Genomic DNA, 56,861 nt, shown 5'->3' with positions numbered 1-56,861 from the left:
GCTGGCCCGGCAGAGCCTGCTGACCGAGGCGCTGGCCGCCGACGGCCAGGACGACGGCCCCGGTGCCGAAGGGACCGGCTGACATGGCGACCGACCGGACCACGACCGCCACGGCGCTGCTGCGGATCGCCGGAGTGCCGTGCGCGGCCTGGACGTCGGCGGGCGACCCCGGCCTGTTCGAGCGCGTCGCCCACCACGCCCGCGCCGCCGACGAGCGCGCCGCCCGTGCCCGGGACCTCGCCGAGCGGCTCGGCGCGCACGTCGTGCCGCACCCGGGGCTGGCGGACACCGACCGGGGAGCCGTCCTGGCACTGCGCAGGCGCCTCCACGCGGGACACGCCCCCCGCGCGGCCGATCTCGCCCTCCTGGACCGGCTGCCCGGGCACACCGCCACCGCCGGTCTCGCCGCCGACGCCCGCGCGCTGGCCCACGACGCCGAACGGGCGGGTGCCGAACGCACGGCACTGGTACAGCAGGTGACGGACGGTCAGCAGCAGGCCGCCGTACGGGTGTGGGAGCTCGCCCGCACCCACCCCGTGCTGCGGGACCTCCTGGCAAGCGCCGCCCCCGGGCTCCTCGCCGACGTCGAACGGCGCCTGGCGGCAGGCGAGTCCTGGAGCGGCAAGCCGCTGCGGAAACGCGCCGCGTACCTCTGGCGCGTCATCGGCAGGGCGGCGGCCAAGACCACCCCCAGGGGCTGGGCCGGCCAGCTCGCCACCGCACCCGTCCTCACCGAAGCGCCCGGCACCCTCCTGATCGCCCCCGGCACCACGCTCGGTGCCCTCGCCGCCACCGGAACCGAGAACGTGCACCTCGTCCGTTCCCGGCCCCCCGGCCCGCCCGACCTGCGCACCGCCGACCCCGGCACCCTGCTGGCCCCCGCGCCCCTGCACTTCACCCAACCGCCCTCCTCCCTGCGGGCGTACGTCGTCGACCCGCGCGAACCCACCCGGCTGCGCCACGTCGCCCTGCGCCGCACCCGCGCCCTCGACGCCGTCCTCACGGTCCTCGCCGACGGGCCGTGCCCGCTCGGCGAGGTGGAGAAGACGCTCCTCGGCCCGGCGGCGCCCCCCGGCGGCGCCCCCGCACCGGACGCCGCCGTGCTGCGCGGCTTCCTCCAGCACCTCCACACCATGGGCCTCCTCCAGGTGTGCGCGGCCCCCCGGCTCCGCCACACCGCCTGGACACCGCCCACGGAGGTGGCGGCGGCCGGCACCCCGCCCCGGCCGCTCACCCCCGCGGACGGCACCGCCGACGGCTGGTTCCTCGACTCGTACCGTGCCCTGGACGCCCCCGTGCCCGCGCGGGCCGCCGAGCGCGTCCGGCAGGGGCTGCGCGTCGCCGCCCGGATCGCCGCCCTGCGCGACGCCGGCACCCCCGCCGCGCGGGAGGCCCCCGAGCTCGCCGCCATCACCGAACAGCCGCGCCCCGTCAGCGAGATCCTCGCCGCCCTGCTGCCCGCCGGCGGTGACGCCCCCCGCCCCGGGCCCGTGGCACACCGCCCCCACGAGGCGTGGCCGGCACCCGCCGATCCGGACTGCGGGTACGCGCGCCTGCTGGCCCACCTCGCCGCCCACACCGGCCCGGGCCCCGCCGACGTGGACCACGCCCTGCTGGACGCCCTCGGCGCCCCGCCCGCCGACGACGCCCTGCCACCCTGGCCGCTGGACTGCCTGCTGCGCCCCCTGCCGGACGGGGACACCGGTCCCCTCGCCGTGCTGGAGACCGCCTCCGCCGCCGGTGTGCTCGACGCCCGGTTCGCCGACGGCCTGCGCGCCCTGTACGGCGGCCACCCCAACGCCGACGCCCACCGGGCCTTCCTCGCGGCCGTCGAACGGCACAGCGGCGTACGGTTCGTCGAACTGCTCGTCCCGCCGCTCGCCGAACGCGCCGCCAACGCCGTACGCCGCCCGGTCGTCACCAACTGGTGGACCGGCGACCCCGACCCCACGCCCTACCACGGCCCCTCCGGCACCGGCGCGCGCTACCTCCCGCTGGACCGGATCACCCTGCGCCGCAGCGGCGGGCGGATCGTCGCCGAGGCGGACGGCCACCGCGTCGTCCCCGTCCACCACGCCACCCGCAGCCCGCTGCCGCCCTACGACGTGCTGGTCCGGGTGCTCCTGGCGGCCGGTCACCCCGCCGCCGCCACCCTGCTGCGGCTGGACGGCCTCGACGGCGCCCTGCACGGCCACCCGCGGCTGCCCCGCGTGACCGCCGCGGGGGAACTGGTCCTCGCCCCCGCCACCTGGCGGCTGGAGCGCGCACGGCTGTGGCGGCCCGCGGACGACCCGTACGACAAGGTCCGCGCCCTCGCCGCCCTGCGGCGCGACACCGGCCTGCCCCGCCACGTCTTCGTCCGGACGGCGGCGGGGGCCAAGCCCGTGCCCGTGGACCTCGACGCGCTCCCGGCCCTCCCGGTCGTCGACCGGCTCCGCGCCCAGCAGCCCGGCACCGACCTGCTCGTCGAGGAGATGCTCCCCGCCCCCGCCGGCCTGCCGCTGCGCGACCCCCTCCACGGCGGCGCGGCCGTCGCCGCCCAAGTCCTGCTCCGCCTTCCCCACGACACCGGCGAGGCCCTGGACCGCCTCGCCGCCCGCGCCGCCGCCGCCCTGCCAGGCGGCGCCGCCTCCCCAGACGTCCCCGACACTCCGCCCGCAGCGTGCGGGCGGACGGCCGGGGCGGCCATCGCTCACTAGCGCGAGAAGGGAACCCACCATGCCCGGAACCATCGAACTCACCGACCTCGACGCCCTCATCGACGACCTCGACGAGCGCATCACCGACACCGAGCTGCCCGCCGTCCAGACGATGAGCCAGGTCTGCACCATCATCGTCTGCGCGACCGTGGTCATCTGCGCCTGAGCAGGCGCCCGGCCCGCTCAGGAGCCGCCCGGCACGTCCGGGCGGCTCCGCGCGCCGGCGGCCCGCCCCGAGGGGCGGGCGCACACCGCGAGAGGCGGCGCCCCGCCGGTGTCCCACCGGCGGCACCGTCGCCCCCGCCGACCACGAAGGTGCCCGAGGCCGCGACTTCGTGACACACAGGAGCCGCCCGGCAGGCCCGGGCGGCTCCGCCCACGCCCGCGCACGCAACAGGAGCCCGATGGACACCCGCCCCGACGACCGCCGCGCCGGCGTGGACGGCCCGGCCCCGGCACCCGACCGCGCCACCGGCCTCGCCCTCGCACACCTGGAGCGGTGGGCCGGGGCACCCCGCCACGGACCCCACGCCTGCGACCCGGGCGTCCCGGTCCTCGCGTACCTGGCCGCCACGGCCGGGGGACGGGAGGGCGCCGCCACGGCCGCCCGCGCGGTCGCCGTCTGGGCCGGGACGGCGGGACGCGGTCCCGGCCACCCCGGCCTGTACGACGGCGGCCTGGCCGGCACGTTCACCGGACTGCGGCTCGGCGCACGGCTCCACCCGGCACTGGACCGGGCGGCCGGCAGGCTGCGCGACCACCTCGCCGGTGCCGCGTCCGGGCTGCGCCGCACGGACGTCGCCTTCCCCGACTACGACCTGATCACCGGCCCCGCCGGAATCCTGCTGGCCCTGTGTGCCGGCGGCGACGGACCGGACCATGGGCGGTTCCAGGGCCACGCCGAGCACGTCACGGCCCTGTGCGACCACGACGACCTGCCCCGCCTGCGCACCGGCCAGTACGCGGACCACCCGCACCTGTCCTGGACGAACGGCCGCGTCAACACCGGCATGGGCCACGGCGTGGCCGGTGTCGTCGCCGCCCTCACCGCCGCGTTCCGCCGCACCGGCGACCCCGGCACCGCCCGGGCGCTGCGCCGCGCCACCGACTGGCTCGCCGCCCGGTCCCGCACCGACCCCCGCGGCATCCGCACCTGGCCGGCCGCCGCGCCCGACGGGGCGCCGTCCCCGGCCGTCGCCGCCCCCCGCCACGCGTGGTGCTACGGCACCCCGGGCATCGCCTGGGCCCTGTGGGACGCCGCCGACGCGCTCGGCGACCGGCACACGGCCGGCCTGGCGCGGGAGGCGTTCGGCACGCTGGCCGAGCGGTACGACGAGGACGTCCACCTCTTCGGCGACACCCCCGGGGACCTCCTCGGGCTCTGCCACGGCGCCGCCGGGGTGCTCGCCGTGGCCGACGCCTTCGCCCGCCACGCCCGGATGCCCGCCGCTGCCGCCCTGCGCGACCGCCTCGCCGCCCACCTGGAGGGGCGGCTCCCCGACGCGCTGCGCACCGCGTGGCCGTCCGGGCTGCTGACCGGTCCCGAGGGAGCGCTGAGCGCCCTGCTCACCGCCCGGGGCGCGGACCGCGACTGGCTGCCCTGCCTCGGACTCCGCTGAAGCCACTCGTTAGAGTGAACGGCCATGAGTCTCAAGGGTTTTGATGGTTACCTGACCCGCCTCGGCGTCACCGACCCCGGCGCACCCTCCGCCGAGGCGCTGGCCGCACTGCAACGGGCCCACCTGGAACGCGTCCCGTACGAGAACATCGACATCCAGCTCGGCAGACCGCCCGGCATCGAACCCGAGCTGTCCGCACGCCGGTTCGCCGCCGGGCACGGCGGCTACTGCTTCCACCTCAACGGCGGCTTCGCCGCGCTGCTGGAGGCGCTCGGCTACGACGTCACCCGCCACGTCGGCGGCGTCCACCACGAACCCGAGGGACGCGGCGCCAACGGCAACCACCTGGCGCTGACGGTCCGCGTCGGCGGCGAGGCGTGGTTCGTCGACGCCGGCCTCGGCGACGGCCCCCACGAACCGCTGCCGCTGCGCCCCGGCACGTACCGGCAGGGCCCGTTCACCTACCGGATGGAACCCTCGGTCACCGAACCGGGCGGCTGGACCTTCCACAACGACCCGGGCAGCTCCTTCCCCGTCATGGAGTTCGCCGCCCGCCCCGTCACGATGGCCGACTTCGCCGCGGAGCACCTGCGGCTGTCCACCGCGCCGGACTCGCCGTTCCTGAACACGTTCGCGGCCCTGCGCCGCGACGCGAAGGGGCTCGACCTCATGCGGGGCCGCGTCCTCACCCGCATCGACGCCGCCGGGCGCACCGAACGCACGCTGGACACGGCGGAGGAGTGGTACGCCGCACTCGCGGACGTCTTCGGCCGGAACCTGGACGCCCTGGACGCGCGGGACCGCGCCACCCTGTGGGACCGCGTCACCCGCGCCCACGAGGAGTGGCTGGCCACCAGCAGGCCCTAAGGCGGGTCCTTCGAGCCACCCTGAGCACCACCGCGGTGCGCGAGGTCCGCGACCAGGCGGGCGGCGTCGGCCCGGAACACCGCCGAGCCGGCCGCCGTCCGCCGGTCCCTCGCGGGCCCCGGGCGCGCCAGTTCGTCCACCGCCGCCAGCAGGCCGGCGAGGCCGGCGGCGTACGTGGTCAGGCCCTCCGCGGCCATCTCCCGCACCCCCACGGCCCCGTGCCCGGGGATGGGGCGGTGGCCGACCACCGGCAGCCCGGCGGCGAGCGCCTGCACCGCGGTCTGGCCCGCCGCGTTGTCCACGAGGACCCGTGCCGACGCCATCGTCCCCGGCATGTCGTCCGTCCAGCCGAGCGCCCGCACCCCCGGCAGTCGGGCGGCCCGCCGGCGCAGCCGTTCGTCGCGCCCGCACAGCAGCACCGGCGCCACGCCGTGCCGGGCGAGCGCCCCGGCGGTCCGCAGCAGCCCCGGCCCCACGCCCCACGCGCCGGCGGACAGCAGGACCACCGGCCGCCCGTCCGTCTCCGGTGCGAGGCCCTCCGCCTTGTGGAACTCCGGCGGCACGACCGGCCCCGTGGCGACCGCCGGCCGTCCGGTGCCCTCCCGGGCCGCGCGGGCGGCCGTTTCGGTGACGCAGAGGTACAGGTCGTTGCCCGGGTCCAGCCAGGCGCGGTGCACCGCGAAGTCGGTGACGAACACCGCGCACGGCACGTCCAGCGCGCCCCGGCCGCGCATCCGGCCGGTGATCTGGCCCGCCAGGTGGAAGGTGGAGACGATCACGTCGGGCCGCCACCGCGCCACGAGCGCGCCCAGCTTCCGCTCGGCCAGCGCGGCCATCGGCGTCACGTCCAGGCCCCGGCGGGAGGAGCGGGAGGGGCGGGAGGGGCGGGGAGCGGGCCGGGGCGCCAGGAACAGCGCGTAGATCGCCTCGTACACCGGGGGCAGGCGCCGCACCACGAACCGGTAGAAGCCGCGCACCGCCGGCCCCGCGCCCGGCGGGAGCAGCGTCAGCACGTCCCGGACCAGGACGTCGTGGCCGTCCGCGCGCAGCCGGCGGGCCAGTTCGCCGGCCACCGCGTCGTGGCCCGCGCCCATGCTCGCGCTGAGCACCAAGCATCGCCGCCCCATGGGGACCCTCCGTTCCGTGCCGTTCCATCGTGGTCCGCCCCGCCTCCGGGCGCGGCCCGACGGGGGGCCGAATCGGACTGTTCGGGTGGATCGGAGGGCGTCGTGGCGGCTGCCGGGAGGCGAAGCCGCGGGAAACCGGGAGGCTGGAAGGGCACGCTCCACGACAGTCCGGAGGATCGCCATGCCCCCTACGCCCCGCCGCGCGGCCGACCCTCGAAGGGCAGGGCCGGTCGTCCTGGTCACGGGCGCGTCCTCCGGGATCGGCGAGGCGGTCGCCGACCGGTTCGCCGCCGACGGCCGCTGGCGGCTGCTGCTCGGCGGGCGGGACGAGGAGCGGCTGGCGGCGGTGGCGGGCCGGACCGGCGGTGGGGCGCTGCGGGCGGACCTGGCGGAGCGGGCGGGGGTGGAGCGGCTCGCCGCCGAGGCCCTGGCCCGGGAGGGCCGGGTGGACGCGCTGGTGGCCGCCGCGGGCGTCGGCTGGGCGGGGCCGTTCACGACGATGCCCGCCGATCCCGTCGACCGGCTGATCGGTCTCAACCTCACGTCGGTGGTGCACCTGGTGCGGCTGCTGCTGCCGGGGATGGCCGAGCGGGGGGCGGGCCACCTGGTGATGATCGGCTCCATGGCCGGGCGGGTGGGCGTGGCCAACGAGGCGGTGTACGCCGCCACCAAGGGCGGCCTGCTGGCCTTCGCGGACAGCCTGCGCTACGAACTGGCCGGGACCCGTGTCGGGGTGACGGTCGTGCTGCCGGGGGCGGTGGACACGCCGTTCTTCGCCCGGCGGGGCGTCCCGTACCACCGCGACCATCCGCGCCCGGTGCCCCCCGAGCGGGTGGCCGAGGTGGTGTGGAGCGCGGTGGTGCGCGGCCGGGACGACGTGTTCGTGCCCGGCTGGCTGGCCATGCCGGCCCGGGTGCACGGTGCCGTGCCGGGCTTCTTCCGCGCGCTGGCCAAGAAGTTCGGCTGAGCCCGTGCTGGCGCTGTCGATCTGCCTGGCGCTGCTGGCCGCCCTCGGCAACGCCGGGGCGTCGGTCCTCCAGCGGCAGGGCGCGGCCGCCACCGGCACCGAACCGGCCTCGGCGCGGCGGGGGTCGTGGATGGCGGGTCTGGTGCACCGGCGGGTGTGGGTGTGGGGGGCGGCGCTGCTGGCGGTGTCGGGCATCCTCCAGGCGCTCGCGCTGGCCACGGGGCCGCTGTCGGTGGTGCAGCCGGTGATGAGCACCGAGCTGATGTTCACGCTCGTGGTGGGCGGTGTCGTGTTCCGGCAGCGTCCCGACACCCGGACCCGGTGGGCGTTCGCCGCGATGGCGGTGGGGCTGGGCGTGTTCCTGGCGATGGCCGACCCGTCGGGCGGCCGGTCCACGGTGCCCCTCGCGGACTGGGGGTGGACGGCGCTCGGCACGGGGCTGTTCGTGGCCGTGATGGGCGTGGTGTCGCTGCGGCTGTCTCCCGCCCCGCGCGCCGCCGTGCTCGGAACGGCGACGGCGACCGGGTTCGCGGTCACGGCCGCGCTGCTCAAGGACGCGCTGGGCCGCGTCCCGGACGGGATCGGCGCGGTGTTCACGACGTGGCAGCCGTACGCCGCCGTGGGCGTGGGGCTGGCGAGCTTCGTGCTGCTCCAGGTGACGCTGCGGGCGGGCTCCCTGGTGGCGTCGCAGCCCGCGCTGACCCTGGGGGACGCCCTGCTGAGCGTGGTGCTGGGCGTGACGCTGTTCGCCGAACGGGTCCACCTGGGGTGGCGAGTGGTGTTCGAGGTGCTGGCGCTCGCGGTCCTGGTGGCCGGCTGCGTCCAGCTCGCCAGGTCCCCGCTCGTCACGGACGACCCGGAGCGCTCGGGGGACCGGTGGTGAACGCCGCACGGGCGGCGGGCGTGCTGGGCGCCGTGGCGGCCTGGCACATCGGGCCCGCCGCGACCTGGCTGCCCGGGGCGCGGGCGGCGCTGTGGCCGGGCCTCGACGGGCGCGGCGACCCCTCGCACGTGGCGCTCACCTTCGACGACGGCCCCGATCCGGTGAGCACCCCGCACTTCCTGCGCGCCCTGGACGCCCTGTCCGTGCGGGCCACGTTCTTCGTGCTGGGCGCACGGCTGGCCCAGCACCCGGCCCTGGGGCGGCTGATCGCGGCGGAGGGCCATGAGCTGGCCGTCCACGGCTGGCGGCACGACCGGCCCTGGTGCCCGCACCCGCTGCGGGACGTGCGGGACCTGGCGCGTACGGCGGACCTGGTCGCCGAGACGGCCGGGCGGCGGCCGCTGTGGTACCGGCCCGCGTACGGCGTCCTGACCGGGGGCCGGTGGGCCGCCGCCCGCTCCGCCGGGCTGCGCACGGTGCTGTGGTCGGCGTGGGGGCGGGACTGGACGGCCGGGGCGACCGCGCCGGGTGTGCGGGCGGAGGTGACGAGGACGCTGCGCGGCGGCGGGACGGTGCTGCTGCACGACTCCGACGTGGTGAGCGCCCCGGGGGCGTGGCGGGCCGCGCTGGGCGCGCTGCCGGGGCTGGTCGGGGAGTGCCGGCGGCGGGGCCTGCGGGTGGGCACCCTGGAGGGCCACGGACTGATCGAATAGCTCATGCATTCGATTTACTCGTACGCTGGGGTCATGACCGCGCACCTCCAGGGCTCGCTCTTCGACCAGACCGACGACATCCGGCTCGGGCCGTTGTCCGGACTGCGGCGCACCGTGCTCGGCGACGGCGCGTGGATCGACCTGCTGCCCAACTGGCTGAGCGGGGCCTACGCCCTGTTCGACGAGCTCGCCGTGAACGTCCCGTGGCGGGCGGAGCGGCGCACGATGTACGACCACGACGTCGCCGTGCCCCGGCTGCTGGCCTTCTACGGCGACGGCGACCGGCTGCCGCACCCGGTGCTCGAGCAGGCCCGTGCCGCCCTGTCGGCGCACTACGCCACCGAGCTGGGCGAGCCGTTCACCACCGCCGGGCTCTGCTACTACCGGGACGGCCGGGACAGCGTCGCCTGGCACGGCGACCGCATCGGACGCGGATCGCGCCAGGACACGATGGTCGCCATCCTGTCCGTCGGCGAGCCGCGCGACCTGGCCCTGCGCCCGCGCCGGGGCGGACCGGCCCGGCGGGTGCCGCTCGGACACGGCGACCTGATCGTCATGGGCGGCTCGTGCCAGCGCACCTGGGAGCACGCCGTCCCCAAGACGGCCAAGGGGGTCGGCCCGAGGATCAGCGTCCAGTTCCGGCCCCACGGCGTCCGCTGAGCGCGCCTACGCCACCAGGCGCACGAGCTGGCTGCCCAGCTCGTAGCGCGCCCCGGCGATGGCCAGGCGGCCGGTGGCCACCCGGGCGGCGAGATCCGGCTCGGCGGCCAGCAGCCCGCGTACCCGGCGTACGTTCGCCGTGATCGTCGCGTCGATCCGCGCCGGCCCGGTCTGCTCGCGGTCTATGGCGGGGCGTATCCGGTCGGCGATGTAGTCGATGTGGGCGGGCGGCCGCTCGCCGGTCTCGTCCGCGTGCACCGCCGCGGCCACGGCCCCGCACGACTGGTGCCCCAGCACCACGACGAGCGGGATGCCCAGCTCGATCACGCCGTACGCGATGCTGCCGAGCACCGCCTCGTCCAGCACCTCGCCCGCCGAACGGACCGTCATCAGGTCGCCGAGGCCCTGGTCGAAGACCAGCTCGGGCGGGACGCGCGAGTCTATGCAGCCCAGCACCAGGGCGAAGGGGTGCTGCCCCGAGACGGCCGCCGCCCGGGCCGCCCCGTCCTCGTGCGGATGCCTCTGGTGGCGTGCGTGCCAGCGCCGGTTGCCGTGGAGCAGCTCGCGCAGCGCCTCGGCCGGCGTGCGGGGACGCGGTGCCCGGGAACGGGGCGCGGCGGCGGCCGGGGCGACACCGAGGGTGAGCCCGGCACCGAGGGCGGCGGTGGAGCCGAGCGCCGCCCGCAGCAGGGTGCGGCGGTCACGGGGAGCGGGCAGGGACGGGGTCACTCGTCCGTCGTACGGAAGCGTCGTCACGGCGTGAAACGTACGTCCGGCCGGTCGTCGGGTGTTCGGGTTTGATCTCCGTTGGGCCACCCATGGCCGACGTATGGCCGTACGTTGGGCGAACGATGGATTCCCCGGCCGCCCCCTGTACAGAGCCATGCATTCCGTCGCCCGGGCGCCCGCCGGGCCCCGGACGCCGCCCGTGGTCGTCCGGCGACCGGCGGTCACTCATGGTCGCCGTGGCCCATGCGGTGTTAGAAAGGGGAGCGTGGTCCACTTTTTCGGCCGATTCCGTGGTGCCTCGGTTCGGTCACTGGCCAAGAGGCTCCCACGGAGCGTCGCAGGACAGGTCTTCGTCCTGCAGGTGGCGCTCGTCCTGCTGCTGGTGCTCGGAGCGGTCCTGGCACTGCTCCTGCAGTCGCGCAGCGACAGCGACCGCGAGGCCCGCAACCGCTCCATCGCCGTCGCCGAGACCTTCGCGCACTCCCCGGGCCTCGAACAGGTCCTCACCACGCACCCCGACCCGACGAGCGTCCTCCAGCCCCTCACCGAGGAGGCCCGCGAGGCCGCCGGGGTCGACTTCATCGTGGTGATGGACACCAAGGGCATCCGCTACACCCACCCCCAGCCGGAACGGATCGGCGGCCGGTTCGTCGGCACCATCGAACCGTCCCTGGCCGGCGAGGTCCACACCGAGAGCGTCGACGGGCCCCTCGGCGAGGAGGTCCAGGCCGTCGTCCCCGTCAACGGCTCCGACGGGAAGGTCATCGGCCTCGTCTCCGCCGGCCTGGAGGTCCGCAACGTGGCCGGCGTCGTCAACCGGCAGCTCCCCGTCATCCTCGGCCTCGCCGCCGCCGGCCTCGCCGTGACCACCGCCGGAACGGCCCTGGTGGCCCGGCGTCTGCGCCGCCAGACCCACGGGCTCGGCCCCGCCGAGATGACCCGGGTCTACGAGCACCACGACGCCGTCCTCCACGCCGTGCGCGAGGGCGTCGTCATCGTCGGGGGCGACGGCCGGCTCCTGCTCGCCAACGACGAGGCCGAACGGCTGCTGCGGCTCCCGCCCGACGCCGAGGGCCGCGGCATCAAGGACCTGCCGGGCCTCGACCCCGGCATGGCCGAGCTGCTGTGCTCCGGCCGCGTCGCCACCGACGAGGTCGTCCCCGCGGCCGACCGGCTGCTCGCCGTCAACCAGCGCCACACCGACCGCCACGGCGGCCCCGCCGGGACCGTCGCCACCATCCGCGACACCACCGAGCTGCGCGCCCTGACCGGCCGGGTCGAGGGCGCCCGCAGGCGGCTCAACCTGCTGTACGACGCCGGAGTCGGGATAGGCACCACCCTCGACGTCGTCCGCACCGCCGAGGAACTCGCCCAGGTCACCGTCCAGCGCTTCGCCGACTTCGTCACCGTCGACCTGGCCGACCCCGTCCTGCGCGGCGAGGAGCCCAGCGGCACCGCCGCCGACATGCGCCGCACCGCCGTCGCCGGAATCCGCGACGACCACCCCCTCTACCCGCGCGGCAAGATGATCGGCTTCGTCCCCTCCACGCCCCAGGCACGCGGCTTCGGCAGCGGCCGGGCCGAACTGGTGCCCGACCTGTCCCAGGCCCCCGGCTGGCAGGCCCAGGACCCCGAGCGGGCCGCCCGGATCGTCGAGTACGGCATCCACTCGCTCATCGCCGTCCCCCTCAAGGCCCGCGGCGTCGTCCTCGGCGTCGCCAACTTCTGGCGCTCCGAGAAGCCCGAACCCTTCGAGGACGAGGACCTCGCGCTCGCCGAGGAGCTCGTCGCCCGCGCCGCCGTCAGCATCGACAACGCCCGCCGCTACACCCGCGAGCACGCCATGGCCGTCACCCTCCAGCGCAGCCTGCTGCCCCGCGCCCTGCCCGAGCAGAGCGCCCTGGAGGTGGCCCACCGCTACCTGCCCGCCCAGTCGGGCGTCGGCGGCGACTGGTTCGACGTCATCCCCCTGCCCGGCAGCCGCGTCGCCCTCGTCGTCGGCGACGTCGTCGGACACGGCCTGCACGCGGCCGCCACCATGGGCCGGCTGCGCACCGCCGTGCACAACTTCTCCACCCTCGACCTGCCCCCCGACGAGCTCCTCGGCCGCCTCGACGACCTCGTCGGCCGCATCGACCAGGACGAGGACGACTCGGGGGGGGGCGCCGGAATGACCGGCGCGACCTGCCTGTACGCCGTGTACGACCCCGTCTCCCGGCGCTGCTCCATGGCCCGCGCCGGGCACCCGCTGCCCGCGCTGGTCCACCCCGGCGGCGATGTCGAGTTCCCCGACCTCCCGGCCGGACCCCCGCTCGGCCTGGGCGGCATACCCTTCGAGACCGCCGAACTGGACCTCGCCGAGGACAGCCAGATCGTCTTCTACACCGACGGCCTGATCGAGGACCGCACCCGCGACATCGACGTCGGCATCGAACTGCTCCGCGGGGCCCTCGGCCGGCCCGCCGCCACCCCCGAGGAGCGCTGCCGGCTCGTGCTCGAGGAACTGCTGCCGGCCCACCCCAAGGACGACGTGGCCCTGCTCGTCGCCCGTACGCGCGCCCTCGGCGGCGACCGCGTCGCCGACTGGGACGTGCCCTTCCACCCCGGCGCCGTCGGCGGCATCCGCTCCGCCGCCGTCCGCAAGCTCACCGAGTGGGGCCTGGAGGACCTGACCTTCGCCGCCGAGCTGATCCTCAGTGAACTCATCACCAACGCCATCCGCTACGGCGCCGCGCCCGTCCGCGTACGCCTGATCCACGACCGCGGCCTCACCTGCGAGGTCGCCGACCACAACAGCACCTCGCCCCACCTGCGGTACGCCGCCACCACCGACGAGGGCGGCCGCGGCCTGTTCCTCGTCGCCCAGCTCGCCGAACGCTGGGGCACCCGGTACACCGCCCAGGGCAAGGTGATCTGGGCCGAACTCCCCCTCCCCGGCGCCGGCCCGGCATCGGGGGACGGCAGTGGCACCCTGCCGCTCGACGTCTTCAACGCCGGTCTCATCTGAGGAGCGCCCGTGTTCGCCCCCGACGGCCCCACCTTCCGCGAGCTCGCCGCCCAGGTGCTCTCCTCCACCCGGACCGGCTACGACCTGCTCGCGCCCAAGTTCGACCGCACCCCGTACCGCACCTCCGACTCCGTGCTGGAGGCCGTGGCCGGCGCCCTGCGGCCGCTCGGACCGTTCGGCTCGGGCCTAGACGTGTGCTGCGGCACCGGAGCGGGCGTGGGCGTGCTGCGCGAGCTGTGCCGGGAGCGCGTGACGGGCGTCGACTTCAGCGCCGGCATGCTCGCCCGGGCCCGCGCCGCCCACCCGCCGGTGCCCGGCGAGCCCGCCCCCGACTGGGTGCGCGCCGACGCCCGCGCCCTGCCGTTCCGCTCCGCCTTCGACCTGGCCGTCAGCTTCGGCGCGTTCGGGCACTTCCTGCCCGCCGAGCGGCCCCGCCTCTTCGCCGGGGTGCACCGGGCGCTGCGGCCGGGCGGCCGGTTCGTCTTCCCCCTGCCCGCCCCGCCCCCGGTGGGCTCCCTGCCGTACTGGGAGCTGTGGGCGTTCGACGCCGCCATGCGGCTGCGCAACCTGCTGTGGCGGCCGCCGTTCATCATGTACTACCGCACCATGCGGCTCACCGACGTGGTCGCGGAACTCACCCGCACCGGTTTCACCGTGGAACTCACCCCGCTGGAGGAGTTCGGCCGCCGGCCCGGCGGAGCGCCCTGGTGCCGCCTGGTGACCGCGCTGCGGCCGTGAGCCACATGGGCGGTGGCCGGTTGCGGAGGCGCTGAGCAGCCGGTCGAGTGGAAACCGGTCCGCGGCGCGCCGAAATCCACCGCGCCCCGCGGACAACGGCACCGGCGCGTTTCACCTCTTCGGTGTCGTACCAGTGGTTTCCCGAGAGGCAGTGAAGAAGACATGGCCGTCGGCGCATCGAGTGTCACCGTCCCACCCGGCCCGGGGGACAGCCCCGGGCCCGGGCGCGAACGGGGCGGTGGCGAGCCGCACGGGTCACGGACCACCGTCCCGTGGCCCGCGGTCCTGGCGCTGCTGCCGCTCGGCCTGCTCGCCGCCGCCTCCTACCTGGGCCGGTACGTCCGGCCCAGCGCCGACGAGTGGTGCTTCCTGCCCGTCGTGCGCGACGAGGGCATCTCCGGCCTGATCGGCAAGTTCTACTTCACCGACAACGGGCGCGTCGGCAACGGACTGCTCGTCGGGCTGTACGCGAAGTTCCCCGTCGCCGGGCACCAGTGGTACGCCGCCGTCAGCGGCGTCCTCATGCTCGGCCTGCTGTGGGCGCTGACCGCGCACCTGCTGCGCCGGGCCGGGCAGAGCGTGCCGCGCGGGGTGCCGCTGCTCGTCGCCTCCCTGATCACCGCGGTGTTCCTGTTCGCCACCCCGAACACGTACAAGACCTTCTACTGGCCCGCCGCGTCCGTCTCGCACACCCTGGCCCCGGTGCTGGCCTGCGCGGCCGCCCTCCCGCTGCTGCGGGCCCGGGGCCGGCGCGGCCGGATCACCGCGCTCGCGGTGGTCCTGACCGCGGGCGTCTTCATGGGCACCCTGTCCGAAGAGGCGTCCGTGGTGGCCCTGGTGGTGCTGTCGGGCGTCGTCCTCCTCGCCCCCCTGTTCCTCACCGCGCGGGTGAGGACCTTCGCCCGCGTCTGGTCCCTGGCCGGCATGGCCGGCGTCGCCCTCGGCACGCTCCTGCTCGTGACGTCACCCGGATCGCGCAACCGGCGCGAGCGGTACGGCGCCGAGACCGCCTCCATGCTGTCCCCCGACACCCTGCTCGCCTCCCTGCGGAGATACGTCCGCATCCTGGAGACGGTCCTGACGACCTGGCAGTACGCGGGCGCCCTCGCCGCGGGCGTGCTGCTGGGCCTGCTCGCCACGCGGGCCGCCCCTACACCCGGCCGGGGCGTCCTGCTGCCGTGCCGCCCGCTGCTGCTGACCGGGCTCGTCGCGCTGGCGTTCCTCGTCTCCGGCTACCTGTGCACCGTCATCACCTACCCGGTCTTCGGCCCCCGCGTGGTGACGGCCGCCCGCACCTGGAACGACTACCTCCTGCTGTACGTGCTGCTCCTGGTGGCCGCCGGCGCGTTCCTCGGCCGGGCGCTGCGGGTGCGCGGGGTGCGCACCGGCGCCGTCACGGGACTGGCCGCCGCGGTCTGCGCGGTGACGGTCCTGGGGCTCGCCGCCCCGCTGTACGAGCTCGGCCACGACATGCGGGTACGGGCGCAGAAGTGGGACCGCCAGGACCGGTGGCTGCGGGAGCGGGCGGCCGAGGGCGCCAAGGTCCTGCCGTACAAGCCCGTGTCGGTCAGCGGGATGCTGGAGCCCTTCAGCGCGAACGGCACCAGGATCTGGCCCGCCCAGTGCGTCGCCGACTACTACCGCGTCGACAAGGTCACTCGCGGGACGCGCCTTCCCTGACCGGGTCGCGGGACGGCCGCCGCGCCGCGGACCGGCGGGTGGCGGCCGCCCCGGAGGTGATGGCCCAGCGGGCGAGGACGAAGGAGAGCGGGGTGACCAGGAGCCCGGCGGCGACGGCCGCCACGTTCTCGTCCATGCCCAGCCGGCTCACGGCGAGGTGGAGCAGGATGCCGCTGCCCACGGCGTTGGCCGCGCCCGACAGGGGGTAGCGTGCGAAGGCCCGCCAGGTGGGCCTGGTGCGGACGGTGACGTACGCGTTGAGCAGGAACGAGCCGACGACGCTCACCGCGTACCCGATGACGTGCGCGGCGAGGTACGGCAGCCAGATGTTGAGGGAGGCGTACACGCCGAAGTAGACGGCGGTGTTGGCCAGCCCGATCAGGCAGAAGGAGACGAACTGCCGCAGGACGGCGGGCTTCACGGCTTCGGCCGGACCCGTCCCGCCGGCTCCAGGCGCGCCTCGCGTACGTCCCCGGGCACGTCCCGGAGGCCGGGGCGGACCGTGGAGGCGTCCGTCTCGCGCACCACGTAGTGCGGGCGGCGCTTGGCCTCGTGGTAGATCCGGCCCACGTACTCGCCGATCACGCCGAGCGTGGCGAGCTGGATGCCGCTGAGCGCGGTGATGGCGGTGATGAGGGTCGCGTATCCGGGCGTGTCGACGCCGTTCAGGACGGCGTTGGCGACGATCCACAGGGCGTAGACGAACGCGGACAGGAACAGCCACAGGCCGGTGTGGATGGCCAGCCGCAGCGGCCGGCTGTTGAACGACAGCAGCCCGTCGATGCCGTAGTTGAGCAGCCGCCGGCCGCCCCACTTCGACCGGCCGGCGGCCCGCTCGACGTTCTCGTAGGTGAAGCTGACGGTGTCGAACCCGATCCAGGAGAACAGGCCCTTGGAGAAGCGGTTGCTCTCGGGCAGCGACAGCAGCGAGTCGACCGCCCGGCGCGACAGCAGCCGGAAGTCCCCCGCCCCGTCGACGATCTCGACGTCCATGAAGCGGCGCACGAGGCGGTAGTACGCGCGGCTCAGCGCGGTCCGCACGGCACCCTCGCCACTGCGGTCGCGCCGGGCGATCACCTGGTCGTAGCCGTGCCGGTGCAGCTCCAGCATGCGGGGCAGCAGTGCGGGAGGGTGCTGGAGGTCGGCGTCCATGAGGACGACGACCTCGCCCCGGGACATGCGCATGCCCGCGAGCAGCGCGGACTCCTTGCCGAAGTTGCGGCTGAAGGAGGTGTAGCGCACGCGCCGGTCGGCCGCCGCCAGGTCCCGCAGCCGCTCCACGGTCCGGTCGCCGCTGCCGTCGTCGACGTAACACACCTCGAACGTCGAGCCCGTCGGCTCGAGCGCGGCTATGAGGGCGGTGTGGAAGGCGTCGATCACCTCGCTCTCGTCGAAGCACGGGACGACGACCGACATATGGACCATGGGCTGCTCACTCCATGCACTGGTGTGCGGGGCGGCGGCCGGGAGTTCGGGCCGCCGCACAGGGAGGATGGCCAGGGGGCCACCGGGGTTGCCTGTTCCGGGCGACGGACTTCGCCCGCCACGGCCACCCGTGCAGCCAGTGGAGCGCGGCGGCGGGCGGTCCACAGCCCCACGCCGTCCACTCGGGTGAGTGCGTGACCGCGCGTGCCCGCGCACGCGTCCGCCCCGCCACCGGGAACGCGGGGGCGGGGCGGACGTGTGCCGGTGGCCGGGTCGGGCTAGCCCTTGCCGACCTCCTTGTTGATGGCGGCCGGCGACTCGTACTGCTTCTCGGGCAGGGACTTCAGGGCCTGCATGACCTCCTGGCCGGCCTTGTGCTTCGACGCCTGGTCGACGATCTCCTCCTTCGAAGCCGGGTAGTTGACGCCGCCGAGGGCCTTCTGCATTTCGATCGGGTTCACAGCCATGGTCGAGGGGTACCCCGCGCGCGAAGCCGGTACCGGGCCCGCGGGTCATGTCACGACAATGGAGCACAGGCCCCTTTTTCCCCACGCAGCGCGAATCCGTCACGGTTGCATCACAATGTCGTGTGAGGACCGGAGAGTACGGGCACATCCATGTGCGGGAGGGCGACCCGGTTCGGGGGCCGGCGCATCGCCCGGCCTCGGGGCGACCGGCCTGGAGCAGGCATCGGCGTCCCTCTCTCCTTGCTTCGTGGCGTGGGAAAGGCAGGTACGTTCATGCTGTTGGCGCATCCCGCAGTGCTTCGTGAGCTCGTGGCCCGTTACGAATCCCTGTGCACCGCCTCCCAGGAGCTGGCCCTCGCGCCCGACCTGAAACGACGGCTCGACGATGTCACGTACACGCTGTGCGTGACCACCGGAACGCGGCACGTGGACCAAGCGCTGGCAGCGGCGCGGGCGAGGCTGGCCGCCACGGCCGCGGCCACGGTCACGAGCACTGTCACGGCCGCGGCGGCGGCCACCGCGGTCGCCGCGACACCGGCGACGGCGGGCACCGCCTCCTGACGGAGGACTTTCGGCGGCCCCGGCCCAGGGGTTGACCGGGGCCGCCACGGGTGTCCGCGGGGAGTGCGGAGCGCCCGGTCAAAACACCGGGGGCGACGCGAGGAGGGAGCGTCGTCGCCGGTGTTCTGTCCCGTTTCCCCGGGCTGTCGTCACCGGGGGTGTCCGAGCAGTAAATATATTTACCGTCGAGTAAGCAAGCGTATGAAAAATTTCATGCCTTGCTGACGCGTGAAAACGACCGAAAACGCCCTTGTGAGCAGCGGTTCCGGCCGCGGTGTCGTCCCGTCGACCGCCCGGACGCCTCAGTCGTCGAGGAAGAAGTTGTGCTGCTCGGCGGCCTGCTCGTACCCCTCCAGCCGGAGCTGGGTCCGCTCCGGGTTGGCGTCCGCCATCGCCTGGAGCACCGACGCCGCCAGCACGCCGGGCGCCGCGTAGGAGTCGAACACCAGGCGCGACCCCGTCCCGGCCGTCAGCGTCACGTCCGCCTCGTCCACCAGCGGCCCGAGGGTCAGATCCGTGATCAGCGCGATGCGCAGCCCCGTCCGGCGCGCCGTCCGCATCGCCGCCAGGGTCTCGTGGGCGTGCCGCGGCATCGCGAAGGCCAGCACCCACGTCCCGCCCGCCTCCCGGGACTGCAGCAGCGCGTCGTAGGCGACGCTCCCGCCCCGCGTCACCAGGCGCACATCGGGGTGGATGCGGCGCGCCGCGTACGCGAAGTACTCCGCGAGCGACACCGAGATGCGCAACCCCAGGATCGTCAAGGGCACCGAAGTGGCCAACTCGCGGCCGACATCCAGGATCTGCCCCGGATCGGCCACCAGCCGGCGCAACTGCTCCAGGTTCTCGATCTCGGCGTCGATCGCCGCCTGGAGCTCGTTGCGGCGGATCTCCTCGCGGGTGTCCGGTGCCCCGGCCACCGCGCTGAGCGCGATCGGCTGCAACGCCTCCCGGAGCGCGGGGAACCCGCTGTACCCCAGGGACGTCGCGAACCGCGTCACCGACGGCTGGCTCACGCCCACCCGCTCCGCGAGGTCCGTGATCGACAGGAACGCCGCCTCGGTGAGGTGGTCGATCATGTACTGGGCGATGCGGCGCTGGGCGGGGGACAGCCGGTGGCCGCCGAAGAGCGCCATGACCCGGTCCATGGGTACGGCCGGTGCCGCCTCCGCCGCGGAGGACGGCGTGCCCGGCGTGATCGCGGCCGCCTGCGCGCGTGCCTGCTGCCCTGATGGCACCGGTGTGCCTCCTTCGTGTCCCGATCCCGCTCAACATAGCTCAACCGGCCCGGCCGCCCACGGGCCCGCCGATGTGCGTGACGAGGCCGCTCGGGAGCATGCTGGCTGTGTGCCCCGGCACGCGTCGCAGCGCGCACGGCGCCGCCGGGCACCACCCCCTGAGTGAGGCTGGGACATGCCAGGGACACCGCACAGCGAGGGCACCGAGGACGCCCAGGGCCTGACGGACGCGCTGGCCCGGGAGCTGGCACGGGCCACGATCGGCGCCGTGGAGGCGACCGGCGCCTTCGCGGGCGGGGTCTACCTGCGCTCCGGGACCCCGGGCCTGCTGCGGCTCGCCGTGCTCGGCGGGCTGCCCGCCGCGCTGTTCCGCCCCTGGTGGCGCATGCACTGCAACCGCCCCTTCCCGGTGGCCGAGTCCTACCGCTCGGGCAGGCCGGTCCACCTCGCCGACGCCGAGGACGCCATGCGCCGGTTCCCCCAGCTCATGGCGGGCCTGCCGTTCCCGTTCGGATCGCTGTACGAACCAGTCGGGCACGGACCGGCCGGTGACGGCACGGGCGGGCGCCAGGCGTTCGGGGTGCTCGTGGTGCTCCGGGCCGCCACACCGGGCCGCCCGGTCGACCCGGCCGACCGGCGCCGGATGCACGAGACCGCCCAGCGGCTCGGCGCGCACCTCGCCGGCCTGGCCGCCCGGGGCAACCCCGTCGCCTGGGACGGCCCGCCCGTCCCCGTCCAGCTCCCCACCCGGGCCACCCCGCCCGTACGGACCGGCCACCTGGAGTGGGACACCGGGACGGGGGCCCTCACCACCGACGAGCAGCTCCGCGCGATCCTCGGCGCCGGCGCCGGTGACGGCGGCCGCACCGCCCCGGCCCCCGGACCGGGCACCGCCACCCCCGCGGCCGCCGAAGCCCCCGCCGCCCCGCCCGCCCCCGCCGCCGCCCCCGCCACCGGAACCCCCGCCCCCGCCACCGTCGACGCGCTCGCCGTCCTGATCGCCCCGGAGGACAGGTACGGCCTGTGGACCATCGCGCGTCAGGTCGCCGACTCCGACCATCCCCGCACCCGCCGCATCTGGTTGCACGCCCGCGACGGCCGCCCCTGCCTGGTGGAGCTGACCGGTCACGGGCGGCGGCTGCGCGGAACCCTCGTCGACCCCGGGGCGGGGCCCGTCGTCGCCGCGGCGGCCGACCGGCTGCCGGGCGGGGTGTGCGCACTGGACCGGCTCGGGCGGATCACCTTCGTCAGCCGCACCGCCGAGACCCTCCTCGGCCGCGGCCGCCCCGAGCTCCTCGGGCGTCACCTGTGGGAGGCCCTGCCCTGGTTCGGCAAGCCCGCCTACGAGGACAGCCTCCGCGCCGCGCTCCTGTCCGACGAGCCCGTCCACTTCCTGGCACACCGCGACACCGAGACCTGGCTGTCGGTCTCCCTCCACCCCGGACACGAGGGCGTGACCATGACCCTCACCACCGCCGAACAGCCCGCGTACACCCCCGGATCGGTCGTCGCGCCCGGCATCGCCACCGGCACCGGACTCGGCTCCCCGGCGGACCGCGCGTCCATGCTGTACCGCCCGGTCGCCCTCGCGATCGCGCTCACCGAGGCCGTCACCGCCCGCCAGGTGTCCGCCGTCGTCACCGAGGAGCTGCTGCCCGCCTTCGGCGGCCGCCAGCTCGCCATCTACGTCCTGGACGAGCGCCAGCTCCACCTCGCCTGGGAGACCGGCTTCCCGTACGGCTTCCTCGACCGCTTCAACGGCGTCGGACTGGACGCCCGGCTGCCCGGCGTGGAGACCCTCACCACCGGCCGCCCCATCTTCTTCGAGTCCATGCAGCAGCTCGCCGCCGCGTACCCCGGCATCCCCCTGGACGCCAACGTCGGCGCCCGGGCCTTCCTGCCCCTCATCGCCTCCGGCCGCCCCGTCGGCTCCTGCATCCTCGGCTTCGACCAGCCCCGCGGCTTCAGCCCCGAGGAACGCACCGTCCTCACCGCCCTCGCCGGACTGATCGCCCAGGCCCTCGCCCGCGCCCGGCGCTACGACTCCGAGGCCGCCCTCGCCCGCGGCCTCCAGGCCGCCCTGCTGCCGGACCGGCTGCCCCCGCTCCGCGACATCGACACCGCCGGCCGCTACCTGCCCGGCACCCAGGGCATGCAGGTCGGCGGCGACTGGTACGACGTCGTGGAGACCGGCCAGGGCGGCATCGCCCTTCTGATCGGCGACGTCCAGGGGCACGGCGTCGCCGCCGCCGCCACCATGGGGCAGCTCCGCAGCGCCGTCCGCGCCTTCGCCCTGAGCGGGCACGACCCCGAGGAGGTGATGAGCGGGACGAACCGGCTGCTCATCGACCTCGACGCCGGCCAGTTCGCCACCTGCTGCTACGTCGTGCTCGACGCGGCGACCGGCGCCACCCGGGCCGTGCGCGCCGGCCACCTCCCGCCCCTGCTGCGTCACCCGGACGGCACAACGCGGGTCCTCGACCTTCCCGGGGGCGTCGTCCTCGGCGTCGATCCCGAGGCGTCCTACCCGGTCACCGAGGTCACACTGGCGCCCGGCGACGTCCTCGCCCTGTACACGGACGGCCTCGTCGAACAGCCCGGGACCGACATCGACCTGGGCATCGAACGGCTGCGCACCGCCCTGTCCGGGGCCGGCGTGTCCTCCCTCGGCGACGCCGCCGAGCGCCTCATCCGCGAGGTCACGCCCGCGGGCGACCGGTCCGACGACATCGCCCTGCTGCTCGCCGCCCGCCGCGGCGGCGCGCCACCCGGCCGGAGCGGTACGGCGTGAGCGCGGTTGTGCGGGGCGGGGTGCCGACCGACCATGGGGGGACGTAAGAAGGCAGGTGCCATGAGCGCGGTGTACGCGGCGGAGGGTGCCGACTTCCGCGGCCCCCTCGACGTCACGAAAGCGGCGACGGCCGTCCTGGACGCCGACGGCACGGTCGTCGGCTGGGGACCGGCGGCCCACGCCCTGCTGGGCTACCCCCCGCACGAGGCGGTGGGGCGCCCCATCGGCACGCTCGTGGTGGACCGGCCCGGCGAGTACCACCTGTCCACGCCCCTGCCGGGCGCGGCACAGGCCCGGCGCCAGGTGCTCCACATGCGCCACCGGGACGGCCACATCCTCCGCGTGACGGCCGCGACCCTCCCGCTGTCCCACGCCGGCACCGGACCCGCCAAGCTCCTCGCGGTGGCCGACGCGGACGAGACGGAGCGGTGGGAGGCCCTCCAGTCGATGCTCCGGGGCCTGGCCACCCAGTCACCCGTCGGCCTCGCCATCTACGACACCGACCTGCGGGTCGTGTGGACCAACCACGCCCTCTACCGGGAGATGGGCACCTTCCAGTACGCCGGGCTCGGCCCCGACGAGATGGTCTCCGACGGCGAGATCCTCTCCGACGGCTACCCGGCCACGCTGGAGGAGGCCATGCGCCGGGTCGTCGACACCGGCGAGCCCGTCATCGAACTCCACTACAGCGGCCGCCCGCCCAACGACCCCGAGCACGACCACGTCTGGTCCTGCTCGTACTACCGCCTCCAGGACGCCGACGGCCGCGCCCTGGGTGTGTGCGAGGAGACGGTGGACATCACCGCCCGCTACCTCGCCCAGCAGCGGCTGGACCTCCTCGTACGGGCCGGCGGCCGGGTCGGCACGTCCCTGGACATGACCCGCACGGCCCAGGAGCTCTCGGCCGTCGCGGTACCCCAGTTCGCCGACGGCATCACCGTCGACCTCATCGACGTCGTCCTGGAGGGCGACCAGCCGGTCCCCGGAACGGCCGCCGCCCGGCGCGTCGTACGGGTCTGGGAGGGGCCCGTGACCGGCGACGGCGACGCCCACCCCGCCCGGCGCCGGCCGGTCGACCACCCGGCCGACTCGCTCCAGGCGCGCTGCCTCGCCGTCGGGCGCCCCGTACTGGACACCGGCGAGGGCAGCGTGCACTCACGGCTCGCCGTGCCGCTGCGCACCGAGGGCGCCGCCCTCGGCGTCGTCACGTTCCGCCGCGACCGCCACCCCGACCCGTTCGAGTCCGGCGACCTCATGGTGGCCGACGAACTCGTCGCCCGCGCCGCCGTCAGCATCGACAACGCCCGCCGCTTCACCCGCGAGCACGCCGCCGCCCTCACCCTCCAGCGAAGCCTGCTGCCCCGGCATCTGCCCCGGCTGACCGGCGTCGACGTCGCCCACCGCTACCTGCCCGCCGACAGCAGGGCCGGCGTGGGCGGCGACTGGTACGACGTGATCGCCCTGTCCGGCACCCGCGTCGGCCTCGTCGTCGGCGACGTGGTCGGCCACGGCATGCGCGCCGCCGCCACCATGGGCCGCCTGCGCACCAGCGTGCGCGCCTTCGCCCGGCTCGACCTCCCGCCCGACGAACTCCTCACCCGGCTCGACGAACTCGTCACCCAGGACGCCCACGAACAGAGCGCCGTCCACACCGCCGCCGGGACCGGGACACAGACCGGGGCCGGCGAGGGCGACGACCCCGCGCTCGGCGTGACCTGTCTGTACGCCGTCTACGACCCCGTGGCCGGCCGGTGCAGCATGGCCCGCGCCGGCAGCCCGCTGCCGTCCGTCGTCGACCCCGCCACCGGAGCCGTCAGCCACCCGGACGTCCCCGCCGGCCCGCCGCTGGGACTGGGCGGCCTGCCGTTCGAGAGCGCCGAGTTCGACCTCCCCGAAGGCAGCCTCATGGCCCTGTTCACCGACGGGCTCGTCCAGGGCCGCGACCGCGACCGCGACGCCGAACTCGCCGCGCTGCACACCGTCCTCGCCGACCACCGCACCCCCCTGGACGACCTGTGCGACCGGATCGTCGCCACGCTGCTGCCCGGCCCCGTCGAGGACGACGCCGCGCTCCTCCTCGTCCGCACCCGCACCCTGGACAGCCACGAGGTGGCGGCCTGGGACCTCGCCGACGACCCCGAGGCGGTCGGCCGGGCGCGCGCCCTGGCCACCGGACAGGTCGACGCCTGGGGGCTCGACGGGGAGCTCTCCTTCACCACCGAACTCGTCGTCAGCGAACTCGTCACCAACGCCATCCGGTACGCCTCCGGCCCCATCCAGCTCCGGCTCATCCGTGACCGGACCCTGATCTGCGAGGTGTCCGACAGCGGACACACCTCGCCCCACCTGCGGCGCGCCGGCAGCGACGACGAAGGCGGCCGCGGCCTGTTCCTGATCGCCCAGATGACCCAGCAGTGGGGGACCCGCTACACCCCCACCGGCAAGACGATCTGGGCCGAGCAGCCGATCCCGCCCTGACCCCGCCGTCCCGCCCGGCGCCCGCCGGCGTGTTTGCCCGGGCACCGGCCCGGAAACCCGGGGGTGGTCCGAACGCACAGGAGGCACGCCATGGCAGTGTCCGCACAGATCGACGACGCGCTCTGGGACGAGTTCCACACCGTCGTCAACATGACCTCGCGCGAACTCCAGGACTGGCTGAGCGTCGAAGCGGCGGGCGAGGAGACCGAAGAGGTCCCCGACCGGGCCGGCAAGCCCAGGGGCCGGCGCGTCCTGGAGATCCTCGGCAAGCGCCGCACCGACCTCACCCAGGACGACGTGGACGTCATGCGGCGCGTCTGCGAGATCGTCCGCTCGCAGCGCGACCCCTCCCTCGAGCCCACGGCCGGCGGCACCGACTGGCGCCACGGCCTGATGGACATCGGTCACGACCCGCTCAAACCGTCCTGACGCCAGCGCGCGCGGATTCTCCACCGGCCGTAAGTGTCCCGACGAGGAGGGTCCGTTGCGCCTCCGCCACAGCCGCCCCACCGACCCCGGCCACCGCCGCAAGCGGCACGGGCGCGGCTTCACCTACCTCGACCCGTCCGGGCGCCCCCTGCGCGACCCGGCCGAACGCGCCCGCATCAAGGCCCTGGCCATCCCCCCGGCCTGGCGGGACGTCTGGATCTGCACCCGCGCCAACGGGCACCTCCAGGCCGTCGGCACCGACGCCGCCGGGCGCCGCCAGTACCTCTACCACCCCCAGTTCCGTACCGAGCAGGAGCAGGCCAAGCACGAGCACGTCCTGGACGTCGCCGAGCGGCTCCCCGCCGTCCGCGAAGCGGTCGAGGCGCACCTCGGCGACCGGGGACTGACCCGGCAGCGCGTGCTCGCCACCACCGTGCGCCTGCTCGACCTCGGCTTCTTCCGCATCGGCAGCGACCGCTACACCGAGGAGAACAACAGCTACGGCCTGACCACCCTGCTGCGCGAACACTGCCGCTGCCAGGCCGGCGCGGTGGTGTTCTCCTACCCCGGCAAACACGGCAGGGAGCTCATCCAGACCGTCGCCGACCCCCCGACCTGCCGCGCCCTCACCGCGCTGCTGCGCCGGCGAGACGACGGCGAACGGCTCTTCGCCTACTGGCAGAGCCGCGCCTGGAGCGAACTGAGCGGCGCCGACGTCAACACGTACCTCAAGGAGCTGGCCGGACTCGACGTCACCGCCAAGGACTTCCGCACCTGGCACGCCACCGTCATGGCCGCGGTCGCGCTCGCCGTCTCCGAGTCCGTCGCGCGCAGCGAGACCGCGCGCCGCCGCGCCGTCTCCCGGGCGGCCCATGAGGTCGCCGACTACCTCGGCAACACCCCGGCCGTCTGCCGCGCCTCCTACATCAACCCGCGCGTGATCGAGCTGTACGAGGAGGGCGTCACCGTCGCCGCGGCCCTGCCCCGCCTCGGCGACGAGGGCGCGTACGGCATCCCCGCCACCCAGGGGCCCGCCGAACGGGCCGTCCTGCGGATGCTGCGCACCGGACGCGCCCCCGCCTGATCACGGCCAGGACGGCTCCTTGCGCGGCACCACCACCAGCTCCGACACCGCGCTGCCCACCGGCACCGACAGCGCGTACAGCACCGTGTCGGCGACGATGTCCGGGCTCTGGAGCATCGACACGTCGGCGTCCGGGAACCGCTCCAGGATGAACGGCGTCTCCATGCCGCCCGCGATGATCCCCGTCACCCCGATGCCCGGGCAGTCCCGCTGCGCCTCCTTGAACAGTGTGTGCGTGAACGCCCGCAGCCCCGACTTGCCCGCCGCGTACGGGCCCGCCTCCGTCCAGGTGCGGTTCGACGCCGTCGACAGGATGTTGACGATGTGGCCCCCGCCCCGCGCCACCATGCGGCGGTAGACCTCCAGGCACAGGTACATCGGCCCCAGCAGGTTCGTGGTGACCACCCGTGTCACCTCCTCCGCCGTCAGGTGCTCGATCGGCTTGGAGACGTCCACGGCCGCGTTGTTGACCAGGACGTCCACCGCCTGGCCGTCCCGCTCCAGCTCCTGGAACACCTCCGCCACGGCCCTGGAGTCCCGCACGTCCAGCTCCACGAACCGGGCGTCCCGCCCGTCCTGGGCCAGCTCCTCGCACAGCTCCCGCGCCTGCTCCTTGCGCACGTCCGCCACCAGGACGGACGCGCCCGCGCCCGCCAGGCCCCGGGTGATGGAGGCGCCCAGTCCGCGCGCCCCGCCGGTCACCAGCGCCTGCCTGCCCCGAAGATCGACCCGCACTCCGCCGTCCATGGCCCGCACCTCCGCCTTCCGCTCTCGTGGTGAACTCCCACTGTGGCCCGCGCCACTACGGAAGGCATGCCGGGCGATCACTGTGAGCAAGCACACCAGAAGTGCCGAAAGCCCAGGTCAAAGCCCCTATTGGTGTCCGGCGGGCCCCGCTTCGGCCCCAGCGGCCACTCGGGTGCCCGGGCCCTTCTGCCACGATGGGCGACGGCCGTGGGACCGCCTCCGACGAGGCGCGCGGCAGCAGACAGATCCGGTGGACCGGCCGTGCAGCGCAGCACCTGGCCCTCCTCTCCGCCGTATTCCGCCATCCGGGTCCACCGGCTCGTCACCCCCCTAGCTCACCGTGCCTTCTTCCTCCATGCCCTCCGCCCCCGCCGCCGCACGCGCCGACCACGCGCCGTGGCGCTCCCTCAAGTACCGCAGCATGCGCTGGTGGTCGCTCGCGAACCTGGTGTCCAACGCCGGTACGTGGATGCAGCTCACGGTGCAGAACCTGCTGGTGCTCCAGATCACCGGCTCCGCCGCCGCGACCGGCCTGTCCCTGTCCGTGCAGGCGGCGCCCGGCCTCCTGGTGAGCGTCGCGGGCGGCGCCGCCGTCGACCGCTGGCCCCGCAAGCTCACCGCCGCCGTCAGCCAGGCGCTGCTCGGCGCGGTCGCCTTCGCCACGGCGCTGCTCGTCGCGTTCGACCAGCTCAACCTGGGCGTCCTGCTGGCACTCGCGGCGGTCACCGGCCTCATCGCCACCATCGACGGCCCCGCCTGCTCCCTGCTCGGCAACGACCTGGTCCGCCCCGAGGACGTCCCGTCCGCCATCGGCGTCGGCTCCCTCGTCAGCAACGCCGGACGGCTCGCGGGCGCCGGACTGGCCGGCCTCGCCGTCGGCGTCTTCGGCACGGCCGCCGCGTACGCCGCGAACGGCCTGTCCTTCCTCTTCGTCGCGGCCGTCATCCCGTTCCTCCGCCCCGTGGCGGCCGCCGTCACCCGGGCCGCCCCCGCGGCACCCGGCGCACCCGCCGACGACATGAGCGTCCGGGAGGGCCTGGCCTTCTTCGCCCGCCGCCCCCGGCTCGTCGCCCTGGCCGGCATCAGTGGCATCAGCGCGATCTTCGGCCGCAACTACGGCCTCACCCTCGCCGTGCTCGTCACCGGACCCCTGGCGGGCGGCGCGGGCGCCTTCGGCACGGTCTCCACCGTCCTGGCCGTCGGCGGCATCGTCGGCGCCGTCCTCGGCGCCCGGCTGCGCAAGCCGTCCGTACGCCTCGTCGGCACCCTCGCCGCCGCGGGCGCGCTGCTCCAGGTGGTGGCCGGGCTCTCCCCGTCCCTCGCCGTGCTCCTGGTCCTCGTCCTGCCGATGGCCGTCGTGGAGTCGGTCTCCGACACCGCCGGGACGACCGTCCTCCAGACCGACCCGCCCGCCCACATGCGCGGCCGCGTCCTCGGCGTGTGGAACACCATCCGCACCATGTGGTCCCTCGCCGGCCCGCCGGCGCTCGGCCTCCTCATGGAACTGGCCGGCGCCCGCGGGGCCCTGGTCGCCGGCGGCCTGCTCATCGCCGGCGCGATCGGCGCCGGGCACCTGCTGCGCCGCCGCCGCACCCCGGAGCCGGTCCTCATCCGCCCGGAAACCGCGGCGGTCCCGGCCCTCTCCACGGCGGCCTGACACCCGGCCCCTCCGGGCCGCCCGTCAGCGGCCCGGCGGCCGGATCGGGGCGGCCGCCTGGGCGGCGCGCCGGGCCAGCAGCGTGGTGGAGCGGCCGTCCAGGTACGGGAGCACCACCGCCTGGCCGCCCCACGCACGGAGCACCTCCGCCTCCGGCAGGTCCTCCGCGGAGTAGTCGCCGCCCTTGACCCACACGTCCGGCCGCAGCCGGCCCAGCAGCTCGGCGGGCGTGTCCCCGTCGAAGACGGCGACCGCGTCGACGCTGCCCAGACCCGCGAGGACCCGCACCCGGTCGGGCAGCGGGTTCAGCGGCCTGCCCGGCCCCTTCAGCCGCCCGACCGACTCGTCGGAGTTCACACACACGATCAGGCAGTCGCCGATCCGCCGGGCGCTCTCCAGCAGGCCCACGTGGCCCGCGTGCAGCAGGTCGAAGCAACCGCCCGTCGCGACCACCGTCCCGCCCCGCGCCCGTACCTGCTCGGCGAGCACGAACGGATCGGTCTCCGGCACCTCCCGGGGCCCGGCCGGCGGCGGCGTACGCCACAGCGACGGGTTGCCGGCGCCGCCCGCCGCGACGAACGCCGCCGCCTCGGCCACCGCCCGCTGCACCGCCTCCTCCGGCAGGGCGCCGTCCGCCAGCGCGGCGGCCGTCGCGGCGGCGAAGCAGTCGCCCGCGCCGCAGGCGTCGCCCTCCGCCCGGTACGGCGCCGGCACCAGCATCGGGGTCGTCGTGCCCGGCCGGGTGAGCAGCACGCCCCGCTCGCCGAGCGTCACGGCCACCGCGGCCACCCGCCACCGCTCCGCCAGGTCGGCGCCCCGCTCGGCGAACGCCCGCAGCGAGTCGCCGTCACCCCGGCACAGCGCCATCGTCTCGGCGGCGTTCGGCGTCACGATCCGCGAGCCCGGCACCGGCGCGTCACCCTTCAGGTGCGGGTCCCACACCACCGGCACCTTGGGCGCGACGGCCGCCAGGTGGTCCCGTACCGCGCTCGCGGTGTGCCGCCCGTAGTCCGCCACGAGCACCGCGTGGGCCTGCGCGAGCGTGTCGCGCACCGCCCCGTCCGGCTCGCCGGGGTCACCGCCGCCGCGGTCGATCCGCACCAGCGGGCGGCCGGACGCCAGCACCCGCGTCTTCACCGGCAGCGTGCCGTTCAGCGGCAGCTCCACCAGCCGGACACGGCCGCGCAGGCTGCGCCGCACCGCCTCGCTCGCCGGGTCGTCGCCCAGCGCGGTCACCAGGACCACGTCCCGCCCGCCGCGCGTCGCGAGCGCGGCCGCGAGCCCCGCACCGCCGGGGCGGCGCTGGTCGCCGGTGACGTCGACCACCGGCGCGGGGGCGTCGGGGGTCAGCCGGGTGGACACCCCCTCGATGTCCTCGTCCAGCAGGACGTCACCGACCACCACCAAGGGCTTGTACGCGCTCATGACATCCTCCGCCGGGCCGCGACCGGCGCCGCCGCGCCCGCCGCACGAGTGGGTCGCCCCGCCGCCACCTGTGCCTCCACCGCCGCGTCGAAGTACTCGCACAGCAGGTGGACGGCCACCAGATGGGTCTCCTGGACGGTCGCGGTCGAGTCCGCCTCCACGCAGCAGGCCTCGTCGGCCGCCTCCGCCAGCGGATTGGGGCGCGGGCCGGTCAGCGCCCAGACGCGCAGCCCCGCCCGGCGCGCGGTCACCGCCGCCGCGACCAGGTTCGCGCTGTGGCCCGAGGTGGACAGCAGCACCAGGACGTCACCGGGACGGCCGTGGGCGGCGACCTGACGGGCGTACACCTGGTCGAACCCGTAGTCGTTGCCGATGGCCGTGACGCTGGACGTCTCGGCGTGCAGGGAGATGGCCGAGAAGGCGGGACGCTCCCGCCGGTAGCGGCCCACCAGCTCGGCCGTCAGGTGCTGCGCCTGGGCCGCGCTGCCGCCGTTGCCGGCGGCCAGCAGCCGGCCGCCGACCGGGAGGACGGCCGCCAGGTGGCCGCCCCACTCCGCGATCCGGTGCAGATGCCGCTGCCGGAAGTGGCCGAGCGCGTCCTGCAGCGCCCGGCAGTGCTCGTGCGCCGCGTCGAGGGTCGGGGGAGCGGTGGGAGAAGCGAGGGGATCGGTCATGGCGTTCGGGCGTACCGCTCTCCCGTCGTGGACGGGGCGGCGGCGGGGCCCGCACCTCCTTCGGTCGTCGTCGTCACCGTGGACCGTGGTCAGGCCACGCCCGTCACGGCGGGCCGGGCGGCGAGCACCGCGGCGTACTCCTTCTCGGTGGCCGCCGCCACCCGCGCCCAGCCGTACCGGCTCAGCACCCTGCGGCGGCCGGCCGCCCCGCACGCCGCCCGCAGCGCGGGGTCGGCGAGCAGTTCGCCCACCGCCCGCGCCAGCGCGTCGGGGTCCCGGGGCGGCACCAGCCGGCCGGTGGCCGGGTCGGCGACCGTGTCGAGCTGCCCGCCCACCGCACTGGCGACCACGGGCCGCCCGCACGCCATGGCCTCCAGCGGCACGATGCCGAACGGCTCGTAGTCCGCCGGGCAGAGCACCACGTCCGCGCTGCGCAGCAGCGGCGCCACGTCTTCGGGCGGTACGCCCCCGGTGAACCGGACCCGGTCCGCGACCCCGGCGAGCCGGGCGATCTCCCGCAGCCGGCGCACCTCCGGGTCCTCGTCGAGCCGGCCGGGCGGCGGGCCGCCGACGATGAGCAGCTCGGCGTCCGGCAGCCGGGTCAGCGCCGTGACGGAGACCGCGGCGCCCTTGCGGGGGACCAGGCGGCCGAGCTGGAGCAGCCGATGGCGGTGGGCGCCGTCCCGCTCGGCGACGGGGCCGTCCGGGGAGAACTGCTCGGTGTCCACGCCGCACGGCACGACACCCACCTTGCCGGCCGGTATGCGCATCCGCCCCAGCTCGAACACCTCGTCGTGGCAGGTGGCGATGACCCGGTCGCACCCCAGGCCCACCTCCCGCTCCCGGTCGACGCGCTCCGGCGGGCTCGTGTCGGCCTGCCGCTGGTGGCGCCGCTTCACCGTGCCCAGCGCGTGGTACGTGTGCAGCAGCGGCAGACGCGCCTCCCGGGTCGCCCCCAGGGACGCCACACCGGACATCCAGAAGTGCGAGTGGACCAGATCGGGCGGCCGGGCGCGCCACTCCTGGGCCATCCAGCGGCCGAACGCCGCCATGTGCGGCAGGAGTTCGTCCTTGGGGATCGGCTCGGGCGGCCCGGCGGGCACGTGGCGCACCTCGACGCCCGGCCGCAGCATCACCCGGTCCGGGAGGTCCCGGGAGTCGTGGCGGGTGAAGACGGTGACACGGTGGCCCCGGTCGGCGAGCGCGCCCGCGAGGCGTGCCACGTGCACGTTCTGGCCACCGGCGTCGACGCCGCCCAGTACGGCGAGCGGGCTCGCGTGCTCCGAGACGAGCGCGATGGACAGCCGGGGGCCGTCGCCGTCCCCGGCCCGGCCGGCCGCGCCGACAGCCGTCCCGGCGCCGAGGCCCACGCCGACGCCGGCGATGCCGATCGCCTCGGTGGCCGGAGCCCCGGCCGCCTCCGCCTCAAGAGCCTCGGCCTCGGCATCGATGGCGCTCAGGCCGTCGGCGCCGTCGATACCGTCCATGCCGCCGGTGTCACCGATGTCGTCGTCCAGGGGATCGAGGGATGTCATGAGCGCACCTCCGTCATCACACGCTCCCAGTCGTCCAGGAAGCGTTTGAGTCCGTACCGTTCGAGCGCCGCCTGCCGGGCGCGGGCGCCGTCCTCGGCCGCCGCCTCCGGCTCGTTCAGGTACGTCCGGGCGGCCCGCGCCAGCACCTCGGGCCGCGTCGACAGCGTCCCGGCGCCCGCCGGCACCGCCTCGATGGCCTCCGTCGTGGCCAGTGCCACGACCGGCATCCCCAGGTGCATCGCCTCCAGCAGCGACAGCCCCAGGGACGTCCAGCGGACGGGATGCAGGTAGAGCCGGCGCTCCGCCATCGCCGCGTGCAGCTCCCGCTGCGGCAGGTCGGCGCTCCGGCACCGCTCCTCGGGCACACCCAGGTGCGCCGCGAGCCCCTCGGTGCGCATGCCGAACACGTCCAGCGGCGCCGCGCCGCACAGGGCGGGCAGCAGGTCCGTACCGGTGTACCGGCCGCGCCGCACCGGCTCGTTGACGACGACCGCCGCCCGCGCGAGGCGCCCGGTGTACAGGTGCCCCGGGTCGACGACGCCGTGCTCGATCACCTCGGTGCGGGCCGATCCGTTGTCCCAGAACAGCCGGTTGAAGTGCGTGACGTGCACCAGTGTCAGGTCCGTGCGGTCCGCGCACGGATGACGGGTGTCGGGAACGTTCCCGTCGGGCGCGTTGTGCTCCAGGTACACGGCCGGGACGTCGCGGCCCGGACGGCGCCCGCCCAGCCAGCGCTCGGCCAGCTCCGGCTCGTGCGGGCGCTGGAGGACCACCAGGTCCACCGGCGCGTCCCGCAACTGCCGGGGCGTCACCTCCCGTACCGAGTCGGGCCAGGTGAAGGTGCGCGCCCGGCCCAGGCCGTCCGGGCCCCGGTCCGGCGTGACGGGCACCAGGTACGTGTGGGGCCCCTGGACGAACGCCGTCGTCCAGGACCCGTGCACATGCCACAGCAGGATGTTCATCGGCCGCCTCCTCCCGTCACCGCGACGCGTCGTCGGTGTCGTCGGAGCGGAAGAAGTCCCCGCGCCGGACCGCGTACGGGCCGATGGCCAGCAGGTCCACGGGCGACGAGCCGAAGCACTCCAGGGCGTCACGCGGGTCGTCCACCATCGGCCGGCCCGCCGTGTTCAGGCTGGTGTTGACCACCACGGGAAGCCCGGTGCGCCGCTCGAACTCGGTCAGCATCCGCGCCACCAGCGGCTCGGTGCGCCGGTCGACCGTCTGGATGCGCGCCGTGCCGTCGACGTGCACCACGGCCGGGATGCGCTCCCGCCACTCGGGCGCCACGTCGTGGACGAACAGCATGTACGGGCTCGGGATCACCCCGTCGAAGATCTCCGCCGCCCGGTCCTCGAGCACCATCGGCGCCACCGGCCGGAACTGCTCGCGCCCCTTGACGTCGTTGAGCCGCTCCAGGTTGCCCGCGTGCCCCGGGTGCGCCAGCAGCGAGCGGTGCCCGAGCGCCCGCGGCCCGTACTCCGAACGCCCCTGGAACCACGCCACGATCGCGTTGTCCGCCAGCGCCTGGGCGACCGTCTCCGCGATGTCCGCCGGCCGGTCGAACGGCACCGCGGCCGTCTTCAGCCAGGCGCCCAGCTCCGCGTCGGACCAGTCCCGCCCCAGGTCGGCGCCCGGCATGGGCGTGGGGTCGTCCCCGCCGCCCGCCGCCAGCAGCAGCGCACCGCCCAGCGCCGTACCGGCGTCACCGGCCGCGGGCTGCACCCACACCCGGTCGAACGGTCCCTCGGCCGCGATCCGCGCGTTGGCCACGCAGTTGAGGGCGACACCTCCGGCCAGGGTCAGCAGGCGGTCGTGGGTCTGACCGTGCAGCCAGCGCACCAGGTCCAGCAGCGTCTCCTCCAGCACCGCCTGCGCGCTCGCGGCGATGTCGGCGTGGTCCTGCGTCCACGCCTCCTCCGGGCGGCGGCGCGGGCACAGCTCCGCCCACGGCACTCCCGTCGCGTGGAACCCCCCGTCACCGGTGGGATACACGTACCGGCGCAGCTCGGGGAGCATCCGGGGCCGGCCGTGGGACGCCAGCGCCATCACCTTGAACTCGTCGGAGGAACGCAGGAATCCCAGGTGGTCGGTCAGCTCCTCGTAGACCAGCCCCAGCGAGTGCGGCAACTCCTGCGCGCACAGCGCCTCCAGCCGGTCGTGCACGCGCCGCGCCGCCAGGTGCGAGGCCCGCTCGCCCCGCCCGTCGAGGACCAGCACCGACGAGGTGTCCGCGCCCTCGGCGGCGAAGGCACCGGAGGCGGCGTGCGCCATGTGGTGCGGCACGAAACGGACGATCTCCGGGTCGAGGCCCGGCAGCGCCGCCCTGAGGAACCCGGGCGCCTCACGCGCGTACGTCAGCCGCAGGTGGTCCCACGGGTCGTCCAGCCCCATCTGCTCGGCGGGCCGGGCCAGTCCGGGATCGAAGGAGTACGCCACCGCGTCCAGGTCCTGGGGGCGCAGGCCCGCCCGCTTCAGGCACCAGGCGGCGGCCGCCCCGGGCAGTTCCCAGGCGGAGAACGGCACCGGCCGCTTCCCGTGCTTGCGGCGGGAGAACCGCTCCTCCTCCGCGGCGGCGACGGTCCGGCCGTCGATGACCAGTGCGGCGGCGGGATCGTGGAAGAGAGCGTTGATTCCGAGAATGCGCATGGGGTCCCTGGCCTTTCGGCGAGTAGGGGGAGGACGGCCGGGGACGTCGGGGCGTCCCCGGCCGCTTCGCGGACGGGTCCGCTCAGGCGGGGGAGTCCGCGTGGCCGCGGAACCAGGCGATGGTGCGCCGCAGGCCCTCTTCGGCGTCGACGCGCGGCTCCCACTGGAGCTTGTCGCGGGCCAGTGTGATGTCCGGGCAGCGCACGGCGGGGTCGTCCGTGGGCCGTTCGATGAAACGGATCTCCGAGTCGGAGCCGGTCAGGCGGATGACGAGCCGGGCCAGGTCCAGCATGGTGATCTCGGTCGGGTTGCCGATGTTCACCGGGCCGCGCAGCCCGTGGGCGGCCGCGGCGAGGATGCCGCGCACGGTGTCGTCGATGTAGCACAGCGACCGCGTCTGGAGGCCGTCGCCGGTGACGGTGAGGGGTTCCCCGTCGAGCGCCTGGCGGACGAAGGTGGGCACGGCCCGGCCGTCGTGGCCGCGCATCCGCGGACCGTAGGTGTTGAACAGCCGGACGATGCCGGCGTCCGTGCCGTGCACCTCCGCCTCGGCGGTGGTGAGCGCCTCGCCGAACCGCTTGGCCTCGTCGTACACGCTGCGCGGACCGACCGGGTTCACGTTGCCCCAGTACCGCTCGTTCTGCGGGTGCTGCTGCGGGTCGCCGTACACCTCGGAGGTGGAGGCGAGCAGGAACCGTGCCTCCGACCGGTGCGCGAGGTCCAGCGCGTGCCGGGTGCCCAGGCTGCCGGCGTCCAGTGTGTGCAGCGGCAGGCGCAGATAGTCGGCGGGCGACGCGGGCGACGCGAAGTGCAGCACCAGGTCGGGCGGGCGCTCCACGGTGAAGGGCTCCGAGACGTTCGCCTCCACGAGCGTGAAGCCGGGGCGGCCGAGCAGCCCGGATATGTTCTCCGGCCGCCCGGTGCTGAAGTCGTCGACGCAGGTGACGGCCGTGCCCGAGTCCAGCAGCGCGTGGCACAGGTGAGAGCCGACGAATCCGGCGCCGCCGGTGACGACGGCGTGTTCCCACCTGCGAGAGAAAGCGGTGTTCATTCGGTCTCCATCCGTACGCGGACGACGCTCCAGTGCCCCCCACACCTGCGACCAGGCTCGGCCGGACGGGGGCCGGGGGCGCGGTGGTGTGAGCCATCGGAGTGGTCACGAACGGTGACCGGCACGGGGGAAGGCGCGTTCCGTGTGCGTGTGACCTGCGGTCGAGGGCCCTGACGGGCGCGGCCGGGTACGCGCCTCGGGGCCCGGGGTTCCCGGGCGCGCGACGGGGGAGAGCGGCCTTGGGGCCCGGGGCCCGCTGGGCGTGGGGCGCGCCCAGCCACTTTGCCGCCCCGATCGGTCTGCTGCGGGCAGGCCGGGCGAGGCCGATGGGGGCGCCCGGGGGAGCGGCTCCGGCACGGCGAGGCCGCCCGACGGCCCACGCGGCCGGGCGTACGCCGAGCGGCGTCACCTGCCGGGCGAGTCAGCGGCCCAGCGAGTGACCGGCCGGGTGAGGCACCAACCGGGCACACCGGCCCAGCGAGTGACTGGCCGAGCGGGAAGCCGTCAGGGCGTGACGGTCTCGCTGGTGATCAGGTCGGCGAGGGCCCGCAGGCCGCCCTCCGTGAGGGCGCGGCGCTGCTGGTCGGCCGAGGTGCCCTGCTGGAGCAGCCGGTGCACCAGCGACGTCACCTCGCGGGTGTCGCCGGCCTCGTCGAGCGCGGGTGTGACGTGGTCGAGCAGCATCACCAGCACGTCACCGGCCCGGCGCGCCCGGCCGGCGGGATCGACGAGCAGGCCGCTGAGGCCATGGCGGGCGGCGTGCCAGTTCGACGCCTGGAGCAGCTCCGGCGGGCACTCGGGCAGCGGCAGGCCCGCCTTCTCCTCCCGGATGGCCGTGGCGATCATGGCCCGGATCAGTCCGGCGAACATCACCGCCGCGTCGGCACGGAGCTGCACGTCCGCGCAGCGCACCTCGATGGTCGGGTACTTGTCGGACAGCCGGGCCTGCCAGTAGAGCTGCCCCGTGTCGGTGATGATCCCGGTGTCCAGCAGCGCCTGTACGCGACTCTCGTGGTCCTCCAGCGAGGTGAAGCACGGCGGCGGTCCACTGACCGGCCAGCGCCCGAAGATCACCGTGCGCCAGCTCGCGAAACCCGTGTCCTTGCCGTCCCACAGGGGCGAATTGGCCGACATGGCGACCAGGACCGGCAGCCAGACCCGGATGCGGCTCAGGACGGCGACGCCCATCTCGCGGTCCGGCACGGCCGCGTGCACGTGCATCCCGTTGACGAGCTGTTCGGCCACGAGCTGGGGGGCCTGGTTGCGCATGGCCAGGTAGCGGGCCTTCTGGGTGACCGGCACCGGTGCGAGCTCGCGGTACGGGGCCGTCGCGCAGGCCGCGATCCGGCAGCCGTTCCTCTCCGCCGCCGTGCCGAGCGCGTGGCGCAGTCGCAGCAGGTGGCCGCCGACCTCCTCGAGGTCGGTGCACACGGGTGTGGCGACCTCCACCTGGGCCTGCAACAGCTCGGACTGGACCTCGGCGTCCTCCACGATCGGCCCCAGGCCCGCCGCCGCGCGTACGGGGTCCGCGAGCGGGACCGGCAGACACGTGTCCGGATCGAGCAGCAGGTACTCTTCCTCGACCCCAATGGTGATCATGTCGCCTCGGGTACCCTCCGAACGATCCGGTGAATCCGTCATCGCGGCGCCGCCCCGCCCGCGCCCCGGCACGCGTTCCGCCCACGCTCGTTCCCCCTGCGCGGCCCGTGCACCCACCGCGCGAGCCGCCGCGGCCGGCGGAACCGGACGGTCGTCCCCGCCGGACGGAGCCGGGCCACGGCCCCGGCGGTGCCGTCCACCGGCGGGCCCCCGGGCGGGCCGGCCGGCTCGTCCGGCGTGTGCGGCAGCGCGCCGCGCCGGCTGTGCCTGATCACGACCACGGTCGTGTGCGGATCCGTCACGGTACGGCTCCTTCCGTCGCCCCCTGGACGTCCAGGCGGCGCGCCGCCGCCTCCACCGCCGCCGGGAGCGGGCGGCGCTCGCGCAGCGCGGCGGGCAGCCTGCCCAGCAGGTCGCGCAGCGCCCGCCGCGCCTCCGGGTCCCCGGGCGCCCGCAGCGCGATCGCCCGGGTGTGCCGCAGGGCCACGGTCAGGGGGCGGCGCAGCCACGCCGTGAGGGCGGCGTTGCGGAGCTGGACGGCCCGCCGGCCGGGCCGCTCCCCGCCCAGCGGGCTGTGCACGGCCACCACGTCGGAGCAGTGGCACACGCCCCAGCCGCGCGCCGCCAGGTCGTACGCCAGCAGCGTCTCCTCGCCGCCCACGAAGAAGATCGGGTGGTAGCCGCCCGCCTCCAGGTACGCCTCCCGGCGGGCCACCGCGGCGCAGGCCAGGAACCCCAGCACCGGCGGCCCCGGCAGATCGGCCGCGCGCTCCAGGGGCGAGGCGGCGAGCCGGTCGTTCAGCGGGTCGGGCGGCCCGCCGTGGCCGACCCGGACGCGTGCGGCGAGCAGCCCCAGCCTCGGGTGGCGGTCCAGCAGGTCCGCCGCGCGGGCCAGCGCTCCCGGCTCCCACCACGAGTCGTCGTCGCTGAACGCCACGTACGGGGTACGGGCGTGCCGTACGCCGACGGTGCGGCCGGGCGCCCCGAGGTTGCGCCCCGGGCGCAGCACCGTGACGCCGGGGTGGCGCCCGGCGACCGCTTCCGGGGTGCCGTCGGTCGACGCGTTGTCGACCACGATCAGCGGTGGCCGCTCCGGCAGCGCGGCCAGGCGGTCGAGCGTCGCGAGCAACTGCTCACGGCGGTTGTGGGTGAGGACGACCACGCTGGTGCGGCTGTCGGTGGTCACGGGCGTACCACCTCCGGGTGGTCGGACAGGGCCTTGAGGACGTCGTCGGGGCGGATCCGCAGCAGCCGCGGGTCCGGCTCCCGGCCGTGCGGGTCGCCGGGCGGCCCGGGGTGCCACAGCGCCACGTGCCGCGTACCCGGCGGCGGCCCCCACAACCGGGGCGGAACCGGGCCGAACAGGGTGATCGAGGGCGTCCCGTACGCCACCGCCACATGGGCGATGCCCGTGTCTCCGCTCACCACCGCCGCGGCGCCCGCGATCAGGGCGGCCAGCCGCTCGAAGGGCAGCCCGCCCCGGAACACGGTGACGCCCCCGTCCTCGCCCGCGGGCACCCCGCCGGCCGTGTCCCGCAGGACCCGGTCCAGCAGCGCGTCCTCGCCGGGCCCGCCGGTCAGCGCCACCCGGTGCCCGCGCCCCGACAGGCCGCGGACGACCCGCGCGTACCGCTCGGCCGGCCAGCGCCGGGCCTCCGAGTCGGCGCCCGGGTGGACGACGACCGCGCCGGGCGCGGGGGACATCGCGCCCGGCGGCGGCAGCCGCAGATCGCCCGGGTCCGCGGGGATGCCGTACCACTCCAGCAGCCGGCACCAGCGGGCACGCTCGTGCTCCTCGGCCGTCCACGCGGGCCCCGCGATCTCCGGCGTACCGGGGTGGGCGAACGCCAGGAGCCGCCCGGGCCCGGTCCGTTGCAGCAGCCGGTGGCTGGACGGCCCCTTGCCGTGCAGGTCGACGGCCACCTCGGGGGGTGGCCCGGACCAATCCAGGCGCGTGGGCACGGCCCGGCCGGGCGCCGCTGCCGGCAGCAGCCGGTCCACCGCCCCGGACGCGGCCACGGGCGCCGCCAGCTCCTTCGGGGCGGCGAGCACGATCTCGTACGCGGGGAAGGCGCGCCGCAGCGCCCGCAGCGCGGGCACCCCCGTGAGCAGGTCGCCGAGCCCGAGTGCCCGCAGGACGAGCACGCGCGGCGTCACGCGCGGCCCCACGCGCCGTCCTCCAGGAGGTCGTTGCCCTGGAGCAGCTTCTCCACGGCCGCCAGCACGTCCTCCGCCGTCACCCGGTCCAGGCACGGATGGCCGGGCACGGGGCACTCCCGGGCCCTGCTGCCCGCGCACGGCGCCGACTGGTCGCCCAGCAGCACGTGCGGCACGCCGTAGGGGCCCCAGCGCCCGGCCGGGACCACCGGCGAGAACAGCGAGACGATCGGGGTGCCGACGGCCGCCGCCAGGTGTGCCGGGCCGGTGTTGCCGGTCACCACCGCGCCCGCCGCCGCGAGCACGGCCGCCAGTTGCGGCGGCTGCGTGCGCCCGCCCAGGTCCAGTCCGTCGCGCCCGGCGACCAGCGCGGTCAGCTCCCGCTCGTCCGGCCCGCCGGTGACGACGACCCGGTGGCCCGCCCCGGCCAGCAGCCGCACCGCGTGGGCGCACCGCTCAGGGCTCCACCGCCGGGCCGCCACGCTCGCCCCCGGGTGGACCACCACGTACGGCCCCGGTCCGGTCAGCTCCGGCGCGCCCGGCGCGTGCCGCACGCGCAGCCGGCCGTCGTCGCCCGGCGGGCGGGGGAAACCGGCCGCCTCGGCGAGGTCCAGGGCAGCCTCCGCCTCATGGGCGTCCGGCGCCCGCCGGTGGCGCACGTCCAGCAGCGAGCCGGGGAAGTCCACGCTGTCGGCGGCGATGTGCCCGACCCCGGCCATGCGCAGCAGCAGCGCGGCGGGCAGCGGGCTCTGGTGGAACGACGTGAGCACCACGGCGGCGTCGGCGCGCGCGGCGGCGATCCGGCCGACCACCCTGTCGACGTCGGCGCGTTCCACCCGCGGCGGGTCCAGGCCCACCCAGGGCGCGTCCCAGACCAGCACCTCGTCCACACCCGGCAGCAGCCGCGCGGCGGGCGCCCCGCGCGGCCCGCACAGCAGCGCCACCCGGTCCGCCCGGTGGGCCACCGCCCGCACGGCGGGCCCGGCGAGCAGGACGTCCCCGAAGCTGTCGAGCCGCACCACGAGCGCCCTCATGACCGCGCACCGCCGGCCGCCGCCCCGCCCGCCGCCGCGCCCTCCGCCCCGCCCAGCAGCAGCCTGGCGGCGTCCGGGAGGTCGCGGCACACGCGGGGCGCGGCCGCCACCTCCTCGGGGAGCGTGCGTGCCGTGGGCACCAGGATCGCGCCCGCGCCCGCCGCCCGTGCGGCGCCCATGTCGGAGCCGATGTCGCCGATCACCACGCAGTCCCCGGGCCGCACGCCCAGCAGCCGGGCCGCCTCCACGACCAGGCCGGGCGCCGGTTTGCGGCAGCCGCAGCGGTCCTCGGGAACGTGCGGACAGTGCGCCCACGCGCCGAACGGTCCGAGCAGGTCGTCCACGCGCGCGTTGACCGCCCGCACCTGGGCCTCGGTGAGCAGGCCGCGGCCGATGCCCGACTGGTTGGACACCACCCCGAGCCGCAGCCCGTGCTCCCGCAGCAGCCGCAGCGCCTCCCGCGCCCCCGGCATGGGCCGGACCTTCTCCGGGTCGCCGTTGTACGGGACGTCCTCGACGAGCGTGTCGTCACGGTCGAACAACACCGCCGCCGGGCGCCTCACAGGACGCCGTCCCAGCTCTCCGCCGAGCGGTGGCGCAGCTCCCCGGCCAGCCGGTGCCAGGTGGCGACGGCCGGGATCAGCGCGCTCGTCGCGGTCATCGTCACGATCTCGTCCACCGTCCGGGGCCCGGGGGCGATCCGGGCCCGGGCGAACTCCGCCGTCCCCAGCAGCCAGCACGCCGCCGCGCACAGCGCCGCCCGGCGCCGCCCGGAGGCCGCGAGCAGCGCCGCGCCGACGCCCGCCGCGGTGACGGCCGCGTGCCGCCGGACGCGGCCGCGCGGCGCCGCGGCGCGCTCCCACCAGTCCGGGCCGTGCAGCCGCTTCATCAGGGCGTCGTCGGCGTTGCCCTTCTGGAGCCGCACCGACACCCACCGGTCGGCGGGCCGCACCGGGTGCTCGGTGCGCCGCTCGCCGCGCACGATCCGCCAGCCCCCGTCGATCACCCGCAGCGCCAGGTCGGCGTCCTCGCGGAAGGCGCGCGGGAACCGCTCGTCGAAACCGCCCACCGCCTTGAGCACCTCGGTGCGGTACGCCATGTCGGCGGTGATCCACAGGGCGCCCTGGAGGCCCGCCGTGTTGCGTTCCCAGTCGGTGGGGCGGCGGTCGGCGGGCAGCGGCACCCGCAGCACGCCCTGCACGCCGCCCGTGTCGGGCCCGGCCTCCGCGAGGTCGCGGGCGAGCTGTTCGCGCCAGTACGCGCTGACGCGGACGTCGTCGTCGAGGAGGACCGTCCACGGCTCGTCCACCGCCCGCACCCCGGTGTTGCGGGCCGCGGCCGGGCCGCGCCCGCCGCTGCGCAGGACGACGGCCCGGTCCGCGAGCGCGCCCAGCGCCTCGACGGGCAGCGGGGCGCCCGGCGGGCCGGGACGGTCGTCGACCAGCACGATCCGGCTCGGTTCGGGCCCCTCGCAGGAGGCGAGGGCGGTGAGGCAGTCGGTCAGGCAGGGCCGTCCGATCGTGGGGACGACCACGGCGTACGAGGCGAGCGAGGGGATCATGCGTCTGCGCCTCCACATTCCGGGTCGGTTGCCGGAGCGGTGTACGGAATGCCCATGTCCGATCACTTTAGGCACATGTGGGAGGCGCCGCACGGGCTCAGCCGGTCAGATGGCGTTCCATCCAGTCGGCGGCGGTGCGCCGGAACAGCCGCCGGTTGTCCGCCCGCCGGAATTCGTGGCCCTCCTCGCGCAGCGTCAGCAGCTCCGCCGCGTGCCCGCGTTCCCGGGCCGCCCGGACGACCTGCTCCGACTCGCCCGGCGGCACGTTCGTGTCGTGCTCGCCGTGCACCGCCAGCAGCGGTACGCGCAGCTCGTCGATCCGGCTCATGGGGGACAGGGAGCGCAGCAGCTCCCGGTCGCGCACCGGGTGGCCGTACTTGTGCGCCGCCGACTCCGCGATCCACGGCTCCGTCCCGGCGAAGAACGTCGCGAAGTCCGACATCCCGCACACCGCGACGCCCGTGCGGAACAGCTCCGGGTGCCACACCAGCGAGGCGAGGGTGAGGTAACCGCCGTACGAGCGGCCCATCACGGCCAGCCGCGTGGGGTCGGCGCGCCCGGTCAGGACGGCGTGCGCCGCGCAGTCGGCCACGTCCTGGATCGCCGCGTAGCGGCCCGTACCGAGGTCGGCGTCCACGAACGAGCGCCCGTAGCCGGAGGAGCCGCGCACATCCGGCGCGAAGACGTCCAGGCCGCGCCCGGTCAGCTCGTGGTAGAGCGGCTCGAACACCGGCCGCTCCTGCTCCTCGGGACCCCCGTGCAGGTGGATCACGCACGGGGCGGGACGCCCCTCGGCGCGCCCCGGCGCCCGGTAGTACCAGCCGCCCAGGACCAGCCCGTCGCGGGCGGTGGGCCGCAGCGGCGCCGGACGCACCGGCGGGCGCCCCGGCGGCACGGCCTCGTCGTCCCGCGACGACCAGGGCGTGCGCGTCGGCGACGCGGTGCCCGACACCCACCACACGCCGGGCTTGCGCTGCGAGCCCGCCAGGGCGAGCACCATCCCGCCCGGCCCGGCCCTGCTGATCCGGGTGACCACCTCGTGCGGCAGGGCCACCTCGTGCGGGGGCGCCGTCCCGGTGGCCCCGCCGCTCGGCGCGGGCGCGGCGGGCCCGGCCGCCGCCGGCAGGCCCAGCGTGCTCAGCTCGCTGGCGCCCCGGACGTTCCAGGCGAGCGCGGCGGTACGGCCGTCCTCGGCGAACGCCAGCAGTTCCAGGTCGCAGCCGTCCCGTTCGGCCAGCACGGACAGGCCGCTTGGCCCGCCGTCCTCGTCCAGCCCGGCCGCCAGCAGCGCGGCGAACTCCCGCCCGTGGTCGCTGCGGAGCCACACCGTGCGCCCGTCCGGCGAGAAACGCCCGATCCAGGGGTCCCCGTCGGCGACCCGCAGCACCGATCCGGTGCCCAGGTCGGCGGTGCGCACCACCACGGCCTCCCGCCGCCCGCGCGGCCCCCGCCGCACCAGCGCCAGCCGGCCGTCCTGGCTGACGTCGCAGACCCGCAGGGTCGCCGCCCCGCTCTCGGCGGCCACCAGCACGGGGGAGCGGACGCCGTCGGGGTCGACCAGGTAGGCGCTGAGCCGGTCCCGTACCGCCCCGTCCACGCCCGCCTCACGGGGCCCCGGCCCGACCTCGCCCCGGTGCGCGCCGCCCAGCAGGGTGGCCTGGCCGTCCCGTTCGGCCCAGTCGGCCGGCAGCTCCCCGAAGGCGTCCCGTTCCTCCGCCGCCACCTCCTCCGGGGCGGGCGGGACCAGCGACGGCGGGGGCTCGGCCACGGTGACCGCCACGGCGGAACCGTCACGCGCCCAGCACCCCAGGTACGCCGAGCTTCCCGCGTCGGCGCCCGCCACGATCCGCCTGCCGGTGCCGTCCGGGCGTACGCACAGCACCCGGGTGTGCTCACCGCCGCCGGGTGCCACCGTGTAGGCGATCCAGCGCCCGTCGGGCGACCAGGCCACCTCCGTCACCGGGTCCGGGTCGGCGTCGAGCAGGTGGATGCCGCCGCCGTCGGCCGTGACGGTGCCGTGGGCCGGCCCCGTCCACAGTTGCGGCACCCCGGTCCGGTCGCAGATGAACGCCACGCGTTCGCCCGTGGGGTCCGCCGACGGGTACCAGCAGCCGTGCGACACCAGCGGCTGGGGGGTGTCCCGCAGGCCGGCCGCACCGGCCAGCGGCACCAGCAGGGGTGCCGCCGACGTGGTCCCGGTCAGGTGATCCTGTGCGTCTGCAGCCATGTCTCCAGCAACGCGATCTGCCACAGGGCGTTCGCCCCGCGCTTCGTCCGGTGGTCGTCGGGGGCGGCGAGGAGCTCGGCGACGTACTCGTCCCGGAAGACACCCCGCGCACGCGCCTCGGGGGCGGCCAGCGCCTGGCGGACCCGCTCGAGCACGGGCCCCGCCATGTGGCGGATCGCCGGCACCGGGAAGTAGCCCTTGGGCCGGTCGACCACCTCGCGCGGCAGCAGCGCCCGCCCCGCGTCCTTGAGCACGCCCTTGCCGCCCTGCGCCAGCTTCAGCTCCGGCGGGCAGGCCGCCGCGAGCTCCACCAGCTCGTGGTCCAGGAACGGCGTCCGGGCCTCCAGGCCCCAGTCCATCGTCATGTTGTCGACCCGCTTGACCGGGTCGTCCACCAGCATCACGTGCGTGTCCAGCCGCAGTGCCGCGTCCAGCGCGGTCTCGGCACCGGGCACGGCCATGTGCTCGCGCACGAACCGGCCGGAGACGTCGTGATCGGTGAGCATGTGCGGCTGGAGGATGCGGGCCATGTCGGTGTGCGGCCGGTCGAAGTAGACCTCCGCGTAGCGCTCGGGCTCACCCTCCCGCTCGACCGCGGCCAGGTCGGGGTACCACCGGTAGCCGGCGAACACCTCGTCGGCGCCCTGGCCGCTCTGGACGACGCTGACCTCCTTGGAGACCAGCTCCGACAGCAGGTGGAAGGCGACCACGTCATGGCTGATCATCGGCTCGCTCATGGCGGCTATCGCGCCGTCCAGGGCGGTCGACACCCGGTCGGAGGGCACCATGAGCTGGTGGTGGTCGGTCTCGTACCGGCGGGCGATCAGGTCCGAGTACATGAACTCGTCGCCCTCCTCGCCGCCCTCGGCCTCGAACCCCACGCTGAAGGTCGCCAGGTCCTTCTGGCCCTCCTCCGCGAGCAGGGCCACGATCAGCGACGAGTCCAGGCCGCCCGAGAGCAGCACACCGACCGGCACGTCGGCCACCATCCTGCGCCGCACCGCCGTGCGCAGCGCGTCCAGCACCGCGTCCCGCCAGTCCCCGGCGTCCATGCCGGCGAACTCGGGGCGGCGCGTGTAGGACGGCTGCCAGTAGCAGCGGTCCTCGTACGAGCCGTCCGGCTCCACCACGCGTACCGTCGCGGGCGGCAGCTTGCGCACCCCGTTGAGCACCGTGCGCGGCGCGGCCACCGTGGCGTGCCAGCTCAGGTACTGGTGCAGCGCGACGGGGTCGAGCGAGGTGTCGACGCCCCCGCCCGCCAGCAGGGCCGGCAGCGTCGAGGCGAACCGCAGCCGGCCGGGTGCGTGGCTCAGGTACAGGGGCTTGATGCCCAGACGGTCCCTGGCCAGCACCACCCGGCCGGTGTCGTTCTCGACGATGACGAACACGAACATGCCGACGAAGTGGTCGACGCAGTCCGTGCCCCACTGTCTGTAGGCCTTCAGGATCACCTCGGTGTCCGAAGTGGAGAAGAACCGGTGCCCCAGGGCGCGCAGCTTCGCGCGTACCTCCTGGTAGTTGTAGACGCACCCGTTGAACACCCCGGTGAGCCGGGCCTCGGTGTCGGTCATCGGCTGGGCGCCGCGCTCCGACAGGTCGATGATCTTCAGACGCCGGTGGCCGAGGGCCACCGGCCCCTGCGACCAGATGCCCCGGCCGTCCGGCCCCCTGGCCGCCAGCCGGTCGGTCATGCGCTCCACGGCGGCCACGTCCGGCCGCCGGTCGTCGAAGCGGATCTCACCGCTCAGGCCGCACATACGGCACCCCCCAGCACACCCGGGACCTCAGAGTCCTCCTCAACCCCATGTGAATCAATCACCACAGCTCCTCGAAGACGGGGAGCGGACACGCCTGCGCGTCATGTCAGCCGTGCGGCAGCCCGCTCCGTCCTGCCGGGTGCCCCATTGATCGCGGAGCATTCCCCCACCGGGCCGCCGCGACCCTCCGCCCACCGCACCGCCGGCCCCATGGCCACCCCCGCCACCAGGAACAACACGCCCAGGACGAGCCAGCCCAGCACCCCTCCGCCCAACACCAGCGTGGTCAGCAGCACCGGCCCCAGCATCCTCGCCACCGGCACACCCGTGCCGAAGAAGCCCTGGTACTGGCCCTGCCGCCCGGGCGGCGCCAGGTCGAACGCGATCTGCCAGGCACCCGCCGACTGCCGCATCTCGCCCCACACCAGCAGCACCGCCCCCACCAGCAGCGCGGCGACCGCGCCCCACACCGGGCCCTGCACCACCCCGGGCAGGGCGAAGACCGCACACGCGGCCAGCATCAGCGCCCCGCCCGTCCGCACGGTGCGCACCGCGCTGACCAGGCCGGTGACGGCCGCCGCGGTACGCACCTGGAACAGCATCACGGCGCCCGTGTTGAGCACCAGCAGCGCCGAGACCGTCCAGCCCGGCGCCGCCGTGCGCTCCACGATCCACAGCGGCAGGGCGAGGCTGATCAGAGGCATGCGCAGCAGCATCACCATGGTCAGGAAGGTGACCAGGGCGTACGGCCGGTCCCGCAGCACCGCGAGCCCGCCGGCCCCGGCGGACGGCGCCACGGCCACCGGCGACGGGGCCGGCGCGGGCAGCCGCCACAGCAGCAGGCCGCACCCGGCGAAGGCCGCCGCGTCCACGCCCAGCACGGTCAGGTACGCGGCCGGTGTCCCGGCGTACAGGGCCACCGCGCCCACCGCCGCCCCCACCGCCAGGCCGGCGTTGCCCGTCGACTGGAGGTGTGCCAGCACCCCCGTCCGCGCCTCCCGCCGCACCAGCCCCGCCAGCAGCGACTGGCGCGCCGCCGCGAGCCCGCACTGGGCGACGGCGTAGGCGCAGGCGACCGGCAGGAACCAGGCGTACGACCGTACGAGCAGCAGCGCCGCCACGGACAGCGCGGTCGCCCCCGCCAGCAGCACGGCCGTGGTCCGGGCCCCGCGGCGGTCGGCGAGGTGACCGAGCGGCACCCCGGCGACGGCGCCGACCGCCCAGGCCACGGTCAGACCGAGTCCGATCTGCGTGCCCGTGAGCCCGACGACCCGGGAGAAGTAGAGCGCGGAGCAGACGTAGAAGGCGCCGTCGCCCACGGAGTTGACCAATTGGGCGAGCGCCAGCCCCCGGGCGGGGCCGGGAGCGGGCAGCAGGGAGCCGGGAAACGACCGGAGAGACATGGGCATCCTCGGGCAGGCGGCGGCGGGCCGGGGGAGAGGGGGAGATCCGGTCCTCAACCTAGACCCGCCACTGGCCCATGGCATGGGCCATTCCGGAGCCGCCCGAGTGGGCCACTCGCCGCCCCGGGCCCACCGGTACGACGGCGCGGGAGCCCACCGGTACGACGGCGTGGGCGGCCATGACGAGGGGCGGGAGCCCATGTCCGAGGGAGCCGTCACGGGAGGCGGGGCGGGCACCCACGGCCCTTGGGCACCCATGACCACAGGCACCCGTACCCGAGGGGCGGGCGCCCGGGCGCCCGCCCCTCGGATCGTCACGGCTACTGCCTCATCTCGTGCCCGTCCCCTCGTCCTTGCCGGGCTGCGCCTGCTCCTCCTCGTTGGCGAGGCGCTCGCCCTCCGCCTGGGACGGAGTCGAACGGGCCACGTCGGGGTGCTCGTCCACACCCGGCTCCCGCTCGCCCTCCGCCTGGGAGGGGGTCGGGTAGTCCCACGCATCACTCATGGCTACGCCTCCGGCGACTCGTTCCGTGCCCGCGATGCCGGGCCGGGGCCCGACGGGTACCCCGGCGCCCCGGGCGCTACCGGCTCCGGCAGCTTCAGGAACAGGGTCATGGCGGCGCTCGCCAGGTACAGCAGGGCGAAGATCCACATCACGCCCTGGACACCGAGGGGACCCAGGAACAGGCCCACCAGCGCCGGGCCGAGGAAGGTGCTCGCACCGGCCCCGAGGTTGAGCGCCGACATCGCCTGGCCCTTGTGCGCCGGGTCCAGCGACGGCATCAGCGCCGACAGCGGGACGTACCCCGCGAGCGTCGCGCCGAACAGGCTCACCAGCACCATCGCGAGCGCGTAGTGGTCGCCCGCCGCCACCGTGCCGTAGTACAGCAGCAGCGTGGTCACCGCGCAGCCGGCGCCCCCGAACCAGGCGACGGTGCGCTGCCAGCCGACGCGGTCGCCGACCACGCCGAAGATCAGGTTGAAGAAGATGTTCGTCGCGAACATCGCCGACAGGAGCTGGAGCCACTCGCTGAGCGTGAAGCCGAGCGTGTCGGTGAAGAACACCGGCAGGAACACCAGGAAGCCGAACTGGGGAGCCGTGTTGATGGCCCGCACGACCGCTCCCGTGCCGATCCTCGGGTTGCGCCAGACGATCGAGAGCGAACCGAGCAGGGTGGCGACCGGCCGCTCCCCGGCGGGGGCGAGCCGGCTTCTGCCGGTGGGCTCCCGCACCAGCAGCAGGGCGATCAGACCACCCGCCACGACCAGCCCGAGCGACAGCCACAGCGTCCTGTACGCGCCGATCCACGGCACCGCGAAGCTCGCGACCAGGGAGCCGAGGGTGGGCAGCCCACCGGTGAACGCGAACCAGAACCAGCCCACCGCCGAGCCCAGCCGGCGCTTCGGCGTCACCGCCGTGACCCAGATGAGGAAGCCGTACGCGAAGAGCGGATAGCCGAACCCGCGCAGCCCGTAACTCACGAGGAGCAGCCCGAAGTCGACCGTGGGGACGGCGAAGACCAGGAAGACCACCTGGAACACGCCCCAGATGCCGAGGCCGAGCATCATCACCCGGCGCGGCCCCCACAGGTCGGAGAGGGCTCCGGAGAACCAGGCGGCGACGCTGGCGGTGACTCCGTAGACGCTGAACAGCAGCGCCACCCGCTCCTTGGACATGCCCTCGTCCAGCAGGTAGGGGGAGAGATAACCGGACTCGACGCCGTCGCCGATCATGAAGATGAGCACGCCCAGAAAGCCCCAGGCGAGCTTCCGGGGAATGCCGATCCTGTCCAGCCAATGCCTCTCGGGTGTCTCTTCGGCGGAAGACGACGGGTCAAGAACGACGGCCACGAGAACCACCTTTGTCGAAAAGTCGGGGGAAAGCGCGGAGAGCGGTGCGCCGAGGCGTCACGATGAAACCTGTGTGAGAAGAGCGTCAATGTGCGGGAGGAAAGCCACCGTGACGCGTCCCCGGCGTGGCGTGAAATCGCCGGGCGCCCCCTCGCCACGGCCACCGGGTGCGGGGCATCACCGCAGCTCACGCGGCTGATCGCGACCCCGGCCCGGTGCGCGGCCCGCCGACCACCGGGTTAAGTCGGTGTGAGCTTCACGTGGCGCCTGTGATCTGTCCGGGAGGGCAGAGGCTCAGCGCCCGGTGTCGACCGTCCGCACGTCCACACCTGTGTCCCGCAGCCGCCGCACCTCCGTCGCCGGCGCCGCGTCGTCGACGAGTACCAGGTCGAAGTCGGTGAGCGGCGCCAGCGCGTACAGGCCCTGGTTGGCGAACTTGGTGTGGTCCACGAGCAGTACCCGGCGTGCCGCCGACGCCATCATCGCCCGCTTGACCTGCACCGTCTCCGGCGACATGTGGTAGCAGCGGCCCCCGGTCACCGCGGTCGTCGACATGAACAGCACATCCGCCCGGAACGACTCCACACTGTGCGCCGTGTGCAGCCCCATGAAGGCGTCGTACGCGGGGAAGTAGGTGCCGCCGAGGGCGATCAGCGACACGCCCGGCTCCCTGGACAGCGCGGTGACCGCCGGAAGCGAGTTGGTGATCACCGTGAGCGGCGTGTGATCGGCCATCTGGCGGGCCAGGCTCAGACACGTCGTGGAGTCGTCCAGCATCACGATCTGTCCCGGCGCGAGCAGCTCCGCCGCGGCCCGCGCCAGCCGGTGCTTGGTCTGCGCCATCGTCGTCATGCGCTCGCTCACACTGCCGTGGAACTGCGTCGACGGCAGGCAGCTCGCCCCGCCCCGCACCTTGCGCAGCCAGCCCTGCGCCTGCAAGGCGTCCAGGTCGCGGTGGATCGTCATCACACTCACGCCGAACTCCTCCGCCAGGTCGTTCGTCCGCACGAACCCCTTCGCGGTCACCAGTTCGCGCAGCGTCCGCCGCCGCTCCTCCTGGACGTCCATACGGGTCATGACGTGACGGCTCCTTGCGCGTGGTGCGAACCTCACGTGAACTTAACACGGCGGTATCGCGCCACCGCCCGGCGCAGCGGTGCCGGACCGCGACCTCACACGGCGGCCACGGCCGGTCACGGGATAATTCCGGGACTGATTGACGCTCCGGCAGGCCGCACGTTTACCTGGCGTCCGCGAGTGAAGGGGCAGGTATTCCAGTCATGTCGGTTCTCACCATCGACGTCGGCACGTCCGTCATCAAATCCGTCGTCTTCGACGACCAGGGACGGGAAACGGCGATTTCCCGGATCGGCACCGAAGTGCTGCGCCCCCGCTCCGGCTGGGCGGAACAGGACATGGACGCGGTGTGGAACGGCGTGGTCCTCACCGTGCGCGGCGCGCTCTCCCGGCTCGGCCCCGGCCACGACCCGGTCCGGCTGATCAGCTTCACCGCCCAGGGCGACGGCTGCTGGCTCGTCGACGACAAGGGCCGGCCCACCGGGCCCGCCGTCCTGTGGTCCGACGGCCGCGCCGGCGACCTGCTCACCCGCTGGTCCGCCGATGGCGTCCTGGAGGAGGCGTACCGGCGCAACGGCTCCCTCACGTGCAGCGGCATGCCGAACGCGGTGATCGGCTGGTTCGCCGCCCACGACCCCGAACGCCTGGAGCGCTCGCGCACGGCGCTGACGGCGGCCGGCTGGCTGTTCCTGAAGCTGACCGGGGTACGGGCCGTCGACGCGTCCGACGCGTCCGCCCCCTTCCTCGACCACACCACCGGCGCCTACGACCCGGTCATCATCGACCTGTTCGGGCTCGGCCCGTACACCGGGCTGCTGCCCCGCGTCCTCGGCGAGGACGAGCGCATCGCCGAGCTCACCCACCACACCGCCGGCGAACTGGGCCTGCCGGCCGGCCTGCCCGTCGTCATGGCCCCGTACGACATCGCCGCCACCGCCCGCGGCGCCGGTGTCGTCGACCCCGGCCAGGCGTGCGCCATCCTCGGCACCACCCTGTGCACCGAGATCGTCTCCCGCCGGGTGGACACCTCCGGCGAGCCGTGCGGCATCAACATCGCCTACGGCAGCCGCGACCGCGTCCTGCGCGCCTTCCCCACCCTCTCCGGCACCGAGGTGCTCGACTGGGCGTCCCGCCTCCTCGGCACCGACGGCCCCGCCGCCCTCGGCGAGCTGGCGTTCGCCACCGCGCCCCGCCCCGGCGGGCCGGCGTTCCTGCCGTACCTCTCGCCCGCCGGGGAACGCGCCCCGTTCCTCGACCCGCACGCGCGGGGCGCCTTCTGGGGTCTGTCCCTGGACCACTCGCGCGGCGACATCGCCCGCGCCGTCTTCGAGGGCCTGTCGCTCGTCGTCCGCGACTGCCTCCGGGCGTCCGGCACCGACGTCCACGAACTGCGCCTGTGCGGCGGCGGTTCCGCCAGCGACCGGTGGTGCCGGCTCATCGCCGACGTCACCGGTGTCCCCACCGCCCGCAGCGACGACACCGAACTCGGCGCCAAGGGCGCCTTCCTGACCGGACTCGTCCTCACCGGCGCCGAGAGCGGCATGCGGGAGGCCGCCGACCGCTACGTCCGCATGCGCTGCCGCTGGGAGCCCGACCCCGAGCGCGCCGCCCACTACGACGGGCTCTACGAGTCGTTCCTCACCTGGCGCGGCGCGGCCCGCTCCCTCGGCTGGTCCGCCGCCCCCTCCGACGTACAGGAAGCACCGCATGTCTGACGCCCTGACGGCCGACGCCGTCCACCTCGGCCTCGACCTCGGCACCCAGAGCGCCCGTGCCGTCGCCGTGGACGGCACCGGCCGGCTGCTCGCCGCGGCGTCCCGCCCGCTCACCGGCCACCGTGACGGCGCACGCCACGAACAGGACCCCGAGCAGTGGTGGTCCGCCCTCGCCGGGGCCTGCCGCGAAGCCCTCCGCGGCATCGCGCCCGAGCGCGTCCGGGGCCTGGCCGTCGACGCCACCTCCGGCACCGTCCTCCTCGCCGACGAGCGCGGCAGGCCCCTGACGCCCGGCCTGATGTACGACGACGGGCGCGCCCGCGCCTACACCGCCCGCGTCAACACGGCCGGCGAACACGTCTGGCGCGAGCTGGGCTACCGCGCCATGCAGCCCTCCTGGGCGCTGCCCAAACTGCTGTGGCTGCTGGACAACACCGACTTCCCCGACGCCCGGCTGCTGCACCAGGCGGACCTCATCACCTGGCGGCTGGCCGGGCACCAGGTCGCGAGCGACGCCAGCCACGCCCTGAAGACCGGCTACCACCTGACCGGCGACCGCTGGCCGGACGACGAACTCGCCAGGCTCGGCGTCCCGGCCGGGCTGCTGCCGGACGTCGTCCCGCCCGGCACGGTCATCGGGACGGTGTGCGCCGGTGCCGCCACGGCCACCGGCATTCCCGCCGGCACCCCGATCGTCGCCGGCATGACCGACGGCTGCGCCGCCCAGATCGGCGCCGGGGCCCTCGCACCCGGCGCCTGGAACTCCGTCCTCGGCACGACCCTGGTGCTCAAGGGCGCGAGCGACCACCTCGTCCGCGACCCCGGGGGAGTGGTCTACTGCCACCGCGGCCCCGGCGGCACCTGGCTGCCCGGCGGCGCGTCCAGCAGCGGCGCGGGAGCCGTCGCCCGGCGCTTCCCCTCGGCCGGCCTGGACGCGCTCACCCGGCGGGCCGCCGCCACCGGCTCGACCGCCGTCACCTACCCCCTCGTGGGCGCGGGCGGCGAACGCTTCCCCTTCCGCGCCCCCGACGCGACGGCGTTCACGCTCGGCGACGTACGCGGCGAGGCCGAGGAGTTCCACGCCCTGCTCCTCGGCGTGGCCTGCGTCGAACGCCTCTGCCTCGACTACCTCGACCACCTCGGCGCACCCGTCGACGGCCCGCTGACCCTCACCGGCGGCGGTGCCCGCAACGCCTACTGGTCGCAGCTCCGCGCCGACCTCCTCGGCCGTACGGTCACCCTCCCCGAGCACGCCGAGAGCGCCACCGGCATGGCGGTCCTCGCCGCCACCGCCTCCGGCGCCACGCTCCGGGAGGCGGCCGCCGCCATGGTGCGGGTACGGCAGCAACTGCCCCCCGACCCCGCCCGGACGGCCCGGCTGACCCCCGTGTACCTGGACTTCGTCGGCGAACTGGCCCGGCGCGGGTGGCTGGACGAGACCGTGGCGGGGCACGCCCGCGGAAAGGCCGAGCAGTGACCGACTTCATTCTCGTACGCCACGGCGAGACCGCGTGGCACGCCGAGAACCGCTACGCGGGGCGCACCGACGTACCGCTCACCGAGCGCGGCCACCAGCAGGCCGCCGCGCTCGGCGCCTGGGCTGCCGGGCAGCGGCTGGACGCCGTGCTCTGCTCGCCGCTGTCCCGGGCCCGCCTCACCGCCCGGCCCGCCGCGACGGCGCTCGGCCTGGCCCCCCGGGTCGACGAGCGGCTCGTCGAAGTGGACTTCGGGCGCGGCGACGGTCTGACGCGCGCGGAGATGGCCGAGGCGTTCCCCGACGCGCTCGCCGCGTTCCTCGACGACCCGGTCGCCCACCATCTGCCCGGTGGCGAGGACCCGGTGGCGGCGGCCGGGCGCGCCGTGGGCTGCCTGGAGGAGGTGGCGCGGGAACTCCCCGGGGGCCGCGTCCTCGTCGTCGCCCACTCCACCCTCGTACGCCTGGCCCTGTGCGACCTGCTCGGCATCCCGCTCGCCCGCTACCGCCAGGTCTTCCCCGCCCTGGAGAACGGCGCCCTGACCGAACTGCGGCTGCTGCCCGGCGGACGGGCGTCCCTGCTGCGGCTCAACGCCCCCGCGACCACCGACTGAACCGACTGGAGCCACCACCGTGACCACCACCGTCCTCGCCGCCGGCGACCACTTCGTCCTGCCCCGGCTGCTCGAGGGGGAACTGCGCGCCGCCGCACCGACCGGCGCGCACCTGGACGTCCGCACGATCCAACTGCCCTGGCCGCACACCCCCTTCGGCCCGGTGGCCGAGGTGGACGAGGCGTCCGGCGACGAGGACGCCCTGATCGAGGCGCTGCGCGGGGCACGGATCTGCCTGACCCAGCTCGCCCCCCTGACGGAGCGGGTCCTGAAGTCCTGCCCCGATCTGGAGCTGTTCTGCGTCAGCCGGGGCGGCCCGGTCAACGCCAACCTGGCGGCCGCCACCCGCCACGGCGTCGCCGTCTCCTACGCCCCCGGCCGCAACGCCGTCGCCACCGCCGAGCACACCCTCGCCCTGATCCTCGCCGCCGCCCGGGGCGTCGGCGACGTCCACACCGACCTCAAGCACGGTGTCTGGCGCGGCGACTACTACGACTACGACACCTGTGGCATCGAGATCGACGGGTCGGTCGTCGGCCTGGTCGGCTTCGGCGCGATCGGCTCGCGCGTGGCGCGTGTCCTGGCCGCGATGGGGGCGACGGTCCTCGTCCACGACCCGTACGTGGAGCCCGGGGTGGTGGCGGGTGTCGCCGAACCGGTCTCGCTGGACGAGCTGCTGAGCCGTTCCCGGATCGTCTCGCTGCACGCCCGCGTGACGGAGGAGACCACGGGCATGATCGGGGCGGCGCAGATCGCGTCGATGCCGCGCGGTTCGGTGCTCGTCAACTGCGCCCGGGGCGCACTCGTCGACTACGAGGCCGTGTGCGACGCCCTGGACTCCGGACGGCTCGCGGGCGCCGGGTTCGACGTGTTCCCCGCCGAACCGGTGCCGGCCGGGGCCCGGTTGCTGTCCACGCCCGGCGTCGTCCTGACCCCGCACATCGCGGGCGCCAGCCGGGAGGTCGCCCACAAGGCGGCGCGGATCGTCGCGGGCGAGGCGGGCCGCTTCCTGCGCGGCGAGCCGCTCGCCCACTGCGCCAACCCCGAAGTCCTGGGAGGTTAGGGCGTACGGGACCGTCCGGGGCGCGGCCGGGACAGGTACCGCTGGCCGGTGGCCTTGAGCCGGTCGGGCAGCACCTTGACGGCCGCGCCCAGGACCTTCGACCGCACCGACGCGGCGACCACCCGCTCCCGGCCGCGCATCAGCGCCGTGAACGCGTCCCGGGCGACCTCGGCGGCATCGTCCTTGGGCATCCGCCCGAGCCGGGTGTCGTCCATCCCGGCGCGGTGGAAGAAGGCCGTCTCGGTGGCGCCCGGCATCAGTGACGTCACCGTCACCCCGCTGTCCCGCAGTTCCTCGCGCAGGCCCAGGGCCAGCGACTGGAGGAACGACTTCGAGGCGTTGTACACGCTCTGGTACGGCCCCGGCGCCATGGCCGCGACGGACGAGGTGATCAGCAGCTTGCCGTCGTCCTCCGCGAGCATGGCGCGCAGCAGCCGGTGCGCCAGGTGCACCGTGGAGCTGATGTTGAGGTCGATGATCCGGGCGTGGTCCGCGAGGTCGACGTCGGTGAACGCGCCGCCCGCGCCCACCCCCGCGTTCAGCGCGGCGGCCGCGACGGGGCGGCGCGTCGCCAGCACCGCGGAGTAGAGCTGCTCCACCCCGTCGTAGGTGGCCAGGTCGGCCCGTACGGCGGTCACGGCGGCGCCCAGGCCGCGCAGGCGCTCGGCGGCGGCCGCCACGCCGTGGTCCTCCGCGCACACCACCAGGTCGAACCCGTGCTGGGCGAACTGTCCTGCCAGTGCGAGACCGATGCCGCTGGAGGCGCCGGTCACCACGGCCAGGGGCTTCACGCTGTCCACCCGCGCCGGGTACCCACGAAAACGGCACCGTTTCACCGGATTGATCATGGGGTACCCGCCCGCCGTGTTCACGCCTCGGAGGTGACCCATGACAGAGCGGGAGCTCGGGCAAGCGTCGGACGGGACCGTCACGACCCGGGTACCGGCGCGATTGGACAGACTGCCGTGGTCGCGGTGGCACTGGATGATCGTCGTCGGTCTGGGCACCGTCTGGATCCTGGACGGCCTGGAAGTCACCATCGTGGGCAGCATGGCCGGCCGGCTGTCCGAGGAGGGCAGCGGGCTCGCGATCAGCAGCGCGCAGGTCACCGGTATCGCCGCCGCGCTGTACGTCGCCGGGGCGTGTTCCGGGGCGCTGTTCTTCGGCTGGCTGACGGACCGCTTCGGGCGCAAGAAGCTGTTCCTGATCACCCTGGCGGTCTACCTCGCCGCGACGGCCCTGACGGCGCTGTCCTTCTCCGCCTGGTGGTTCTTCGTCTTCCGCTTCCTGACCGGCTTCGGCATCGGCGGCGAGTACGCGGCGATCAACTCGGCCATCGACGAGCTGATCCCCAGCAAGTACCGCGGCCGGGTGGACCTGATCATCAACGGCAGCTTCTGGCTCGGTGCCATGGGCGGTGCCCTGCTGTCCGTGC

50 protein-coding genes (2 of these 50 running past the window's edge) are annotated in these 56,861 nt (G+C 75.4%); 23 read left to right on the top strand and 27 right to left on the bottom strand.

What is annotated here, in order from left to right:
• The 5 genes from E2B92_RS03125 to E2B92_RS03110 form a co-directional block, all read left to right on the top strand.
• On the top strand, positions 1–82 hold the 3' portion of the coding sequence (locus tag E2B92_RS03125; RefSeq protein WP_126886904.1) for a thiopeptide-type bacteriocin biosynthesis protein. Its footprint begins 911 nt before the window's first position; only the last 82 of its 993 coding nucleotides appear in the window; the start codon falls outside the window, past its left edge; it ends in the stop codon at positions 80–82.
• Between the two features lies 1 nt (position 83).
• Positions 84–2,699, top strand: coding sequence for a lantibiotic dehydratase (locus E2B92_RS03120; RefSeq protein ID WP_126886903.1), 2,616 nt, complete (start codon positions 84–86; stop codon positions 2,697–2,699).
• Between the two features lie 19 nt (positions 2,700–2,718).
• Positions 2,719–2,865 (top strand): hypothetical protein, encoded by a 147-nt coding sequence (locus E2B92_RS32885; RefSeq protein WP_185923641.1) that lies wholly within the window; start codon positions 2,719–2,721, stop codon positions 2,863–2,865.
• Positions 2,866–3,103: 238 nt separating this feature from the next.
• The gene (locus E2B92_RS03115; RefSeq protein WP_126886902.1) at positions 3,104–4,318 is read left to right on the top strand and encodes a lanthionine synthetase LanC family protein; all 1,215 of its coding nucleotides are present in this window, start codon (positions 3,104–3,106) and stop codon (positions 4,316–4,318) included.
• A 24-nt stretch (positions 4,319–4,342) separates the two neighbouring features.
• Entirely contained in the window at positions 4,343–5,185 is an 843-nt protein-coding gene (locus E2B92_RS03110) for an arylamine N-acetyltransferase family protein (RefSeq protein ID WP_126886901.1), read from the top strand.
• Here the strand turns inward: E2B92_RS03110 and E2B92_RS03105 are convergent.
• Positions 5,182–6,312, bottom strand: coding sequence for an MGDG synthase family glycosyltransferase (locus tag E2B92_RS03105; RefSeq protein ID WP_126886900.1), 1,131 nt, complete (start codon positions 6,310–6,312; stop codon positions 5,182–5,184). The genes E2B92_RS03110 and E2B92_RS03105 overlap by 4 nt on opposite strands.
• 181 nt (positions 6,313–6,493) lie before the next feature.
• Between E2B92_RS03105 and E2B92_RS03100 the strand changes: the two genes are divergently transcribed.
• Genes E2B92_RS03100 through E2B92_RS03085 form a run of 4 tightly spaced genes read left to right on the top strand, consistent with a single transcriptional unit; the run spans position 6,494 to position 9,535 of the window.
• Positions 6,494–7,279 carry an SDR family NAD(P)-dependent oxidoreductase gene (locus E2B92_RS03100; RefSeq protein ID WP_133087375.1) on the top strand — a complete coding sequence of 262 codons (786 nt, stop codon included), beginning with the start codon at positions 6,494–6,496 and terminating at the stop codon, positions 7,277–7,279.
• Between the two features lie 4 nt (positions 7,280–7,283).
• Positions 7,284–8,162 (top strand): DMT family transporter, encoded by an 879-nt coding sequence (locus tag E2B92_RS03095; protein WP_126886898.1) that lies wholly within the window; start codon positions 7,284–7,286, stop codon positions 8,160–8,162.
• A complete protein-coding gene (locus tag E2B92_RS03090; RefSeq protein WP_399431928.1) occupies positions 8,159–8,875 on the top strand; it encodes a polysaccharide deacetylase family protein in 717 nt (238 codons plus the stop codon). The genes E2B92_RS03095 and E2B92_RS03090 overlap by 4 nt, the downstream gene beginning before the upstream one ends.
• Before the next feature lie 33 nt (positions 8,876–8,908).
• Positions 8,909–9,535, top strand: a complete 627-nt coding sequence (locus E2B92_RS03085) for an alpha-ketoglutarate-dependent dioxygenase AlkB (protein ID WP_126886896.1) — start codon at positions 8,909–8,911, stop codon at positions 9,533–9,535.
• Positions 9,536–9,541: 6 nt separating this feature from the next.
• On the opposite strand, the gene E2B92_RS03080 is transcribed toward E2B92_RS03085, so the two are convergent.
• Entirely contained in the window at positions 9,542–10,291 is a 750-nt protein-coding gene (locus tag E2B92_RS03080; RefSeq protein WP_235023659.1) for a carbonic anhydrase, read from the bottom strand.
• 127 nt (positions 10,292–10,418) lie between these two features.
• Between E2B92_RS03080 and E2B92_RS03075 the strand changes: the two genes are divergently transcribed.
• The 3 genes from E2B92_RS03075 (at position 10,419) to E2B92_RS03065 (ending at position 15,689) form a co-directional block, all read left to right on the top strand.
• Entirely contained in the window at positions 10,419–13,271 is a 2,853-nt protein-coding gene (locus E2B92_RS03075) for a SpoIIE family protein phosphatase/ATP-binding protein (RefSeq protein ID WP_126886894.1), read from the top strand.
• Between the two features lie 9 nt (positions 13,272–13,280).
• On the top strand, positions 13,281–14,009 hold the full coding sequence (locus E2B92_RS03070; protein ID WP_126886893.1) for a class I SAM-dependent methyltransferase: 729 nt from the start codon (positions 13,281–13,283) through the stop codon (positions 14,007–14,009).
• Positions 14,010–14,171: 162 nt separating this feature from the next.
• Positions 14,172–15,689: a DUF6056 family protein gene (locus E2B92_RS03065; protein ID WP_126886892.1), complete on the top strand. Its 1,518-nt coding sequence runs from the start codon at positions 14,172–14,174 to the stop codon at positions 15,687–15,689.
• On the opposite strand, the gene E2B92_RS03060 is transcribed toward E2B92_RS03065, so the two are convergent.
• The 3 genes from E2B92_RS03060 to E2B92_RS03050 all read right to left on the bottom strand — a co-directional run bounded on the left by E2B92_RS03060 (position 15,664) and on the right by E2B92_RS03050 (position 17,581).
• Positions 15,664–16,110, bottom strand: coding sequence for a GtrA family protein (locus tag E2B92_RS03060; protein ID WP_126886891.1), 447 nt, complete (start codon positions 16,108–16,110; stop codon positions 15,664–15,666). The genes E2B92_RS03065 and E2B92_RS03060 overlap by 26 nt on opposite strands.
• Positions 16,107–17,114 (bottom strand): glycosyltransferase family 2 protein, encoded by a 1,008-nt coding sequence (locus E2B92_RS03055; protein WP_126886890.1) that lies wholly within the window; start codon positions 17,112–17,114, stop codon positions 16,107–16,109. Before E2B92_RS03055 ends, E2B92_RS03060 begins: the two co-directional genes overlap by 4 nt.
• A gap of 278 nt (positions 17,115–17,392) precedes the next feature.
• Positions 17,393–17,581 carry a DUF2795 domain-containing protein gene (locus E2B92_RS03050; protein ID WP_126886889.1) on the bottom strand — a complete coding sequence of 63 codons (189 nt, stop codon included), beginning with the start codon at positions 17,579–17,581 and terminating at the stop codon, positions 17,393–17,395.
• Between the two features lie 273 nt (positions 17,582–17,854).
• Here E2B92_RS03050 and E2B92_RS03045 point away from each other — a divergent pair, with 273 nt between their 5' ends.
• Positions 17,855–18,142 (top strand): DUF5133 domain-containing protein, encoded by a 288-nt coding sequence (locus tag E2B92_RS03045; protein ID WP_126886888.1) that lies wholly within the window; start codon positions 17,855–17,857, stop codon positions 18,140–18,142.
• A 302-nt stretch (positions 18,143–18,444) separates the two neighbouring features.
• Here the strand turns inward: E2B92_RS03045 and E2B92_RS03040 are convergent, their stop codons facing one another.
• On the bottom strand, positions 18,445–19,377 hold the full coding sequence (locus E2B92_RS03040; protein ID WP_185923640.1) for a MurR/RpiR family transcriptional regulator: 933 nt from the start codon (positions 19,375–19,377) through the stop codon (positions 18,445–18,447).
• A gap of 175 nt (positions 19,378–19,552) precedes the next feature.
• Between E2B92_RS03040 and E2B92_RS03035 the strand changes: the two genes are divergently transcribed.
• The 4 genes from E2B92_RS03035 (at position 19,553) to E2B92_RS03020 (ending at position 26,159) form a co-directional block, all read left to right on the top strand.
• Entirely contained in the window at positions 19,553–22,168 is a 2,616-nt protein-coding gene (locus tag E2B92_RS03035) for a SpoIIE family protein phosphatase (protein WP_133087374.1), read from the top strand.
• A gap of 60 nt (positions 22,169–22,228) precedes the next feature.
• A complete protein-coding gene (locus E2B92_RS03030; protein ID WP_126883128.1) occupies positions 22,229–24,646 on the top strand; it encodes a SpoIIE family protein phosphatase in 2,418 nt (805 codons plus the stop codon).
• A 90-nt stretch (positions 24,647–24,736) separates the two neighbouring features.
• A complete protein-coding gene (locus tag E2B92_RS03025) occupies positions 24,737–25,075 on the top strand; it encodes a DUF3140 domain-containing protein (protein ID WP_126883129.1) in 339 nt (112 codons plus the stop codon).
• 55 nt (positions 25,076–25,130) lie between these two features.
• Positions 25,131–26,159, top strand: a complete 1,029-nt coding sequence (locus E2B92_RS03020) for a DNA topoisomerase IB (RefSeq protein ID WP_126883130.1) — start codon at positions 25,131–25,133, stop codon at positions 26,157–26,159.
• Here E2B92_RS03020 and E2B92_RS03015 read toward each other — a convergent pair whose 3' ends face one another.
• On the bottom strand, positions 26,160–26,906 hold the full coding sequence (locus E2B92_RS03015; RefSeq protein WP_126883131.1) for an SDR family oxidoreductase: 747 nt from the start codon (positions 26,904–26,906) through the stop codon (positions 26,160–26,162). It lies immediately after the preceding gene.
• Between the two features lie 421 nt (positions 26,907–27,327).
• On the opposite strand from E2B92_RS03015, the gene E2B92_RS03010 reads away from it, so the two are divergent.
• The gene (locus E2B92_RS03010) at positions 27,328–28,563 is read left to right on the top strand and encodes an MFS transporter (RefSeq protein WP_235023693.1); all 1,236 of its coding nucleotides are present in this window, start codon (positions 27,328–27,330) and stop codon (positions 28,561–28,563) included.
• A gap of 24 nt (positions 28,564–28,587) precedes the next feature.
• On the opposite strand, the gene rfaE2 is transcribed toward E2B92_RS03010, so the two are convergent.
• From rfaE2 to E2B92_RS02920, 19 genes are all read right to left on the bottom strand, one after another.
• Complete coding sequence (gene rfaE2 / locus E2B92_RS03005; protein ID WP_126883133.1) at positions 28,588–29,988, bottom strand: D-glycero-beta-D-manno-heptose 1-phosphate adenylyltransferase; 1,401 nt, start codon at positions 29,986–29,988, stop codon at positions 28,588–28,590.
• Entirely contained in the window at positions 29,985–30,662 is a 678-nt protein-coding gene (locus E2B92_RS03000) for a D-sedoheptulose-7-phosphate isomerase (protein WP_126883134.1), read from the bottom strand. Before E2B92_RS03000 ends, rfaE2 begins: the two co-directional genes overlap by 4 nt.
• Before the next feature lie 89 nt (positions 30,663–30,751).
• Positions 30,752–32,197, bottom strand: a complete 1,446-nt coding sequence (locus tag E2B92_RS02995; RefSeq protein WP_235023658.1) for a glycosyltransferase — start codon at positions 32,195–32,197, stop codon at positions 30,752–30,754.
• Complete coding sequence (locus tag E2B92_RS02990; RefSeq protein ID WP_126883135.1) at positions 32,194–33,159, bottom strand: glycosyltransferase; 966 nt, start codon at positions 33,157–33,159, stop codon at positions 32,194–32,196. The genes E2B92_RS02995 and E2B92_RS02990 overlap by 4 nt, the downstream gene beginning before the upstream one ends.
• 16 nt (positions 33,160–33,175) lie before the next feature.
• Positions 33,176–34,843 carry a carbamoyltransferase family protein gene (locus E2B92_RS02985; RefSeq protein WP_126883136.1) on the bottom strand — a complete coding sequence of 556 codons (1,668 nt, stop codon included), beginning with the start codon at positions 34,841–34,843 and terminating at the stop codon, positions 33,176–33,178.
• An 82-nt stretch (positions 34,844–34,925) separates the two neighbouring features.
• Positions 34,926–35,894, bottom strand: a complete 969-nt coding sequence (locus E2B92_RS02980; protein WP_126883137.1) for a UDP-glucuronic acid decarboxylase family protein — start codon at positions 35,892–35,894, stop codon at positions 34,926–34,928.
• 504 nt (positions 35,895–36,398) lie between these two features.
• The gene (locus tag E2B92_RS02975) at positions 36,399–37,493 is read right to left on the bottom strand and encodes a carboxylate-amine ligase (protein WP_126883138.1); all 1,095 of its coding nucleotides are present in this window, start codon (positions 37,491–37,493) and stop codon (positions 36,399–36,401) included.
• A 38-nt stretch (positions 37,494–37,531) separates the two neighbouring features.
• Positions 37,532–37,795: a hypothetical protein gene (locus E2B92_RS02970; RefSeq protein WP_133087373.1), complete on the bottom strand. Its 264-nt coding sequence runs from the start codon at positions 37,793–37,795 to the stop codon at positions 37,532–37,534.
• Complete coding sequence (locus tag E2B92_RS02965; protein ID WP_235023657.1) at positions 37,792–38,679, bottom strand: glycosyltransferase family 2 protein; 888 nt, start codon at positions 38,677–38,679, stop codon at positions 37,792–37,794. The genes E2B92_RS02970 and E2B92_RS02965 overlap by 4 nt, the downstream gene beginning before the upstream one ends.
• A complete protein-coding gene (locus E2B92_RS02960; protein ID WP_126883192.1) occupies positions 38,676–39,650 on the bottom strand; it encodes a glycosyltransferase family 9 protein in 975 nt (324 codons plus the stop codon). Before E2B92_RS02960 ends, E2B92_RS02965 begins: the two co-directional genes overlap by 4 nt.
• Positions 39,647–40,684 (bottom strand): glycosyltransferase family 9 protein, encoded by a 1,038-nt coding sequence (locus E2B92_RS02955; RefSeq protein ID WP_126883139.1) that lies wholly within the window; start codon positions 40,682–40,684, stop codon positions 39,647–39,649. Before E2B92_RS02955 ends, E2B92_RS02960 begins: the two co-directional genes overlap by 4 nt.
• The gene (locus tag E2B92_RS02950; RefSeq protein WP_399430744.1) at positions 40,681–41,229 is read right to left on the bottom strand and encodes a D-glycero-alpha-D-manno-heptose-1,7-bisphosphate 7-phosphatase; all 549 of its coding nucleotides are present in this window, start codon (positions 41,227–41,229) and stop codon (positions 40,681–40,683) included. Before E2B92_RS02950 ends, E2B92_RS02955 begins: the two co-directional genes overlap by 4 nt.
• A gap of 14 nt (positions 41,230–41,243) precedes the next feature.
• Positions 41,244–42,245, bottom strand: a complete 1,002-nt coding sequence (locus tag E2B92_RS33245) for a glycosyltransferase family 2 protein (protein WP_126883140.1) — start codon at positions 42,243–42,245, stop codon at positions 41,244–41,246.
• A gap of 97 nt (positions 42,246–42,342) precedes the next feature.
• Entirely contained in the window at positions 42,343–44,472 is a 2,130-nt protein-coding gene (locus tag E2B92_RS02940; protein ID WP_126883141.1) for a prolyl oligopeptidase family serine peptidase, read from the bottom strand.
• The gene (locus tag E2B92_RS02935) at positions 44,445–46,229 is read right to left on the bottom strand and encodes an N-acetylglutaminylglutamine amidotransferase (protein ID WP_126883142.1); all 1,785 of its coding nucleotides are present in this window, start codon (positions 46,227–46,229) and stop codon (positions 44,445–44,447) included. The genes E2B92_RS02940 and E2B92_RS02935 overlap by 28 nt, the downstream gene beginning before the upstream one ends.
• 101 nt (positions 46,230–46,330) lie before the next feature.
• Positions 46,331–47,632, bottom strand: a complete 1,302-nt coding sequence (locus tag E2B92_RS02930) for an MFS transporter (protein ID WP_126883143.1) — start codon at positions 47,630–47,632, stop codon at positions 46,331–46,333.
• 328 nt (positions 47,633–47,960) lie between these two features.
• Positions 47,961–48,137: a hypothetical protein gene (locus tag E2B92_RS32880; protein ID WP_185923474.1), complete on the bottom strand. Its 177-nt coding sequence runs from the start codon at positions 48,135–48,137 to the stop codon at positions 47,961–47,963.
• 2 nt (positions 48,138–48,139) lie between these two features.
• On the bottom strand, positions 48,140–49,483 hold the full coding sequence (locus E2B92_RS02925) for an MFS transporter (protein WP_235023656.1): 1,344 nt from the start codon (positions 49,481–49,483) through the stop codon (positions 48,140–48,142).
• Positions 49,484–49,777: 294 nt separating this feature from the next.
• On the bottom strand, positions 49,778–50,560 hold the full coding sequence (locus E2B92_RS02920) for a DeoR/GlpR family DNA-binding transcription regulator (RefSeq protein WP_185923475.1): 783 nt from the start codon (positions 50,558–50,560) through the stop codon (positions 49,778–49,780).
• Between the two features lie 203 nt (positions 50,561–50,763).
• On the opposite strand from E2B92_RS02920, the gene E2B92_RS02915 reads away from it, so the two are divergent.
• From E2B92_RS02915 to E2B92_RS02900, 4 genes are read left to right on the top strand one after another with little or no spacing between them, the layout of a single operon-like run.
• Positions 50,764–52,275 carry an FGGY-family carbohydrate kinase gene (locus tag E2B92_RS02915; protein WP_126883144.1) on the top strand — a complete coding sequence of 504 codons (1,512 nt, stop codon included), beginning with the start codon at positions 50,764–50,766 and terminating at the stop codon, positions 52,273–52,275.
• The gene (locus tag E2B92_RS02910; RefSeq protein ID WP_126883145.1) at positions 52,268–53,752 is read left to right on the top strand and encodes an FGGY-family carbohydrate kinase; all 1,485 of its coding nucleotides are present in this window, start codon (positions 52,268–52,270) and stop codon (positions 53,750–53,752) included. The genes E2B92_RS02915 and E2B92_RS02910 overlap by 8 nt, the downstream gene beginning before the upstream one ends.
• Positions 53,749–54,363, top strand: coding sequence for a histidine phosphatase family protein (locus E2B92_RS02905; protein ID WP_126883146.1), 615 nt, complete (start codon positions 53,749–53,751; stop codon positions 54,361–54,363). Before E2B92_RS02910 ends, E2B92_RS02905 begins: the two co-directional genes overlap by 4 nt.
• Before the next feature lie 19 nt (positions 54,364–54,382).
• On the top strand, positions 54,383–55,426 hold the full coding sequence (locus E2B92_RS02900; protein WP_126883147.1) for a 2-hydroxyacid dehydrogenase: 1,044 nt from the start codon (positions 54,383–54,385) through the stop codon (positions 55,424–55,426).
• Here the strand turns inward: E2B92_RS02900 and E2B92_RS02895 are convergent.
• Positions 55,423–56,226 carry an SDR family NAD(P)-dependent oxidoreductase gene (locus tag E2B92_RS02895; protein ID WP_200836906.1) on the bottom strand — a complete coding sequence of 268 codons (804 nt, stop codon included), beginning with the start codon at positions 56,224–56,226 and terminating at the stop codon, positions 55,423–55,425. The genes E2B92_RS02900 and E2B92_RS02895 overlap by 4 nt on opposite strands.
• 88 nt (positions 56,227–56,314) lie before the next feature.
• Here E2B92_RS02895 and E2B92_RS02890 point away from each other — a divergent pair, with 88 nt between their 5' ends.
• Positions 56,315–56,861, top strand: partial view of an MFS transporter gene (locus E2B92_RS02890; RefSeq protein ID WP_126883149.1) — the start only. The gene runs 965 nt beyond the window's last position; 547 of the gene's 1,512 nt are visible here — the first part of the coding sequence; its start codon is at positions 56,315–56,317; its stop codon lies beyond the right edge, outside the window.

The organism is Streptomyces sp. WAC05374 (assembly GCF_004353505.1).
Classification (GTDB): Bacteria; Actinomycetota; Actinomycetes; order Streptomycetales; family Streptomycetaceae; genus Streptomyces.
The sequence above is the reverse complement of the archived record's forward strand: the minus strand, read 5'-3'. Positions and strand labels throughout refer to the sequence as shown.

What these genes read in the sequence shown, in the direction of transcription:
- E2B92_RS03050 (WP_126886889.1), bottom strand. Translation starts at nt 17,581, where the DNA reads ATGGCTGTGAACCCGATCGAAATGCAGAAGGCCCTCGGCGGCGTCAAC.
- E2B92_RS03085 (WP_126886896.1), top strand. Translation starts at nt 8,909, where the DNA reads ATGACCGCGCACCTCCAGGGCTCGCTCTTCGACCAGACCGACGACATC.
- E2B92_RS33245 (WP_126883140.1), bottom strand. Translation starts at nt 42,245, where the DNA reads ATGATCCCCTCGCTCGCCTCGTACGCCGTGGTCGTCCCCACGATCGGA.
- E2B92_RS03065 (WP_126886892.1), top strand. Translation starts at nt 14,172, where the DNA reads ATGGCCGTCGGCGCATCGAGTGTCACCGTCCCACCCGGCCCGGGGGAC.
- E2B92_RS02990 (WP_126883135.1), bottom strand. Translation starts at nt 33,159, where the DNA reads ATGAACATCCTGCTGTGGCATGTGCACGGGTCCTGGACGACGGCGTTC.
- E2B92_RS02930 (WP_126883143.1), bottom strand. Translation starts at nt 47,632, where the DNA reads ATGTCTCTCCGGTCGTTTCCCGGCTCCCTGCTGCCCGCTCCCGGCCCC.
- E2B92_RS02915 (WP_126883144.1), top strand. Translation starts at nt 50,764, where the DNA reads ATGTCGGTTCTCACCATCGACGTCGGCACGTCCGTCATCAAATCCGTC.
- rfaE2 (WP_126883133.1), bottom strand. Translation starts at nt 29,988, where the DNA reads ATGAGCGCGTACAAGCCCTTGGTGGTGGTCGGTGACGTCCTGCTGGAC.
- E2B92_RS02980 (WP_126883137.1), bottom strand. Translation starts at nt 35,894, where the DNA reads ATGAACACCGCTTTCTCTCGCAGGTGGGAACACGCCGTCGTCACCGGC.
- E2B92_RS02910 (WP_126883145.1), top strand. Translation starts at nt 52,268, where the DNA reads ATGTCTGACGCCCTGACGGCCGACGCCGTCCACCTCGGCCTCGACCTC.
- E2B92_RS02935 (WP_126883142.1), bottom strand. Translation starts at nt 46,229, where the DNA reads ATGTGCGGCCTGAGCGGTGAGATCCGCTTCGACGACCGGCGGCCGGAC.
- E2B92_RS03025 (WP_126883129.1), top strand. Translation starts at nt 24,737, where the DNA reads ATGGCAGTGTCCGCACAGATCGACGACGCGCTCTGGGACGAGTTCCAC.
- E2B92_RS32885 (WP_185923641.1), top strand. Translation starts at nt 2,719, where the DNA reads ATGCCCGGAACCATCGAACTCACCGACCTCGACGCCCTCATCGACGAC.
- E2B92_RS02955 (WP_126883139.1), bottom strand. Translation starts at nt 40,684, where the DNA reads ATGAGGGCGCTCGTGGTGCGGCTCGACAGCTTCGGGGACGTCCTGCTC.
- E2B92_RS03010 (WP_235023693.1), top strand. Translation starts at nt 27,328, where the DNA reads ATGCGCTGGTGGTCGCTCGCGAACCTGGTGTCCAACGCCGGTACGTGG.
- E2B92_RS02975 (WP_126883138.1), bottom strand. Translation starts at nt 37,493, where the DNA reads ATGATCACCATTGGGGTCGAGGAAGAGTACCTGCTGCTCGATCCGGAC.
- E2B92_RS02985 (WP_126883136.1), bottom strand. Translation starts at nt 34,843, where the DNA reads ATGCGCATTCTCGGAATCAACGCTCTCTTCCACGATCCCGCCGCCGCA.
- E2B92_RS03045 (WP_126886888.1), top strand. Translation starts at nt 17,855, where the DNA reads ATGCTGTTGGCGCATCCCGCAGTGCTTCGTGAGCTCGTGGCCCGTTAC.
- E2B92_RS32880 (WP_185923474.1), bottom strand. Translation starts at nt 48,137, where the DNA reads ATGAGTGATGCGTGGGACTACCCGACCCCCTCCCAGGCGGAGGGCGAG.
- E2B92_RS03110 (WP_126886901.1), top strand. Translation starts at nt 4,343, where the DNA reads ATGAGTCTCAAGGGTTTTGATGGTTACCTGACCCGCCTCGGCGTCACC.
- E2B92_RS02995 (WP_235023658.1), bottom strand. Translation starts at nt 32,197, where the DNA reads ATGACATCCCTCGATCCCCTGGACGACGACATCGGTGACACCGGCGGC.
- E2B92_RS03030 (WP_126883128.1), top strand. Translation starts at nt 22,229, where the DNA reads ATGAGCGCGGTGTACGCGGCGGAGGGTGCCGACTTCCGCGGCCCCCTC.
- E2B92_RS03120 (WP_126886903.1), top strand. Translation starts at nt 84, where the DNA reads ATGGCGACCGACCGGACCACGACCGCCACGGCGCTGCTGCGGATCGCC.
- E2B92_RS03105 (WP_126886900.1), bottom strand. Translation starts at nt 6,312, where the DNA reads ATGGGGCGGCGATGCTTGGTGCTCAGCGCGAGCATGGGCGCGGGCCAC.
- E2B92_RS03100 (WP_133087375.1), top strand. Translation starts at nt 6,494, where the DNA reads ATGCCCCCTACGCCCCGCCGCGCGGCCGACCCTCGAAGGGCAGGGCCG.
- E2B92_RS03055 (WP_126886890.1), bottom strand. Translation starts at nt 17,114, where the DNA reads ATGGTCCATATGTCGGTCGTCGTCCCGTGCTTCGACGAGAGCGAGGTG.
- E2B92_RS02940 (WP_126883141.1), bottom strand. Translation starts at nt 44,472, where the DNA reads ATGGCTGCAGACGCACAGGATCACCTGACCGGGACCACGTCGGCGGCA.
- E2B92_RS03115 (WP_126886902.1), top strand. Translation starts at nt 3,104, where the DNA reads ATGGACACCCGCCCCGACGACCGCCGCGCCGGCGTGGACGGCCCGGCC.
- E2B92_RS03075 (WP_126886894.1), top strand. Translation starts at nt 10,419, where the DNA reads ATGCATTCCGTCGCCCGGGCGCCCGCCGGGCCCCGGACGCCGCCCGTG.
- E2B92_RS03035 (WP_133087374.1), top strand. Translation starts at nt 19,553, where the DNA reads ATGCCAGGGACACCGCACAGCGAGGGCACCGAGGACGCCCAGGGCCTG.
- E2B92_RS03000 (WP_126883134.1), bottom strand. Translation starts at nt 30,662, where the DNA reads ATGACCGATCCCCTCGCTTCTCCCACCGCTCCCCCGACCCTCGACGCG.
- E2B92_RS03015 (WP_126883131.1), bottom strand. Translation starts at nt 26,906, where the DNA reads ATGGACGGCGGAGTGCGGGTCGATCTTCGGGGCAGGCAGGCGCTGGTG.
- E2B92_RS02920 (WP_185923475.1), bottom strand. Translation starts at nt 50,560, where the DNA reads ATGACCCGTATGGACGTCCAGGAGGAGCGGCGGCGGACGCTGCGCGAA.